Raw genomic sequence first — 57,671 nt, 5'->3', positions numbered from 1 at the left:
TATATGTGGGAGGTGATGAAAGCAGAAAACCAGCTATCAGAAAGCGTCGAGGAATTGATCGCGGAGATGAACTCACGCCGTGAGGCCATGATTGCTGCAGATGGTGTTCGACCAATTAAGGGAGTGCAACCCCTCATCAAAAAACTCCACAGCCGTGGTTTGCCACTGGCGGTGGCTTCTTCTTCACCCAAGCACGAAGTCGAGCGAAATCTTGATGAGCTGGAACTGGCAGCTTACTTTGATTTTCTAGTCAGTGGCGAGGAGGTTGAACACTCCAAGCCTGAGCCTGATGTTTTCTTGCGAGCAGCTGAGTTACTCCAAGTCAAGCCGCAGGATTGTCTGGTCTTTGAAGATACTAAAAACGGCAGTCTCGCCGCCAAAGCAGCTGGCATGACCTGCATCGGCTTTGCCAATCCTGACTATCCTGCTCAAGACTTGAGTGCCTGTGATGTTGTAGTCAGCGACTACAGAGAATTGGATGACTTTCTGGCTACACTCTGACTTTTTCCACACAACAGTTAAGCCCCTAGTTTTGCAACCAAGGGCTTTTTTGTTATCGTTTTTTATGGTCAATTCAATCAAGTATAGACAATTTTATTTTAACATAGTAGCTCAAGCAATACTTCACTTTTGAGAGCTATTATCTTGTACATTTTTATTTTGGCTTTATTCAAAAAAATGAAACTACTAATTCCATAGACTATCTATACCAACGTTTCTAAAAATCGGATGAGAACCTGAGCTGAGCGTTTCCCAGCTTCGATGATAAATTGATCAAAACTGACATTGGCATCATGGCTAGCCGTATCACTCATCGCGCGGATAACCAAGAAGGGCTTGCCAGCACTATGAGCTGCTTGAGCGATAGCTGCACCTTCCATCTCAACGGCTAAAATATCTGGAAAATGCGCTTTAATCTGGTCAATCTTGTCCTGCCCTGCGATAAAACAATCACCTGTCGCAATGAGACCAACGGCTGTATTAAGGCCAAAGGTGTTTAAAACTTTCTTGATTTCAGCAATGAAATAACTGCTGGATTCAAAGTAAAGAGGCTGGGCGGCCATTTGCCCGTAAGCGTAGCCAAAGGCTGTCAAGTCTACATCATGGTAAACCAATCGCTCCGCCACAACGACATCTCCGACCTGAAGCCCTTCTGCCACAGCTCCTGCAGATCCTGTATTGATGACAGCATCTACTTGATAATAGTCTGCTAAGATGGCCACACTCATGGCTGACATGACCTTGCCAATACCACTTTCGACCAAGACGACTTCATGACGACCGATATAGCCACTGTGGTAGGTCTTGCCCAAGTGCAACTGTTTTTGCCCGTCCTGTAAAACCTCCAGAAGAGCTTTTAACTCCTCAGGCATGGCTGCAATAATTCCAAATTTCATAACAACTCCTATAGATAAAAAATGGCAAACACCAAGGCCGTTCCTAGCAAGATTAGGACCAGTAAAATCAAGTTGAGTTTGCTTTGAAAAAGGCTGCGCTTCTCATTTTCAATGCGGCGTGATTTGATAACGCTTGGCTCAACGTGAATCGGCATGGTCTCATCCACATTTTGCTGCTCTTGGCGCAGGCGTTCTAGGTCTCTGCGGTCAAAATGAATTTCCTTAGTCTCTTGATCATCAGCAGACCAGTCAGCATAGTCTTCTCCACGACCAGCACGGCGAATGATGTCATCTGTCAACAACGGCTTACCCATAACTGCCTCCTAGCATCAGCTCCCAGTGCTGGATCGCCATGATGGTCTTAGCATCACAAATCTCACCACTAACGATCGCCTCCTTAGCTTCCGCCAAGGTCATCTCAAAAAGTTCGATGGTCTCATCGGCATCCTTTTCCCGTGGATTTTCAACCTTAGTTAACTCTTGAGCTAGATAAAGGCGGATACGTTCATTACAAAAACCAATCGCTGAGTAGAAATCATAAAGCTGCTCCATCTTACCTGCTGTATAGCCTGTTTCTTCCTCTAATTCACGTAGAGCCGCAGCTTTTTCATTACCAGCTTCACCGACTTCTAGCTTGCCTGCTGGGATTTCCAGACTGACCTGCTCGATAGCCTTGCGGTACTGCTTGACCAAAATAATCTTGTTCTCTGCTGTGATGGCTAAAGTCGCCACCGCACCATTGTGGAAGATTAATTCTCGCTTAGCTTGACCGAGACCATTTGGCAATTCGACTTCATCAACTGCAACAGTAAAGATATGCCCCTTGAAAATTTCTTGACGCGACAGCGTTTTTTCTTCAAAATCCATAATCTAACCTCTCTGTGTAGGATGGTGTGGTTTGGTCTTAGCATAGTCTTCTTTGTTGATTTGACGACCGCGCCCTAGGGCAATGGCATCATCTGGAACGTCTTCTGTGATGGTCGAACCTGCTGCTACCAGAGCATTTTTCCCGATTCGAACCGGGGCAACAATAGTCGCGTTAGAGCCGATAAAGGCATTGTCTTCAATGTCAGTGAGGTATTTATTTTGCCCATCATAGTTTACCGTAATCGTACCAGCTCCAAGGTTGACGTTGCTGCCGACTTGGGAATTACCGATATAGGTCAAATGACCAGCTTTCGTATTTTCCCCGATGGTTGATCCTTTGATTTCCACAAAATTGCCAATATGGGCATCGCGCTTAATTAGACTGTCTGGACGAATATGGGCATAAGGCCCCATGGTCACACCGTCTGCCACCTCTGCCTCTTCAATGACAGAAGCTGTAATGACCGTATTCTTGCCGACAATACCATCAACAATATACGTGTTATTCGTAAGAAGTGTTCCCGAACCAATCTTAGTCTGTCCTTTGAGGGTCACATTGGCCTCAATGGCCACGTCTGCTTCAATCTCGACATCAATGTCAATATAAGTTGCAGCAGGATCAATAAAGGTCACGCCATTGACCATATGCTGGGCATTGATACGTTGCCGCATGACTTTTTCTGCTGTGGCCAAGGCCAGACGGTCATTAACACCTAAACTTTCATTGAAATCGCGAAGCTTGTAAGCACCGACTTTCCCACCATCCTGACGAAAAATAGAAATAACATCTGTCAGGTAATACTCACCCTGAGCATTATCTGTGTTAATATTTTTCAGGGCAGTAAAAAGGGCTTGATTATCAAAGAGGTAGGTACCTGTGTTGATCTCCCTGATTTTTTGTTCGTATTCGTTGGCATCTTTTTGCTCAACAATTTTAACCACTTCTTCCTTATCATTACGAATAATACGACCGTAACCGAAAGGATTTTCCGCCTGAGCGGTCAAAATGGTCGCCACATTTTTATGGCTCACATGGTAATCGATCAGCTCCCTGAGACTTTCTCCTGTAATCAAAGGCGTATCGCCTGCAATCACTAATGTCTGTCCCTGAGCATTCAGCAATTCAGGCTCCGCCATCATAACCGCATGACCTGTCCCCAACTGCTCTGTCTGCTCTGCAAAGAGGGTTTTGCCCTCAAGCACCTGCTGAACCAATTCACCCTTATGACCAATGATGGTCACAATCTTTTCAGGCGAAATAGCCTGCACCGCACGGTAAACATGCTCCAACATAGAAATCCCAGCCACCTTGTGAAGAACCTTAGGAAGGTCTGATTTCATCCGTGTGCCTTTGCCAGCAGCTAGAATAATCGCGTAATTTGTCATAATAAATCCCTTTTTAAAGTTAGAATTGGTGGCTAAGCCACCGTCAGTCGTCCTCATTATACCATTTTAAAAAAGATTTGTCGTCTGATGAATAAACGAAAAGAAGTGAGACCCAAGCGTGATTTGAAGAAATCACTTGTCCTCACTTTCTTTATTTCTAAGTTCGAGCTAAAAGTCTGACCAAACACCAGAAAACAAACAGCGTTTGATTATCGCAAAGCACAAATCAAGCTTTTGTCCGTTTTTCCAAAAGACAGTTGGCTGCAAAGGTCGAAACCTTTAATTAACAAGGGTAGACCAGTCGGAATTCTTCCAAAACAACTTTGGAATCTTCTGTAAAAGTGATACCCGCTTCTGCCAGCCACTGGGTGAAAAGGTCTTCATGTACTTGGCGCCAATAAGCCAGACTGCGATCCCCTTCTCCCTCTTTGTAAGCGTGGTCGGCTGAAACTTGACTAAAGGGAACAACCGAAATTTTTGTCGTTTCAATAATGCAGACAGCCTGACCTTGACTGTCCAAGACAACGTCATAGCTACCAGCTTCTGGAATTGGCTCTTGTTCAATACTATATAAATCATAGGCTGACGCCGTTGCAGTCTTGGTCCCTTCTAAGACCAGCTGGGCTAGCTCATCTGGCAAAACACCAAAGGCCCAAGCGTCAAACTCATCACCGATTGTGGGATTAAGTTGTTTGTATTCATTCCATAGTTCGTGTGGCGTCATTTCATACCTCCGAGGTTATGCCAAATATAAATTTTAGTGCTCTGCGATCTTTCCGCTGTTTCTTAAAACCTTCCTTTGAATCAAAAATACAGACCCGGTGACCAAGCCAGACACGCAGATAAATTGACTTGGGACTGACCTTCCCAACAATGCCTTTGACTTCATACTCCATCCCATCGTCCTGTTCGAACTCAGTACGCAGCAACCAAGTATTACCAAAACCAAATTCGATGTACTTTTTCATTTCAAACTGCAACTTTCAATTTCTTTTTCCAGCAACTGACGATTTTAGAAAAGGTGTGATTTTTTCTGCGTATTCTTCTAAAAGGTCTGAATGGTAGATTTTTTCTCGTCTCGACTGTCGAACATGCTGCCACAAAATAGAGGCAACCTTTATAGGCGAATGATACTGTTTGCTCAAGGGATCTTGGTTAAACTCTTTCACAAATTGATTCCATTGATAGGTCTTTTCTTCCTTGTTAGCAATCGGAGATAGTTGAGGATTTTCCAAAATAGCCACCAAGTCAGCAACTGTCGCTGAGTGATCTTGACCTACCTCAACTTCTCTCAGTTTGATAGCCATTGCTTTCTTAAACGAAAATTTATCCAAACCAAGATAAGATTGGAAAAAGACTCGCGCTTCATTATTGAGTGAAAATCCTGAGTCTAACAATTTAGTATCCAAAGTGATTTCGTCTGCTGTCAAAGACTTTTTCAAACGATGATTTTTTCTGACAGGAACAATATCAGAAGCTGCTTTGCCAGATAAATAATCTAAAATATAGGCTGTCAATTCAGCTTTAGTGCCATAGGTTGGTAACTGCTGCTGACGACAGATAGCCTCTAAATCAGCCTTATACCAATACTGTTCTTTAAATTCAGCTGGTGTCATTTCTTTTGAAAATTCTACCATAAATCAGCCCCCTATTTCAAACTCCATCCGCCATCCATCTTGACAATTTCCCCCTGCATGGACTGGGCCTTGCCTGAAGCGAGAAATAAGGTCAACTCTGCGATTTCTTCAGGTTGAATCCAGCGATTGATCGGTGTTTCTGAAGCTACCCAGTCAGCCAATCCTCCTGGTTCAAAGTCCGCTTTGGTCATGCTCGTCTGGACCGCTCCTGGTGCGATGCCAAAGACTTGAATGCCAACTTTGGCATAGTCCAGTGCCAGCTGCTTGGTTAGACCTGCTAGGGCATGCTTGGAAGCTGTGTAGGCAGCTCCGCCACCGCCAGACAGAAATGACGCGATAGAGCACATATTGATGATAATACCAGCTTTTTTTGCCACCATTTTTGACAAATAATGACGGGTGATGCGGACAGTCGCTAGAAAGTTGGTCTCAAAAACTTGGTCAAAGATACGCTCTGAAACCTCCAAAAGCGGCTGGTAATCATCTAAAATACCTGCTGTATTGCAAAGGATATCCACATCTGGCAACCAGTCATAAAGCCGGCTTAACTCACCCGTCACATCCAGCTGGAGAAAGTGAAAATTTCCCATCAAATCGGGCTTTTCTGCCAGATCAATACCGTAGACTGCGCAGCCATTTTCCAAAAAAAGCCTCGCCTGAGCCAGACCGATGCCAGAGGAGACCCCAGTAATCAGAACTGTTTTAGTCATGGACTTCCACCCAGTCTTCGGCAAGGACATCGCAAGGGGTTGGACTCCACATGGAAAAGCCCTCGCCCTCACCTGTCACATTGATGAGGAAATAGGGTGTCGCTTCTAACTTTTGCCCGTCAACCTCAATCGTGTCAAAGAGTTGAACATAATTTTCTGCCCCACCCCAGCCTGTACGCACGTATTTTTTCTTGGCTTTAAGGCCCGGTAAAATCTCTTCAAATGTCATGGTGTGCTCCTTTTTCGTCTATAAACGTTGATGTAATAAACTTTTCAATCAACCGATGAGTTCTAGAATGTAAATTCGTTCACTTTTTTGTGGACTTACAAGCTGTTCATGTGAAATTCGATAAAATCTAATATCCAAAAAGCCGAACTATAAGGAATTTTAATAGCTAAAAAGTGATAGGGTTAAACTGGTAAAATCTTAGTAAGTGCAGATTTGAAGCTTTAAAATTGTTTCAGTCTATCTTGCTCATAATCCAGCGACTGTTTGAGTAGTTCAGCCAGTTCGTCTATATTTTGGTTGGCCAGCAATTCCATATACTTGGCTCGGTCGTCTTTGCTTATGATGACGGGTGCGTCTAAGTATCGCATAGCTAGGTACATCAGAACAAGACGTCCAGTGCGACCATTTCCGTCTGAAAATGGGTGAATGCGTTCGAGTTGGATATGAGTATCTGCTAGCACTTCGAGCAATTCCTGGGTAGTTCTGCCACGTTCTAATCGATAGCTGGTATTATCCGCCCACTGGCTCATCAGATAAGGTGTTTCTGAGGGTGTCGCTGTCTTGAACTCTGCTCCGATAATGGCATTCTGAGCTGTTTTAAAGCATCCTCGATCATGCTGCAATCTATCAGTCAAGAGAGCATGAAACTCTTGTACCAAGCCAATCGTAAGCGGTGGTTGGGTGTTCAACTGCTCCAAGAGAAAAGAGAAAGCTTGCTTATGATTTTCAATCTCGTAGAACTCTCTAATACTCTTGTGATTGCCCGGTAGGCTGTTTTCAATAATGATACTGACAGTCTCAGGAAGTGAGATAGTATTCCCCTCAATGCCACTGGAGTGATAGGCTATGCGGACGAGAATATCATCTAAGTAGTCTTGTTTGTATATCATGATTTTTTCTTTCTTCTTTGTGATAGGCCACGCGTCATACTGTGATCTGCTAACGTTTCGTGAGACATAGAAAACCTGTATTTCAAAAATGGTAAAATTTAGAAGCAGATGGCGCACAATATAACTATTCAGTTACACCAAGCATCTTTTTGAATCTCTTCATCATTTATTTTGTAATCGCTAATTCCCTCACCAAGCTTTCAATTCAACGATTTTTTAAATTGATATTCTTCTTTACTAACCTCTCCGTACTAATAACCACTCAGAATAATTAAAATTCCTCCTAGCAGTATATCTCTAAATCAAAATGACAGCTTAATGTTATCCATTAGGTGCCGATAAAATCTAAACACTTATCTCTACTTTTGAAGCTAAACAAATTTGATTCAATATTATGCAGCCTCTCTTTGTACTAGTATTGTTAACTATTTTTACTAAAGTCGCTGGAGTTCTTCAGTTTTTATGGACAAACAATGGCAGTTTTTCTTTTAATTGCAAGATATTTGCTAACTTATTCCTAATCATGCGTTAGCTCTTTGATTACATTTTACTATTATCTCTTAGAATGTACAACAAAAATTATTGTCAAAAAGAATACTTTCTGTTGATAGTATTGAGATTAGATCAGCAACTATCAAAAAAACTACTCAACTATAAAGCTCCAAAGATGTTTTTAGGGGATAGATAACTTTTAGGCTTGAGATTTGAGAAAAACGAGCAATTCCATAGTTGAAAGTGCTCGTTTTCGATTACTTTAATAATATTAGACTTGTTCGGAAACACCTAAAAAATTACTCCCCCTCACATAAATTATCATTCTAAGTTTTCAAATTGTCACTGCAATCAACTATTTTAAACTTAGTAGCTCAACTTCACTCGATATTTTCAATAAAATCTGGATGTTTTTCTCCCAATTTTATAGCAATCTGCTCTGCGATTTTCCAAGCTCCAATTGGTGAGAGGTGTGTGTCGTCTACTATGCCTTCTGGATAATTTTCATGTTGTTTTGGGAGAAGGTGCATAAAGAGAGTCTTACTCGTCTCTGGACCATAAGACTTTAAAAGTTTTTGACTCAAATCATAAACATCTATCAACTCAACTTGTTGATCTTCAGCTACTTCTCGCATAGCAGTAGGATAATCCCAAACAGTATCTGAAAGTAGTTGCCCATCTCTAAACAGACGTCTAGTAACTGGTGTTAGTAGTATTGGAACTGCACACTTTTGCCTTACTTCTCTAATATATGTCATCAAATTTTTTTGATAAGCTCCAAAAGCTGGCGCATAACGATGAGAGTCATCTTTTTTGCCATCGTTATGCCCAAATTGGATGAGAACAATGTCACCTTTTTTCAACTCTTTTAAAATAACATTCCAACGGCCTTCCTCTCGAAAACTTTTGGTACTTCTAGCATTAAAAGCATAATTACACAACTTTACATCCTTAGCTAGAAAGAATCGTAACGCTTCTCCCCAACCAGTTTCGGGGTAAAACTGTGACTCTTTTACCGAGGCCGTTGAATCCCCTGCAATAAAAAGATATTTCATTAATATTACCTCTTTCTTTAACGCGCTAGAGAGACTAGCGTTGACCTTCCTTCAGCCCTAACCTTTAACTGAACCTATCAAAATACCTTTTGTAAAATATTTTTGTAAGAAAGGATACACTAATAAAATCGGCACGGTTGCAATGACAATCACCACAAACTTAATCCCTTGTTCTGGAGCTACATACGTAGAATCCATTGTAGCCAAAGCGTTAGCGCCCGATGAAGACATCGTAATTTGTCTCAATAGAAGCTGGATTGGCCACTTGCTACTATCACTAATATAGAGGAGACTGCTCATGAAATCGTTCCAAATACCTACAGCATAAAACAATGTAAAGGTTGCAATAGTTGGTTTTGAAAGTGGCAACATAATCTTCCAAAAAATACCAATGTCCGAGCACCCATCCATACGAGCTGCTTCTTCTAGTTCACTTGGTAAACTTTGAAAATTATTTTTAATAATCATTAAGTTGAAAGGGCTAATAGCAATTGGTAAAATCAAAGCCCAATAGGAATTCAATAACCCTAAGGATTTGACAACCAAGAAAGTTGGTACCATTCCACCCGAAAACAGCATTGCAAATACTATCATGTTTAATACGATAGTACGTCCCGGAAGATATTTTCGTGATAGTGGATAGGCCATTGTAAAGGTAAAAGCCAGCTGAACAAATGTTCCTACAACCGTGATACCGATTGTTGTGAATAAAGATTTTAAAATGGTCTTCGTCTGTAACACATAGTTATACGAATCAAGGGTAAATTCTCGTGGCCATAAAAAGAATGAGCGTGTGGAAAGCTCCATCTCCGTTGCAAAGGAGCCTGCAATCACATATATGAAAGGCAAAAGCATCGCTAAAGCAATTATTCCCAAAATAATGATATTAAACACGTCAAAAACACGCCCGAGCGAGGTATTAAATCGTTGATTACTGTTCATGATTTCCTCCTAATACAAACCACTCTCACCAAGTTTTTTAGCAATTTTATTAGTAGCTGTAACAAGAATTATGCCAATTAGCGACTTGAAAAGTCCTACTGCTGTACTATAACTATAGGAACCTTGTGTAATCCCGACTGTATAAACATAGGTATCAAATACATCAGCAACTGTACGGTTCAAAGAGTTAGTCATCAAATAAATTTGATCAAACCCTGTCGTTAAAAAGCTACCTACACGTAAAATTAGCATCACTACAATTGTGCTGCGAATAGCAGGTAAGGTCACATGCCATAAGCGACTAAAGCGGCCTGCACCATCCATGATTGCAGCTTCATATTGATTCTGATCAACACCAGCCAAAGCAGCTAAATATATGACAGTTCCATAGCCAGATTCCTTCCAAATGCTTTGAAAAACAATTAACGGCCTAAAAGCTGGAACAGAGGTTAACAAATCAACTCTATTTCCGGTAACAGCTTCCATCATATCCGTAATAACACCTGAATCTACAGACAGTAAAATAAAAGTTAAACTAACAGTTACTGCCCATGAAATAAAGTGAGGAATATAGATAAAAGTCTGTACCAATTTTGAATAGATTTTCTGACGCAACTCATTGAGCATTAGAGCTAATATAATTGGAAACGGAAATCCAATTCCAATATTTAACAAGGCTAATACCAGTGTATTTTTAAACAGTCTAAAAAAGTCTGGATTTACAAAGAAATTTCTAAAATTAGTAAACCCTACCCAAGGACTACCATTAATTCCTAAATTAGGCACATAATTTTTAAAGGCAATAATAAGGCCGTACATTGGTGCATACCGAAATACTATAAAGTAAAGGACTCCTGGTAATAACAATAAATAAAGCCATTTATACTTGCTCATCGTTGATAATAGCGAGACTTTTTGGCCTCTTTCCTTAGTTTTTGAAGAGCTAGCTGTGTGTTTAACCATTTTCTTACCTCTCGTAGTAAAAGGGTACGCTATCGCTAACTATTAGCAATAGCGTCTCCTCACTTTTATTGTTGCGCCTTTTGGTATAGCTCATTCAGCTCATTCTGAACATTTTGACCACCAGATGTTTTCCACAATTCAACTGCGTCTTCCCAACCTTTATCATCAATTTGTCCTGCAATATACTGAATACGAGCATCCTGAATAATATTATCAAGCTGTGTCCCGTTTTGAGTATAGGTAGGTGAAATGAATGGAGACGCTGGATTAAACACCGCTTTCTCGGTGTCCTCTTTCATTGATTCTTGAGCTTTTTTATAATTTGCTAGTTCAATATCAGTTGCTGGCTTAGCAACATAATATTTGTTACCTGCAACATTAGTACCAACCTGAGCATACGATTTCACATCATTAACAATCGTTTTAGCTTCATTTGAATCTTGGTTAATTAGACTAGAAAAGCCATCACTGACTTCAAAGTTTACCCCCTCAATCCCATTATTCATTAGAACTTGCATTTCTTTGTCATTTAATTTATCCAAGAAAGTCAGAACCTGCTTGAGGTGTTCTTCCGTTTTAACACTTGCCTTTGGAATGACAAGCATGCCTGCGTAACCATCTGTTGGGAGGGCATAATCTCCGTTTGGCGATTCTAAACTACCAACAACGGTGATTTGTTTCCCAAAATTCTCCTGATCTGCGTCTTTCAAAGCCGTTTGAATGGTGTAAAAGCGTGAGTACGTATCAATGATAATGCCACCTTTACCGCTAATAAATTGATTGTTCCAGTCATCAGCCGACAAGGTTGCAAAATCTTGATTGATCAAGCCTTCATCATACATTTTCTTAATCCATTTTAATGCCTCCCTATACTCCTTGCTATCAAAACTTGGCTTCAAATTTCCTTTATCATCAGTAATCCAAGCATTTCCCGCTCCAAACCATGTTGCAATAGTATCAATTGGACTATTCGTATTAATTGTTGCTGGCCATTGTGGAATAATTAAACCAGTTGTATCATCTATACCATTGCCATTGGGATCTTTTTCTTTAAAAGCTTTCGCAATATTATATAGATCTTCAGTTGTCTTCGGCTCTTCTAAGCCTAGTTTATCCAGCCAATCTTTGCGAATCATGACAGCTGAACGCATGATATCACGCTTGCGATAGATCCCATATACTTTACCGTTTAAACTAGAATTATTTTTAATCTCTGCTATTTCTTGAGATAGGTTAGGATAGTCCTTCAAATAATCCGTCAAATCCCAAAATGCGTCTGATTCTGCAGAGGTTACAAAACTTCCTGTTTTTTGTGTTACAACCATAACTTCTGGCAAGTCCCCAGATGCTAAAACAATATTCATTCTATCCTGATAATTACTATTAGGCACCCATTCAAAGCTGATTTTCTCACCGGTATATTCTTCAATTTTTTTCTCAATTTGATTTCCCGCCTCTGGCGTAACCGCTTCCAGCGTTGGCGACATAATAGTAATTTCATCCAATTTAGCTGAACTTGTTCCCTCTTTACTTCCCTCACCACTACAAGCTGTTAATGCAAACGCAATGGTCGCAAGCATTGCTACGGCAGGTAGACGTTTAGCTAATGTTTTCTTGATCATTACAAAACTCCTTTAAAAATATTTTGAATAAATTTGATTACCATTTGTTTACCGAGACTATGGCAAGTCGTCTCCTATCAACTCTAGACAGATGATAATATTCAAACACCATTGTGAAACAACATTTGTAGTTACCCAAGGCATCTCTTCAAGATGTTCCAAAGTTGATACCGTTTGAAGCGTTTTTTTCGGGTCACTTGGAACTCCTGATAACTCTGGATCTAATAAATATTTCCAGGCAATTTGAGCTAACTGCCTATTTTGGTAATGACTAGCCGCATAAGCCATCATAGCTGTAGCAAACATTGGCCAAGCAAAATGCTCTTTATATAATTGGCCGTCCGTTTGCTGCCTCATTTCATCATCAGTTAAGGTATAAAACTTCCCATATTCTGCTAACATTTCTTTAAGTGGAAGATGATTTTCCGTTTCAGCAATTTCCATCAATAACTGAGGTGCTCCAAACGAAATCATCATATGATATCCCCCTACATTTCCTACGCCCATGTAACGCATATGAGCTGTTTTCCAATCAAAAAGCACTGTCGGTCCCGATAAGAATTTATACGGCATTTGATAGATATCCTCTAAACCTCGCTCAATTTTATCAAAAGTGGCTTTATTTCCAGTCCGTTCATACTGTGTATACCAATTAGAAGCTACGGCAGTCCAATCAGGACTAGAGCGGATTGGTATCCATTCTCCATCTCGTTTATAAAATTCTCGAAGGGGTTCTAGTCTCTCAAAGCTATCCTCATTACTTCTTACCTCTTCTAAAATATCTCCTATTCTCTCATCCCCTGTTAAATAATAATAATACCGATGCAACCACGCCATTGATATTCTGGTTTCTTTAGCTTGACACCCCCAATGTATGACATTATGTCTCGATCCTAAACCTGAGTACGGCCCCGAATGGTAAATATCAACCTCAGAGGTATGGCGAGTCATCGCCTCAGCCAATTCAAAAACATCTGAACGACCCGTACGTAAAAAATACAACCATAGCCATATCGTTGGTACTAATTCGTTATTTTGCCACGCATAGCCACCAAAATCATAAAGCCACATATGGCGATAAGGATCATATGAATGCATGAAATCACCGTAATTCCAATAGCCATACCACTCCCGTTGCTCTACTTCCTTTTGATAAAAATCGAATAAAAAACTTAACTTAGCTTCTATATCGCTAGCAAAGCCTGCTCGTGGTAAGCTATACGGTGCGAAAACCTTACAATGATGATAGGTTTCAGGAGAACATACAATACGAGACGGTTCCTGGTATTCCTCAGAAAAAGCCAAAATTTCTTCCGATGTCGCTCTCTCAGGATATAACTTTAGTACAAGCGTTGAACTGTTAGCGATCCCTACTGGTGTTGAACGAATTTCTTCCATTCCCTCATAAGCACTTAACATATGATCACGGTCATCATAATGTCTAAAATCAATTACTTCTGCTTCTGGTGACCAAAACCATAATCGTGTAATAGCTTCATCTCGACTTAAATCTGAAACGTGAATCGCAGATGGGTATTTTTGCCAAAACTTTGACAAATGTATTTGTACCCCACCAAACTCACTTCCCAAATAAAGCGATCCAGAATAGTGAGCCCCAGAAGAGACAGTTACCTTGGAAAGCTTAGCACGTGTTGTCTTTTTGATTTGATAGCTTCGAGAATGCAATTGTTCTACATAAAAACTATCCCAAATCGCATTTTCATTGGCATGACGTAATAAATCACTATCTTCATCTAGGTTAACCTTCTCACCACTTACTTGCCTTGCATAAGGCTCATTATGATATCGATATCGTCTTGAAAATAGCGATAGAACAGGCTCATAATAAACACCATCTGTTCCTACAAAACCAACACAACGGTTCCACAATTTACCTTCAAGAGGGGTTCGGTATTCTAAACCTATCGCTGCTAAATTTCTAGACTGTGTTACTTCAAATGTATGAGTTAATTCAATTTGCTGAAGATCTTTATAAAAAGTAAGATAAAGATTGAAACGATTAAACTCTTTTGATGGCGTTCTTTCATAATGCCCACTTACTTTCAAAACTGATTTCAGGCTACCATTTTCAAGCACCTCAACGATATCTACATAAGAGTAACACTTTTCTTCTTCAACCTGAGTTACTAGCCGTAGGTCTTTGATTAGACATTTATTGTCTACAAATATCGTGTCAAAGATTTTGCTATAGTCACTATTCTTTGAAATTTTAGCCGTTAATCGGCCTGTATCAACGTTGAAAGCATTAAACGTCTCTGTGACTAAGATTTTTTCTTCTCCTTTCTTAGGTAATATACAAAAATCTGATAAATCTTGAGGCGATGATTGGAATATTGCTGCATGCTTTGTCCACTTCACTGAGCCATCTGGCCAATATGCCATAATGCTCGTCTGTGTTGGATTATCAGCTACCCAAAATGTTGAAGCAGATACTTTTTGAGAGTCCAATTGCCCTCTCTCCCAAGGATGGCCCCAAGTAACCCCTTTTGAGATTCTAGGAGCTTTATGCAACCATTGATTCACTTTTTGTCCTCCTCCAGTTGCTTTTCATTAATTGCAAAAAAACTATAACATGTAAGTACATTAACTAAAATGGATAATCCGAACATAAAAAATGGTATTAATCCAGGTATTATAACTGCAAGATAAAATAAGGCAATATTTTCCAAAAATAATAACACTACTATTGGAAATTGGCATAAGCAAAATCGCATTGCTATTTTCAAAAGGGAACCTTGAAGCCTCTCATAATAGGAATTCATAGCAACCATTATCCAGATAAGAACAATTGTATAACCAATCAAGAATAAATAAACGAGTTCTAGCCAGCCATTCAATACCATCCTATAAATAACTAATAATACAAAAGCTACAGTTATTAGCGGTAAAATATGCTTATTGGCTTCCGTAAAATATTTCTTAGTATTAATTTTAAATCGACTAAAATTTAACTCTTCTTTTCTACTAAGACGGTACACTTCAACCCCTGCAGCGATCAAAGATGGGGCAATACCCAAGATAATACCACCGGATAAGATTCCATATATAGTATAGAAATTAAGTTTCGCACAATAATAAATATACGTTCCTATTTTGTTAAATACTCCCATCACCGCTCACTATCTAGGTCCCATATTTTTAAATGACTATACTGCGCCTTCATCGGTGCCATTTGTCGAAAACCAATATAACCATCCGTAAGAGCCGCTCCAAACTCTAATCCATCGTCATACCACTCCAGAATTTTTAAATCATCAATAAAAAATGAGATATTCTGCTCCATTTTTACAACCTTAAGATGGTAAACACCTCTTACATCTTCTATCGGTGGTAATGGATCAGCCCCTTGTGTGACAAAATGAAAACCATAGCTCTTTCTCAAATTACATGTCCTAAATCGACGTTCACTTTCATATTTATGACGAAAATAAGAAATATGATAGGCATCAATATCTCCAGAATGGTATTCAGGGTAATAACCACTTCTTTTAGCCAATTTGGAAGAAAATATACTTTCTCCATTGCGTCCTTTTGCAGCAAAGAAGACCATGCACAAGCCAGGTTCTCGTAACGGTTTGAAATCCCATTCGATTTGTACATTTTTTGGAAAAATATCTGGTATCCAAATTGTCCAATGTGCGTAATCACCCAGTTTTTCATCATCTAGATTAGATAAAATCACACCATCTGACGACTCTTCAATTGCAATATTCCCCTCTTTAATCCAATCTGATAGGACATCTAAACCACACAAAGAGTTCTCATAAATTAATTTCATCTTTACTTCTCCTTACACTCTTGCTCTTACTTTGGTACAAGTAACATTTTTGAAAGAATGAAGGCTACCTTAGTTCTTTTACTGACAAAGTTACTTACTCTGGTTGTTTTCCAATATAAGCGAGAATGCCTCCATCAACGTAAAGAACATGCCCATTCACGAAGTCAGATGCTGAGCTAGCCAAAAATACAGCTGGACCTTGCAAATCTTCAGCCTCTCCCCAACGTTCAGCTGGAGTTTTAGCGATGATGAATTGATCAAATGGATGACGGGAACCATCTTCTTGCAATTCCCTCAGTGGGGCTGTTTGTGGAGTTGCAATATAGCCTGGTCCAATACCGTTACACTGAATATTATATTGACCATATTCAGAAGCGATATTCTTCGTCAACATTTTCAATCCACCTTTGGCTGCCGCATAAGCTGAAACGGTTTCACGTCCCAATTCAGACATCATTGAACAGATATTAATGATTTTACCGCCTCCTTTTTTTATCATACTTGGAATAACAGCTTTTGCTACGATAAATGGAGCTACTAAGTCAATATCAATGACCTGACGAAAATCACTAGCAGGCATCTCAATCATTGGTGTACGCTTGATCACTCCTGCATTATTGACCAGGATATCAATGACGCCAACCTCCTCCTCAATTTGTTTGACCATGGCCTGAATGCCATCTTCATCTGCCACATTACAAACATAGCCATAAGCTTTGATACCTTTTTCCGCATAAGATGCCAATCCACGCTCAACTCCTTCTTGAGTCAAATCGTTGAAAACAATAGTTGCCCCTGCTTTTGCATAACTTTCTGCTATAGCAAAACCAATGCCGTAAACAGCCCCTGTTACCAAAGCAATTTTTCCTTCAAGTGAAAAACTTGTCATCTCAAATGTCATAAATTCTTCTCCTATTTTAAATCTTTCATATCAACCATATCCATGTCAGTATAAGTAATATTTTCACCACACATCGACCAGATAAATGAGTAATTACTTGTTCCAACACCTGAATGAATTGACCAACTTGGTGAAATAATGGCCTGCTCATTACCAAGTACCAAATGTTTAGTCTCATCAGGCTTACCCATCATATGAAAAATACGAGTATCTTCTGCCATATCAAAATAGACATAAGTCTCCATACGACGTTCATGAGTGTGACAAGGCATTGTATTCCAAGAGCTCCCTGGTTCAAGAATCGTGTATCCCATTTGGAGTTGACAACTCTCGCATACATTTGGATGAATATACTGATAAATTTTTCGCTCGTTAAGCGTCAGGGGGTCTCCCGTCTCCATTGGTTTTATCTGGTCTATAGAAATCTTAACATTTGGATATTTGTGATGAGCTGGAACAGAGCTAATATAGAATTTTGCTGGATTTTTTGGATTTTTTGAAGAAAAAACAACATGACGTGTCTCTTTTCCAATGTAATAACCATCTTGTTTTTTCATAGTATCTGCTTGACTATCAATTTCGATAATACCTTCACCGCCAATATTAATCACCCCCAGTTCACGACGTTCTAAAAAGTATTCAACGCCCAAAGCCTTATCAAAGACAATTTCTAGTGGCTCAGTTGTAGGTGTTACACCTCCAAAAATCATACGATCATTGTGCGTATAAGTCAGCTTAATCTCGCCCGATTTAAAAACTTCTTCTACTAAAAATTCCTTACGTAACTGCTCTGTTGAATAATGACGAATATCCTCTGGTGAATGCGTATAACGATTGTCAAATTTTGTTTGCATTTTTTAATACCTCCTAGTCTTATCTCTTAATCATTCCGCTACTTGATGTAGCAAAATCAATGACTTCTTGTTCTGTAAATTGATTATAATCTCCATAAATAGTATGCTTCAATGCAGAAGCAGCTGTAGCAAATTCTACTGTTTCCTGTGGCTCCCATTCGTTAAACAGTCCATGAAGAATTCCGCCTGCAAAGGCATCTCCACCACCAATACGATCTACAATCGGTTCAATGGTATGTTGAACTGATTTATAAATTTGGCCTTTGGTAAAAATATACCCTCTCAACCGATTCGAACTAGCTGATGTAACCGTTCGCTCTGTCGCATATAATACTTTTACATTCGGATAACGCTCCGCTATTTCTTGATAGTAGAAAACTAAGTCATCGGTAGTCTCCGTAGATTCTAGAGAAATATTTAAAAGATGGATGGCATCTAACTTTCCAGCCGATAGATAATCCACATAGGGTAAAATTTCTTTAAGAAAAACTCCGCATTCTACTTGAGACCATAGTTTTGTACGATAATTAACATCAAAACTGATACTGATCCCTTGATTCTTTGCTAAGAGAATCAATTTTTTAATATTTTCTTGCCAAGCATGTGTCAAGCCTGCTGTCACTCCTGAGATGTGAAGACAATCTATATCTTTGAAAAGTTGATTAACATCCCACTCAATGGTATCCATACTAGCAAAACTGGAAAAGGCACGGTCATAGATAACCATCGGCCCCCTCTCTCCAATTCCTGACTCAACATAGTAGCACCCTAGACGATCACCTCCTTTGAGGAGTAAATCTGTTTCTACTCCATTTAACCGTAACTGGTTCTCTACTCCTTGTCCCAAAAGAGAATTTGGAACCTTACTAGCCAAAGCTACACGATGACCATAATGAGCTAAAGAGATAGCCACATTGGCTTCCCCACCACCATAATGAACCTGAAAATGATTAGAATTTGAAAGACGCATTCCAGATGGTGTTGAAAGGCGCATCATCATTTCACCTAAAGCAACGATTCTTCCCATTGAATTTACCCTTTAATTGCAAGATACTTTTTCATATATTGTGTCGCTATTTCGGTCACTTTATCAAAGTTACCAATTTCAGCTGGAGCTAGAAGATTTCCACCCACACCAACTGTAACAGCACCTGCTGCAAACCAATCAACCATGTTCTCGAGACTAACTCCGCCTGTTGGCATAATATTAATATGCGGTAATGGAGCTTTAAAAGCCTTAATGATAGATGGGTCGTAAGCACTTCCTGGAAATAGCTTGATAATATCGACTCCATATCTCAACGCCTCTTTCATCTCTGTAGTGGTCATGCACCCAGGAATGTAGGGAATTTGGTAGAGATTGCAAAGCTTTGCCGTTTCCTTATCAAATGTTGGACTAACAATAAATTCTGCTCCTGCCATTATTGCTAAACGCGCTGTGACAGCGTCCAGCACAGTTCCTGCTCCAATCACAGTATTTGAATTTTCACAATGATTAGCAATTAAATCAGCAATGACTTGATCTGCTTGAGGAACTGTAAAAGTTAACTCAATTCCTTTTATTCCACCCTTCAAACAGGCTTCGCTCGCTTTAAAAGCCTCTTCCTTAGAAGAACCACGAACAACTGCTATAACACCTGCATCTTCAATTCGTTTTAAAATATCAACTTTCTTCATTATCTCTCCAATATCTATACCTATAACTCAAAAACTTGACGAAGATCTACACTAGTTGGTGAACTATCCGAATTGGTTTCCATTATTGACTCCATGTAACGCCACCATTTTTGATTTATTTCAGTTGATGAAATCTTCTCCCATAATTCCTCGCTTTCAATTTCAGCATAGGCAAATAAGTGACTTGTTTCTTTATCTAAGAAAATAAAATATTTTTTAACACCGTGATTTTTTAACATCTGACGTAATTCTGGCCACAACTCCTTGTGACGTTTCTCGTATTCTTTATGTTGTTCTGGATAAACAACCATCCGAAAAGCTTTAATAATCATAAGACTAGATACTCACTTTCATCTGTAATGTTTTGTTTCAAAATGTTCCAAATGAATTTTTTCATTATCCTGTAGTAAATTTAAAAATTCTTTCGGTGTCATCTTAAATTCTTTTTTAAATGCTTTTAAAAAGTGGGGATAAGAGATAAAACCGCAATCACTAAAGATTTGACTCGCATTTTTTCTTTCTCTCAACAGATATTTAGAATACAATAAACGTTTTTTCAAAACGAACTGATGAAATGTATAGCCGGTATGTTTTTTAAACTCACGGGTAATATAGTATTTGCTGACATAAAAATGACTTTCCATCTCTTCTAATGTCAAATCATCCCCAAGATGTTCTGATATATACTTAATCATTTCATCTATACGCTCATTTATCTCATTTGACTTTGGATGAAGCTCACTATTATTCGACAATACTAAACGATTCAAGAAAATAATGTATCTGACAAGTGCTTGTTCAAAAGTAACATCTACTCCAAATTCATCCTTAGCCGTATCAAATGTGATGAAATCAAGCTGCTGTCTCAGCTCGTCAGGATTTGATTTTAATATCTTTGCTTCACCTAATCCATAATTTCCAAAACAAGCTTCTAAATTAGTTTTTCTCGTTGAATAGCGTTTTAAAAACACTGGTGTCATAAAAATATAGACGCGCTCAAAATATTCCGAACTCTGTTTCATGATGCGATGCATTTTATTAGCAGGAATCAATAAGATAGTTCCCGCATTAATGTCAAACTGCTCACCATCTATATAAAAGACCGCTTCACCTTCCAAGGTTGCATGAATTTCATAGCAATCATGATAATGATATAAGGTTTGAGTTTGATTAACATCATCTTTAACATGATATATTTCATACTGATCTGAAATCATTGTATTAACACGCGAGGCTTGTATCTGCTTATCATCAATGGTCTCTTGACTTTGATTATTGAAAAAATTCTTCATCTGCTTTTCCTTATTTACTGTCTGTATTAGTTTCTCAACATTTTCAAAGCACTTCCAATGAAGTCGTCTTTTGTTTCCTCTAAAACAACATAAGAGTGTGGCTTGTATTTTTCAATAATATCCAAAATTTCCGAATAATGTATCATGCCCCTCCCCATATCAATAGGGACAATTTTTTGATTTTCAATCACAAAATCTTTCAAATGTATCGCTACTATCTTATCCCCAAAACGTTCAAAGGCTTCTTGAACCAATTCGACCTGTTTTTGATAAGTCTCAACTGTAATCAAGTTTGTCGGATCTAAGATAATGCCTAAGTAGTCTGAATCTACGCGTTCTAAAAGCTCCTCTACTCGTTCTAAAGAGTATAATGGATGGTTCAAACCCGGTTCAATTCCAATAATAACTCGATGTTTTTCTCCAGCTTTAACCAATCGTTCAATAACAGGAACTAACTTTTCAAATGTTTCATCTTTAAAATTGTCTTCCGTAAATATAATCTCCGGAAAAATATTTCCTGTTTCAGATGCCACCATCGTTGCTCCAAAGTAAGGAGCATGTTTAACATAACTCTCAAATTTTTGAAGTAACTTTTCTCGCAAATCTAAGTCAGGGTGAATCATATTGATATAGCAACTAAGTATAGCAACATCAATATTCTTCTGCGCTAAAGCTTTTGCTATCATTCGTCCCATACCAGGATTAAGATGAGACGCCTCAGAAGGCATATCTTTAAAAGACATGCCTAAGGCTAACTGTACGGATGAAATCCCTTGTTGAGAAATTTTTTCAGCTAAATCTACAACTGAAGTCACTTGTGACAAATCATGCCCTCTAACAGTATATTGCATCAAATCTCCCTTCTAATTGACCAAATTTGGTAACCACATCACTAAACTTGGGAAGTAAGTGATTAAGAGCAACACTACTAGAATAACTAAGTAAAATGGAGCTAATAGTTTCAAACATTTTTCTGCTTTAACACCACCAACGCTTGCTCCAACATATAAGCCTGTGCCAACCGGTGGTGTAATTGATCCCACACAAAGGTTCATAATGGCAAATAGACCAAAGTGTACCGGATCTACGCCAACACTTTTTACTACTGGTAAGAAAATTGGTGTAAAGATAAGAATAGCTGGTCCGACATCCATAAACATACCAACCACTAAGAGAACCAAATTCACTAAAAGTAAAATGATATACTTATTAGTAGTCAAACCAAGGATTGATGCGCTAATGGCTTGTGGGATACCAGTAAAAGCCATCGCAAATGACATCATTGACGAAGTTGCCAACAAAAAGGCTATTGTACCAGTTGTCAAAACGGCTTCTTTCAGCATGCTTGGGATTTCTTTTATTGTCACTGTCTTATAATAGAACATTGTAATCAGTAAAGAATACGCTACTGCTACAGCTGAAGCTTCAATAGCAGTAAAAATACCTGATAAAATGCCTCCGATGATAATCACAATCAAGAAGATGCTAGGAATAGCCTCTTTAATAATCGTTAACGCTTCCCCTTTATCTTGACTAGTGACAACTGGATATTTTTCCTTTTTAGCCCATAAGAAGGCCACTAGCATAATTCCTAAGCTCCAGAGAGCACCAACTAAATAACCGCCCATAAAAAGTTTTGAAATGGAAGCACCAGAAGCTACTAATGAGAACATGATAAAAGCTGTTGACGGTGGAATAACCATTCCTGTTGGAGCAGATGCAATATTGACTGCTGTTGCAAATTTCCGATCATAGCCTGCCCTTTCTTGCTGAGGAATGAGCACACCACCGATAGCTGTTGATGCAGCAATTGCAGATGAAGACATAGAGCCAAATAAGGCATTTCCAAGAACATTTGTATGAGCTAATCCACCAGGAATGCGACCTACAAAAAGCATTGCAAAATTAACTAGCTTCGTGGCTATCCCCCCGTTGTTCATAATTATTCCTGAGAGGACAAAGAAGGGAATTGCAACAAGTGAAAAACTATTCAAACTTGCCACCATCTTCTGAGCTGACGTAAACAACGAAATGTCAAATGGCACAACTAATAATAAAGTTGCAATAGAAGAGGCAGCAATACTAATGGCAATAGGTAAGCCTAAAACAAGTAAGATTGCAAAAATAATAAATAAAATAAGTCCTGCTTCAACTGCCATGGCTACCCCTCACTTTCATCTTGCGGTTTTCCTTGGATAAGGTTTAACAGACTGTAGACTAATATTAAAATACCAGAAACTGGAACCGCTAGATAAACCAATCCCATAGGTATCCCAAGAGATGGAGACAGTTGTCCCATAGTAACAGAAACTGCTTTAAATCCCCCAAAAATCATTACCACTGCTGCAAATAGAACAAATAAAATTTGAACAACGGTATCGAGTATTCTTTGCTTTTGTGGGTTCAAGTGATCTGATAATAGGGATACTGATAAATGAGACCTTTTTCCAACGACATAGGCTGAAGCAAGCAAAGACAACCAAACTAAATTTAACAAATTCTTCTGTAACAGTATTTGGATTTCCTAAGACCGTACGTACAAAAATTTGGTAAAGAACAACCAAAATCATCACAACAAATACTACTGAGCAGATAAATTCTAAACACTTATCTAAAAGTTTTCTAATTGCTATCATGTTTAACCTCCATCGCCAAATCACGAATAGATTGATAGATTGGACCATATGTTGGATTTGCCGCGTACTCATCTAACATCGGCTGAACGGCTTTACGGAATTCAGATGTATCAGCAATTGTATTAAATTTAACACCATATTCTTTAATAGCAATCTCTTTTTCAGCTTCTACTGCATCTTTGAAGACTGTTTTTTCAAATTCAGTAGATGCTTTGGCTGCTTCTAATACAGCCTGATATTGTTTTTCATTAAGACGTTCCTTAACAGAATTGCTCATAAGTACAATATCTGGAACACGAGTATGCTCATCATAAGAGTAATACTTGGCAACACCTCCGTGACCTGCTGTATAAAGAACAAATTCATTATTTTCAGCACCATTAATCAAATTTGATTGAAGCGAGGTATAAACCTCACTACTACTCATCGGTACTGCCGCACCTCCTAATAGACTTACCATACGAATAGCCGTTGCACTTTGCATCGTACGAATCTTTTTTCCTTTAAGGTCTGCGACCGATTCAATTGGGCCATCAACCATGTAAAAACTACGCTGTCCTGAATCATAATAAGTTAGACCAACAAATCCTAATTCTTTTGTTGATTGATAAATGGGATCCATGATCGCTTTGTTTTCCATTACTGTAAAGTAATGGTCTTCATTGTCAAATAAATACGGTAAGCCAAAAACTGAATAAGACTTTGAGAATCCTTCCAGCGCTGATGCGCTCACTTTGGTAAAGTCAATACCTCCAGTCTGTGTTAACTCAATCAATTCTGTTTCACCACCAAGTTGCCCATCTGGATAATATTCAACGACTACTTTGCCATCAGTTTTTTCATTAACCAACTCACCAAATTTTTTCATAGAATCAATGACTGGCTGACTATTACTAGCATAAGCAAATCGAAGGGTAATTGTCTCCTCACTAGAAGACTTTTGAGCACAGCCTGTCAAAAAAGTTAAAGCACTCGTTACCATTAACAAACCGAATAAAAGTTTTTTCTTCATTAGCTTGTCCTTTCATTATTAGCAAAATGACTTCAAAAGTTCTGTCAAGCATAGCATTGTCAAAGACTGACCATACGGCATCGCCGAGCGTTTGATCGATTTATAAAATTCAGGAGAGTCACCCATACCCGTTCCAATCGAAACATTTTGCACCTCTCCATTTTCATCAATCTGCTCAAGTAATCCTTGAATAGCTTTAAAAGCAATCTCACGATACTCAGCCGGTAGGTAACGTTCGTGTACAGCTTTTAACAACCCATATGCAAAACCTGCCGTTGCGGAAGATTCCACATAAGCACTCGGATCATCTATAATGGTGTGCCAAAGTCCAGAATCAGACTGATATTTTTTCAGCATTTTCGCCTGTTGTAATAGTACCTCCTCTAAAAATTCTCTTACGGTATCACCTTTTGGTAATTCTAAAATTTCAATGGCTAGCGGAATAGCCATTGTAATCCAGCAGTTCCCGCGTGCCCAAAATACTTCAGCATAATTATGACGTCCTTCAAAAGTCCAACCATGATACCAAAGTCCCGTTTTCTTATCCATCAAATATTTCACATGGATTAAAAATTGATACTTAGCCTCCTCTAAATATTCTGGACGGTCAAGAAGTTTTCCGATTTTCGCTAATGGTAAAACCGTCATCATCAAGGTATCATCCCAAAGCTGCTGCACATTTTCAGGACCATACGTAGTATGTTGAAGTCCTCTTTCGTCTGTGCGAATCATATCGTACATAACCCATTCAGCCCATCTATTGAGATAAGGCAAATAGCGGGAATCTCTTGTATCCTCATAAAGGTAAGCCATAGCCAGTAGCGGCGCCATCGTATTGACATTTTTAGGTGGAGCCCCTTCATCCATCCGATCGTCAAACCATTTTTTAACAATATTAAAGTACTTCTCATTTTTTGTTTGACGATAATTCAAGTAAACTCCCAAAAGAGCTACCCCTTGTGGCCAATTCCAAACAGTCCAACTCTTGTCATCAACTTTTAAGCCGTCAAAATCAAGTAACTCTGAACCTGTTTGATCCGCTAACCTTGTTAAGTTATCAATTAGAAGATCTATAGTTGACTCAACTGATTCCTTTTGAATAAAGATTTCTTCTTTGATAATCATTTATCATTCCCCTTTTTGTAATCGCTTTCTATATATTTATGATAACACTTACATTGATGTTTAAAAATAACTATTTTTGTCAAAAAAACTGCCAAAAATTGACTTCGTAAGTTTTACGCGATTTTGAGTTCATTTATTCATTCTCAAACTAAAGTTGAGATCTACTCATAATTTAGGATTGAATATCCCCTAGGAGATTAGTTATTAGAGTTCCTACGAAACTAAAATTCCAGTTCATGTAGGCTTTATCCTCAATGGTTAATGGGTTTATTACTTGATTTGCGGGGAGCGAGCTTGTAGATAAGTGTTCATTAGTCCTTGATAACCACTATCAGCTAGGATTTTCCCTACTACTTGGATTTCTACGCCTCATTTTCAGTAGTCTCATCTCATGATAACATCTTTCAGCAATTCCAAGCGTAGCATTCTTTCACCGCGTGCCACAATGGCCTGCGCCTTCATCGCATGGCACTTCTTTTTCCCAGAATAGTCCTTTGCTGTCTCTTAGGACAATTGATTTTACCTCTGTGGTATCGGGTATCAGTTAGGAGATCTTCCGTGATAAGTTTTACCGTTCTCACACTTTTAGCATGTTTAAAATGCTAAAGTGTTTCATCTTGTCTTCATTTGATTCAAGTGTCCCAATAGTTTTGAGACTAACCAGATGACAACGAAAATGACAACAATATAAAAAACGAACGATGGACAACCTTTGTACTTCAAAGAATTGCCTATCATTCGCTCTTTACTTATTAAATTTTGACGATTTCTACTTTTTCAATGGCTACGTACTATCTTAATTTTTTGAGTTTAGCTTGTTATTTCCAGAAGATGCTAATTGTCTGTCGAGCTCCTGCTTGATTTTAGCTTCTGGTGCAAAATCGCGTTCCCAGTTTTCTGGTTTTAAAATCTTTCCTGTTATTGAATCGTGATGGGCTTTGCCATCAGGCCAGACTTTGCCCATATTTGCTTCGTGAACCAAGTCAAAAATCGGTTCTGGATCAACTCCCATTAAAACAAAGCTACCGTAGGTGAAATAGAGTAAATCAATCAAAGCATCGACCTGCCCAACCAAAACGGATTCTCCTGATTTTCCCTTGGACTGCGTTTTTGCACAAGCTCGGTCAAGCGCTTGGTGAAGATGAGCCATGCTGTGCTCATACTCTCTATCCGAACCAGCTGTTGCATAAACCAATTCCACTATTTCCTCAATCTTGAAATCCGCACGATTAAGAACAAGCTCTAAATCAAAAGGGCTTGGTTTAGTGGGTACACTGCCATCCATAACACGATGAAATTCTTGAACACGTTGAAAATTCTTTTCTGATGTTGTCACTTCCTAACCTTCCTGCCTATCAATTAACTTAAAATGCTCCAAAGCAGCGGCGATGCCACCATCATTATTAGAAGCAGTCGTGTAGTTAGCAAACTGCTTGAGTTTTCGCTTACCATTTCCCATCGCAATCCCTAAGCCAACTCCTCGAACCATTTCGATGTCATTATCGGAATCACCAAATGCCATGACTTGGCTAAGATCAAAATTAAAGCGATTAGCAACAACAGCAATACCTTTGAGTTTGGACATGCCTTTGCTAATAATATCTGCCGCAAAAGGGCTACTGCGCGTAAATGTCAACTTCGGAAAAAGATAGCCAAGTTTATCCGTCTCTTTCTTACTGGCTAGCATCACAACTTGATAGATGGGTTGCTCTAATTTAGCCATCATGCTTTCGCGTGTTTTGGGCCAAATACGACGATAACCATGATTAAACCCCACCATAAGAAGATCTGCCATAAAATCAGGCAGACGTTTAGCCAGCCAGTAAGCCCACTTCCGCACACCGACATGAAGTAAGCGACTTCCTACCATATCTGTCGCTGTTCCAAAAGACAGGTCTCGTTGCTTCTTTTGAGCATAATTTACCAGAGACACTAAACTATCCTTGGGCAACTCCTGAGCTGAAATCACACCTTTTCGGTCAAAAATGTATTGACCATTGTAACAAATAGCTATGTCTAGATTTAAAGAAGCCATGTAGGGCAAGGAGAAATTTGGACCGCGGCCAGTTGCCAGCCCAACCAAATACCCACGATGTTTTAACTGATTGATCGCTTGGACGGTTGAGGCTAAAACCGTACGATTGTCTGTCAAAAGTGTCCCATCGATATCAAAAAACACTGCTTTTACCGTCAAAACATCCCCAACTTTCCCTTTTCTATGATAAAATAAATTATACCATATTGAAATAAAATTTGAAAGAATCTGAAAAATGACCAAGAAAATTTTAGCCCTTCATACTGGCGGCACCATTTCCATGTCAGAAAATGAGTACGGTCAAGTCGCTCCTGTTGCCACCAATCCGATGACCCAACTCGACATGACAACCGATCAAATTGCAGTTACTGCACTCGATTTTCTGAACCTGCCAAGCCCACATATCACACCTAAGCATATGCTGATGCTCTATCATGAGATTCGAAAGCAAGCACCGCATTTCGATGGGATTGTGATTACCCATGGGACCGATACTTTAGAAGAGACGGCCTATTTCTTAGATACCATGCAGTTGCCAATGATTCCTGTTATTATGACTGGTGCTATGCGTTCTTCAACTGAAATTGGAAGCGATGGTGTTTACAATTACTTGACAGCTCTGCGTGTGGCAGCAGAAACAAAGTCTAGAGATAAAGGTGTTTTGGTCGTTATGAATGATGAAATTCATGCTGCTAAGTACGTTACCAAGACCCACACCACCAACCTTTCAACTTTTCAAACACCGACGCATGGACCAATTGGTCTTGTCACTAAGAATGAGATTCTCTTTTTTAAACAAGCGGAGGATCGGGTTCGCTTTGATTTAAAGGAGGTTTCAGGTACCGTTCCCATCGTCCAAGCCTACACTGGAATGGGTGACACACTGCTTGCCCTGCTTCATTCTGAACAGATTTCTGGTTTGGTTATTGAAGCCATGGGCGCTGGCAATGTCCCTCCACAGGCAGCTGAAGAGATTCGCAAACTGATTCAAAAAGGGTTGCCAGTAGTGCTAGTTTCGCGCTGTTTTAATGGAATAGCAGAGCCAGTTTATGCCTATGAAGGTGGCGGCGTACAACTCAAGGAAATGGGAGTGATGTTTGTCAAAGAACTCAATGCCCCAAAAGCGCGTCTAAAACTACTCATTGCCTTAAACGCTGGACTAGAAGGGCAAGCCCTAAAAGATTATATTGAGGGATAAGCTATCTCCTTAAAAAAAGAGAAGGGGCTAACCATTAAATTTCACAGCCCCTCAACAAAGTTTAGCAGTAGCTGATAGGTACTAAAGTATTTCATCAGCTACACATAAGAAAAGCACCTTGTTAAAATTCGGATGTGATCTCGCATAAAGGTATGCTAATCCTGATTTATCAAGTCTAAAAGTCAAAACCACTCGTTTTCTAACGGGTGGTTTTGACACCAAGTGCTACACTGCAGTACATTTTTGCAAATATCGCTTCATAAATAATATCGAGAGTAGCAACAAACTCAGTCCATATATGAAGTACATTGAATAATAGGTCTGCCGACCTAATAACTGGATTATAAGCATTATGCCTACACTTAAAAGATTTATGATAATAGAATGGCTCAATACATATTTCTCATCATCAGAGCTTTGCAGTAACATTTTCGTACCTTCGTAAACAGGAGACATTCCCATCATAATCAGTGTAAATAATGTTATCGGCATTATATTTGTAACGATTTCGTCTGATAAAAAATGTGCTAGTGCATTTGAAGCAAAGACAACTATAACAGAAATGATAAGTGTAGCTATATACGAACTAGTGAAAATCAATTTTAAAAACTGTTTAACTTTCCCACCCTTCTCAGCTTCTGGTAAAAAAACCGAGATAGTCGTTGAATAGACAAAGGAAGGGATTCTTGCAATAGATAGTAATTGGCTAACGACAGAATAAATAGCTAGAATACTTACCCCTAATCTTGCTATAAGAGCATCAAATACCATAATAAACAAGACGCTCTCCAGCACCTCCTGCCCTGCCAATGGCAGCCCAAACGTTATCAGCTCTAGTTTAGTAGTTGATTTGACAGGCAAAGCGTTTAATATCACTGGATAAACAAGGATAAGATAGCTCAATGAGATAACACTTAACGAAATGATAGCAGACAATGCCGCTCCAGTAATACCCAGTTTAGGAACAAGAATAGAATTCAATAAAACATCTAGAAGTGAACTACCTAAACCAATCGCCATGATTGACTCTGTTTTCTTTTGAACTCTTAATAAATTTGTCAGTGAAAAATTTATAAGAGTCAACAATATGTAGGGAGACATGATCTTTAGGTAAATTGTCGATAGATTTAATAAAGCTCCTCTAAATCCATAAAATCCAGACAACACAACTCTCCCGAAGAATAGAATAAAAGTTGCAAATATAACCCCTATAATCAAATCAATCACAAGACTTGACTTTAGTAAATCATAAAATCGATCGAAACGGTTATTAGCATATTCCTTTGCTCCTTTTATGTTGAAAGAAAGGCTAAATGCGCCCAGCAAACCACCAAAAGCAAATAGTAAATTCTGTATAATCGAAATCCCAGATAGGGCTAGTGATGAATTATTAACAGCAAAGTGCAGTGCTAATTGACTAATAACGATTTGTCCAATATTTGTAAGAATAAGAGGCAAAGCAAATTTGTTGATTTCTCTGCTATCTAAACATTTTTCCAAAATTTTCATTTTCAATCTCCAATACGCATATATGGGAAATTTCTATACTTTTCTCCATGCAGTCGGTACACTTTTAATCAGTATATCATACCATTTCTACAAAAACTTTTGAAAGCGTATTGTCGCAAGCCGCTAGCAGAATATTTTGAATACTGTTTTAAAGTGCAGGAACCATACCTTACTCCAACCACACTACATAGCAGTGATAGCTGCAAAAAATAATTTTTCAGCACGATATCATGTGATGATGTAAAATGGTCTATAGTTCCCAAAGATAAACAGAAGCTATGACTTTTGGCTCCGTTCTTTCGTTGGGATATTAAAAAAGTGGCATAGCCACTTTTTTTGGCTCTATAATTTCTGTAGTGGGTAAAACCACCACGGAGATTATGGAGCCTTTTTGAGTATGAAAAAATCCCATATGATCTATAATGAAAAGCGCAAACAACTCATTAGAAAGAATCATATGGAACTCCTTAATAATACCACAGATCTCATCGGATTGAAAGACCCAAATATCAAAATCACTTTTGTCTTAAAGCACAACACACACATCGAGATTAAGGCTAAGCTGGACTACAAGCCTAGTTTGTGTCCGCGTTGTCAGGGACAGATGGCCAAGTATGACTTCCAAAAAGCCTCTAAAATTCCACTGTTGGATATCCAAGGTATGCCTACGCTACTCAGACTCAAGAAACGTCGCTTTCGCTGTAGAGACTGTAGGAAAATAACAGTAGCTGAAACACCACTCGTTGAGAAGAACTGTCAAATCTCTCTTCCTGTCAGACAAAAGATTGCCCAACGTCTCATTGAGAACACCGCCATGAAAGACATCGCAAGAGACCTTTCTGTCTCAACCTCAACCGTTATTCGAAAGCTCAAGGAATTCACTTTCAAGCCTGATTTTTCTTCCCTGCCTGAGGTACTATCTTGGGATGAATTTAGTTTTAAGAAGGGCAGAATGAGCTTCGTAGCTCAGGATTATCACACGAGACAGCTTATCGCTATTCTGGACGGTAGGACACAAGCAACCATCCGAAACTACTTCCTCCGATACCCTAGAAAGGTTCGGGCTAGCGTAAAATGGATTACTATGGACATGTTTGCGCCTTACTATGACCTAGCCAGAAAACTATTTCCTAATGCTCAGATCGTTCTGGACCGCTTCCACATCGTGCAGCACCTGAACCGTGCCATGAACAGAACCCGCATTCAAATCATGAATGAGATGGACCGTAAGCAGCTACCTTACAAGGCCATCAAGCGTTACTGGAAACTGATTCAACAGGATAGCCGTAAGCTCAACAACAAGCGGTTTTACAGACCAACCTTTCGTGATCACTTGACCAATCAGGAAATCATTGAGAAACTCCTGAGTTACTCCGATGAACTGAAGGAGTACTACAACCTTTACCAGCTCTTGCTTTTTCACTTCCAAGAAAAACGCTCTGACCTCTTCTTTGANCTNATTNANGANACCNTTGAGNCCGTCAATCCCATATTCCAGTCAGTTTTCAAGACATTTATAAAAGTGAAAACTAAGATAATCAATGCNTTTGAACANCCNTATTCCAACGCCAAACTNGAAGCCACCAACAATCTCATCAAGGTTATCAAGCGAAATGCCTTTGGTTTTAGGAACTTTGAGCACTTCAAAACACGCAGTTGTATCGCCCTGAACATCAAAATAGAGAGAACCAATCTGATTCTCTCTAGAAGCTAACTTTATAGCTGCTTTTCTTCAACCCACTACAGTTGACAATGAGCCCTTTTTTTATGCATTTGGATAAATGTAGTAGACAGTTCCACCGCCCCAAATGGAGTGCGTAGGATTGAACCAGCCACGATAGTTGGAAATAGATTGGTTTCCTGCATAGTTAGCTTCGGAAACTTGGATACGTGTTGATGATTCGACAGAAGTGACAACCGCAACGTGTCCATAACCGCCACCATCATTAGGCCATACAGCTACTGCACCAACCGCTGGGGTTGTCCCAACAGTGAAACCAGCAGCACGGGCAGAGTCAGCCCATTGACCCGCATTGCCCCAGTTATTTCCAGCCCAAGGAGCTAAGGTTTTAGCTCCCCATGTACATTGGCCAATTGGGTAAGTATTCGTTACAGAAGTATTTGACGTTAATGGAGTAACGACAGGACTTTCAACAGCAGGAGCCACTACAGCAGGTTTTGCTACCGTCTCAGTGATTACAGGCTCAGTTGGTGCTGGTGCAGGTGTAACGAGTGCTTCAGTAACGGCTGGCGCTGGTGTGGGTGCAACTGGTGTTTCAGTAGTAGCAGGAGTCGCTGATACTTCTGGAGTTGTTGTTGTGACTGGTGCCTCAGCAGGCGTTGTAGAGGATTCAGCTGGAGTCGCAGGAGCTATTGGTGTTTCAGCAACTGTTGGTGCAGGCTCAGCGGGCTTTTCTTCCACTGGTGCTGGTGATGTTGTCGCTACAGGAGCAACAGATGCCTCAGCTGCAGGCGCTGAACTCACATGATAAGCTGGTGAAGAAGCAGGAGACGCGACCAAAGTTGGATTAGATTCAACCGCTGGAACTGCATCGTTAGCCTTAGGAGCTTCTGGTAAGTCCACCTTAGCTTCTGGTACTTCAGGTGCCGCTTGACTAAAACCTGTCCGAAGTGCTTGGACATCTTCGTAGGCTACAGTAGCTACTTCTTGATCTGTCGGCACTTCTTTTTCAACAGACGTTTTTTGAGCTAATGAAACAACCGCTGGTTTAAAATCACCCTTGTCAGCTACTTTTTCTTCTTGAGCTTTCTCAATTTTTTCAGAACTAAGTACTGCTTTTGTCGTTTCAGTCGCTTGAAGTGTTGGTTTGCTGGTTACTGTAGTGGCATCTGTTATCTGATCAGCTTGTGTGCCTAAAGCAATAACGCCACCGAGTGTTGCTGTACTAAATAACAGGCTAGAAAAAGCTCTCTTCATTTCTCACAATTCTCCTATTTTTATAGATTCATCAGTACTACTATTTTAACAGAAAAGATGCCTTTTTGATATTACACTTCTTTGACAGATAGCTAGTCTATTATTACATCTAAATGACAAAAAAGGAAATAGACAAACGCATAAAAAAGGGTCTCTTAGCCCAGCAACTAAAAGACACTTTTAAGATCATTCATTTACCAAACCTGTTCAAAGAGAGTTGATGGTGTCAGCAATGAAAACTTCAATTGGCAATTTACAAAAGAAATGGGGTATCAGCTTCCGAACAAATCTGCTAAAACTTTTTGAAAAGTTAAAGAAAAACATGGTTGAAAGTTAGTAAACCGCTTTATAGACAGCGCTGTTCTCGGTTTTTAATCAAAAGAGTCCGTTTTTTCAAGTCTGTCAGCAACGATTTTCCATTCTGGATTTTTAGTCCAGTCTGTTTCTTGCACAATCTGACTAGCCACCCGTCTAGCTTCTTCTAAAATCGGGTAATCCTCAACCAGATCAGCGACTTGAAATTCGGGAATTCCTGACTGACGGGTTCCAAAAATCTCTCCTGAGCCCCGCATTTTGAGATCTTCCTCAGCAAGGACAAAACCATCTGTCGTCTCGGTCATAATGGTCATGCGTTGTTTACCAGAATCAGTCTTGGGATTGGCTACTAAAATGGCATAAGACTGCTTGTCCCCACGACCAACCCTTCCTCGGAGCTGGTGGAGCTGGCTCAACCCGAAACGATCGGCATCCATTATAAGCATAATAGTCGCATTGGGAATATTGACTCCGACCTCAATGACTGTAGTTGACACCAGAATATCCGTTTCTTTGTCCTTGAAAGCCTGCATGATAGCTTCCTTTTCATCGGACTTCATCTTGCCATGTAAGAGGTCCACCTTGGCAACCTCTGCAAAATAGTCTTGAAACTCTTCTGCAAGTGCGATCGCATTTTTCAAATCCAGAGCTTCTGAAGCTTCAATCAAGGGGGAAATCACATAAACTTGAGCCCCTTTCTGGACTTCTGACTTGATCCAAGACAAAACCTGATCAAACTGCTCATGCCTCACCCAACGAGTGATAATCGGTTTGCGCCCAGCGGGCAGCTGATCAATGAGCGAGACATCCATTTCTCCGTAAGTCGTGATAGCTAAGGTTCGTGGAATCGGTGTCGCCGTCATCATCAAGACATCTGGTTGTTGGCCTTTTTCCCGAAACTGTCGCCTCTGGTTAACGCCAAAACGATGTTGCTCATCAGTAATCACTAGGCCTAAGCGATGGTAAATCACTCCTTCCTGAATCAAGGCATGAGTTCCGACAATCATATCAACCTGACCACTTGAAATCGCAGTTAAGGCCGTCCGTTTCTCAGCTGCTTTCATACTTCCCGTTAAAAGAGCGATAGACTGGTCTGGAAACAGGCTAACCAAATTCTCATAGTGCTGTTCAGCAAGGATTTCTGTCGGCACCATGATCGCAGCCTGAAATTGGGCTGTCACAGCAGCGTACATAGCTAAAGCTGCCACAACTGTCTTACCAGATCCCACATCCCCCTGCAAAAGACGATTCATGTGGTTTGGACTGCGCATGTCTTCTAGAATTTCATTCAGGCTTCGTCTCTGAGCATCTGTCAAAGCAAACGGTAATGTTCCAATACATTCTTCAATCAAGTCCTTTTGATAATCAATCACCAGACCAAAATCAGCTGATTTGGTCTCCTTGCGCATGACCTGCAAACGCATCTGGTAATAAAAAAGCTCTTCAAATTTGACACGGCGCAAGGCCTGCTTGTACTGGGCAAGATCTGTCGGAAAATGCATGGCCTGAACAGATGATTGGCGGTCTAAAAGCCGGTATTTGTCAATAAGAACCTGTGGTAGATTCTCCTCTAAAAGTTGATGATAGCCAGCCTGAAAGGCTGCCATCACCAATTTTACCAAATTAGCCTGAGTAACTCCCTGAACCACATGATAAATGGGCTGCATATCATCCTGAGCCTGTGCTAAAACTTTCATACCAGTTAAAGCCGCTTTTTTCTGATCCCATTTGCCCCAAATAGCGACTTGCTCTCCGAGAACAATCTTATCTGCCAGATAAGGTTGATTAAAAAAACTAACACTAACGACAACTTCACCTTGCTTGATTTTAAAGGTCAAACGATTTCGTTTGTAACCATAATACTGGACATTGGCAGGGGTAACAACTTGGCCAACCACCACTGCTTTTTCTCCATCTAAAAGCTCTAAGACCTCGCGTGACTTGAAGTCTTCATAGCGAAATGGATAGTAAACCAACAAATCACCAACAGTAGCCAAGTCTAGTTTCAAAAATTTCTCAGCCGATTTGGGACCAACCCCAGGTAAAGCTGTCAAACTATCAGTCAGTCGCATTTACTCTCCTTCTCATAAAAGTACAATGGCGTGCAAGCACAACAAGAAACACGAGAACAACCGACAGGACGTGTCCGCGAAACTCCTGTCTTTTTGCAACATTTGCAACCCGTACGCATTTCCCATTTCTTTCTATTCTGCATCTCAATCTTTGTAACGGCGAGCGATCCGATCACTCAAAAGACAAGTCACCTCATAGTTAATGGTTCCACGATAATCCGCCCAATCTTGCACTGAAATCTGACGGTCGCCCTCACTACCAAGCAAGGTCACTCTTGTTCCTAGTGGATAGTATTTTGGCAGGCGAACTGTGGTTTGGTCCATCGATACCCGACCAACAATCTCACAAAATTGTCCATCAACTAAAACTCTAAATCCTTGCATGTCCCGTGTCAGTCCATCCGCATAGCCAATTGGAAGCGTCCCGATCCACTCTTGAGCTGACGTTTGATAAGTTGCACCGTAGCCAACTGTGGCTCCTATAGGAACTTTTTTGACATGAATCAACTCTGATGTCAAACCTAGAGCTGGTTTCAGCTCAAAAGGCAGCTCCAAAGTCGTTCCACTGGGATTCAAGCCATAAAGGATATCTCCCAAACGCACCGCATCAAACACAGTATCTTCATGCCAAATGGCTGTTGCCGAATTGCTAGCATGAACGATAGTCGGTTGCTGCGGGAGCTTGGCGACAATCTCTTCAAAAAGATGAAGCTGTTTCTGGAACTGATGATTATCTTTCTCATCAGCTGTCGCAAAATGAGTAAAGATACCTGAGAAAACCATTCCTGCTTCTAATAAATTCTCTACTGCAAGAGTAATCTCCCGACTATCCCGAAAACCAATCCGCCCCATACCAGTATCCACTTTGAGGTGAACTTTTAGACCAGCAAAACGACTATCACTAGCAAGTAGCTTATCCAACCACTCTTGAGAGGCAACAGTCACAGCAATATTGTATTCTAGAGCAAGTAAGACAGACTCCGTTGGCATAACGCCCAGAACAAGAAGGGGGCTTGTGATACCAGCCTCGCGCAACTCTATGGCCTCGTCTATATTAGAAAGGCAAAATCCTGCTACGTCATCTTGTAAAGCACGCGCCACTTCCACAGCTCCATGACCATAGGCATTAGCCTTGACGACTGCCCAAGCCTGTGTTTTCTCCGGCAAGCGATTCATAACCTGCCGAAGATTATACTTTATATTTTCAAGCGTAATCACAGCCACCGTTGGCCGATGCCAAGCACTATTCATCACAAGCCTCCTCATCAGTATTTTCAATAGTCTCTAAAATCACACTAGCCTGAACAAAATCACCTGAGTGGCTGATGGATACCCAAACCTTACCTGAAAAAGGGTGATTGGTAAAAATCGGCGCTCCCGAGTCATCAGGCAAAATTTCTAAATCCTGAAAGCTAATCTGGCCAATACCAGTTCCCCAAGCTTTGGCAAAGGCTTCCTTAGCTGACCAACGTCCCGCTAAAAAGGTCATTTTCCGCTGACCTTTAAGGGACTCAAAAAAAGTCAACTCTGGTGCAGTCAATACTTTTTTGGCAAAACGAGCATTTTTTTCATAGGCCTTCGCCACTTGGCTGATCGCTTGAAGATCAATACCGTGTCCAACAATCATCAATTTGAACCTTTCTTGAAAGGAAAGAGCCAGCAGGACATAGCCCAGCTGACTCGCCGATACATTTTTAATCTTTTATAAGTTCGTTAGCTCGCCTTGCTGTGCTACTGAAAAGATACCTGTCTCGCGTTAGCTATCGATAAAACAAGTCGATGCACTCATCAAAGGAATCCAGATTAGAAAACTATCACTTGCCTTGCAGCAGTTCTTCATAAGAATCGTGCTTAGTCGTTGCATAAATTTCACGAATCAAGCTTTCTGTTTTTTCCCAGCCGAGACAAGGATCTGTAATAGACTTGCCGTATACTGTTGGAGCATCCTGGCGGCCATCTTCTAAATAAGACTCAATCATAAACCCGCGAACATATTGGTTGATCTTTTCATTCCAATCACGGTTAATGAGGGTCTGGCGAACAATTCGGATTTGTTCAAAATGGTTTTTTCCTGAATTATCATGATTGGTATCAATAATGATAAAAGGATTAGCAAGTCCCATTTTTTCGTACTGAGCAATAGCTTTCAGCAAGATATCATAGTAATAATTAGGCTCATTATCACCGTGTTCATTGGTCGCGCCACGTAAAATCGCATGCGCTAGAGGATTACCGTCAGTATCCACTTCTGATCCATTAAAGAAGAAATTTTGAGCATTTTGCGCCGCGAAAATCCCGTTAAACATAATATTAAGATTACCGGATGTAGGATTTTTCAGACCAGTCGGCGCATCAATTCCTGAGGCAACAAAACGGTGTTCCTGATCCTCAACAGATCGTGCTCCAACCGCATGATAGCTCACCAAGTCATCCACTAAGACCAAATTGCTAGGATAAAGCATTTCGTCTGCCGTTGTTAAGCCTGTTTCTGTAATGACACGATAGTGCATATTGCGCACCGCTTGCAGACCATTGATAAGATCAGGCAATTTAGAGGTGTCCGGTTGGTGAACCAACCCTTTATAGCCCGAACCATTGGTTCTAGGTTTTGCAGTATAGACCCTCATGACCATGAAAATCTTGTCTTTCACCTCTTCTTGAAGTTTAGCTAGACGGTGCGCATAGTCCAAGACTGCTTCTTCATTATCTGACGAACACGGGCCGATAACCAAAAGCAGGCGATCGTCCTCGCCTGTAATAATGTTTTTCAGTTCCTGATCACGAAACTCTTTATTGGCCAAAGCCTGACCAGTCAACTGGGTAGGTGCCTTAACCTTAGCAATATCAATCAAATCGCCCTTACGATGAATTCCCATACTATTCTCCCAAAGTCCTGTATATTTCCTGAATCAACTCTTTCGTTTTATCCCAGCCCAAGCAAGGATCTGTAATAGACTGCCCAAAAACGTTTGGCTCATCCTGACGACCATCTTCTAGATAAGACTCAATCATAAACCCACGTACCACTTGGTTAATCTTTGGATTCCAAGCACGGTTAATGAGGGTTTGACGAATGATTCTGATCTGCTCTAAGTAATTCTTACCGGAATTGTCATGATTCGTATCAACAATGATAAAGGGATTGGTTAGCCCCATTTTTTCATATTGAGCAATGGTTTCCAGCAGATTATCATAGTAGTAATTCGGCTGGATTTTTCCAAATTCATTAATAGCTCCACGCAAAATAACATGAGCTAGCGGATTTCCCTCAGTCTCGACCTCTTGACCATTAAAAAGAAAGGACTGCTTATGCTGAGCTGCATAAACGCCATTAAACATCACATTGAGGTTCCCAGATGTGGGATTTTTCAAACCTGTCGGCACATCTATCCCTGAGGCTACAAATCGGTGCTGCTGATTTTCAACTGAACGAGCACCAATGGCCACATAAGACACCAAATCTTCAACCAAAGATAAATTTTCAGGGTAAAGCATCTCATCGGCCGTTGTCAATCCAGTCTCAGTAATCACGCGATAGTGAAGATTACGAACCGCACGAATCCCATTGATAAGGCTGGGCGCTGCATCTGCCTTAGGTTGATGCATCATGCCCTTGTAGCCATCACCATTGGTACGAGGCTTGGCGGTATAGACCCGCATTACCATAAAAATACGATCTTTAACCTGTTCTTGGAGCTGAGCCAAACGATTGGCATATTCCAAAACCGCTGCTTCATTATCAGAAGAACAAGGGCCAATTACAAGGAGAAGACGGTCATCTTCCCCTTGAATAATAGCTTCCAACTCACGGTCGCGCGCTTTCTTTTTCTCTAGGCATTCCCCTGTCAATTTTGAAATAGCACGCACTTTATCAATATCAATTCTTTGACTGATTGCTTTAAACGTCACTGTCTTTCCCCCTAAGTCAGCCTTTTTACTTGTTTTGAATGTTTCCTCTAGATGCGTCCATGACAGTTTTTAAATTTCTTGCCTGATTGGCAGGGACAAGGATCGTTACGATTAATCTTTGAAAAATCCAGACCCTCTGGTAAATTGGCTTGCTGAGCTGAGATATTTCGAGTCGCTGTTGTTTGAACTTGCTGTACTGTACGCTCACGTTCAATATTGTCATGAATTTGCGCCTTCATCATCAGACGTGTCACATCAAACTCAATAGCTCCGATCATATCGTTAAACATCTTGAAAGCTTCAGACTGATATTCAACAACTGGGTTATTTTGCGCATAACCGCGCAATCCGACAGCGCTACGGAGTTGATCTAAGGCATCAATATGGTCGGTCCACTTGTTGTCCACAACACGCAAGATAAGCACTTTTTGGAATTCTTTCACAGCGTCTTCATCGCGCAATTTCTCAACTTGACGGGCGTAAATGGCTTGCGCTTTTTCAAGCAAGAAGTCCTTGATTTCTTGGTCAGATTTTCCAGCCAAGTCCTCAAAACTGAGCTCGTCTTCGGATACCAAAGCCATGTGGGCAAAATTTAAAATCGAGGTCCATGCTTCATCACGATCTTTAAGATGGGCGTGTGCATCCACCTGACGCTCAATCGTACGACGAATCATTGCCTGAATTTCTGGCTCTAAATCGCGGTCTGAAGTAATCACGTCGTAACGTTCGCGGTAGATAATTTCACGCTGCTCGCGCATCACATCATCGTATTGAAGGACTTGTTTACGAGAGTCATAGTTGTTCCCCTCAACACGCTTTTGAGCTCCTTCAACCTGACGAGTTAGCATGCCTGACTTGATGACTGACTCTTCTTCTGTCAAATTCATCCGCTCCATGACAGCTTTGATCCGTTCCGATCCGAAACGACGCATGAGCTCGTCCTCAAGAGAGAGATAAAACTGCGACTCTCCCGGATCCCCTTGACGGCCAGAACGTCCTCGAAGCTGGTTATCGATACGGCGACTTTCGTGGCGCTCTGTTCCGATAACAGCAAGGCCACCCAGTTCACGCACGCCTTCACCAAGTTTAATATCCGTACCGCGACCAGCCATGTTGGTTGCGATAGTGACTGCCCCGCGCTGACCAGCGTTCATGATGATTTGCGCTTCTTTCGCATGGTTTTTGGCATTCAGCACTTCATGCGGAATACCTTCTGCCACTAATTTTTGGGAAATCAGTTCAGATGTCTCAACAGCAACCGTACCAAGAAGGACTGGTTGACCTTTCTCGTAACGCGCTTTAACATCTTGCACCACAGCCTTGTACTTAGATTCTAAGCTTGGGTAAAGTAAGTCTTCATGGTCTAAACGTGCAATTGGCCTATTGGTCGGAATAGGAATAATCCGCATATTGTAAATCTCACGAAATTCCTCTTCCTCAGTCTTACCAGTTCCTGACATACCGGCCAATTTTTTGTACATACGGAACATATTTTGATAGGTAATGCTGGCTGATGTTTTAGATTCATCTTGAATCGGCACACCTTCTTTAGCCTCAATAGCTTGGTGTAAACCATCTGAGTAACGGCGCCCTTCCATGGTACGACCTGTAAACTGGTCAACGATGAGGATTTCCTGATTTTCAGACACCACATAATCCACATCAAGCGCCATGATATAGTTAGCCCGAAGGGCATTATCAATAAAGTGAGTCAGAGTAACATTTTCAATATCGTAAAGGTTGCTGAGATTAAAGAACTCTTCAGCCTTATCAATCCCTGAATCTGAAAGACCGATGGTCTTAGAAGGAATGTCGATGATGTAGTCATCCTTGGTTAGCGTTTTAACATAGCGGTCTGCACGGTTGTAAAGCTGACCAGCCTCACCTGTCTTAGCCCCTGATACAATCAAAGGAGTACGAGCCTCGTCAATCAAGACCGAGTCCACCTCATCGACAACGGCATAATTCAATGGACGCTGAACCATATCCTCAGCACGGACAACCATGTTATCACGCAGATAGTCAAAACCAATCTCAGAGTTGGTTGAGTAAGTGATGTCACAAAGATAAGCCTCACGCTTCTCCATTGGAGACTTGGCTGCCAGATTAATCCCTACAGAAAGTCCAAGCCATGAGTAGAGTTCCCCCATCTCTGTCGCATCACGCGTGGATAGGTATTCATTGACAGTGACAACGTGCACCCCTTCACCGCTGAGTGCATTAAGGTATACGGGCATAGTCGCAGTTAAGGTCTTCCCTTCACCCGTACGCATCTCTGGCACATCACCTTGATGGAGGACAATCCCTCCCATGATTTGCACATGGTAAGGGTACAGCCCTAGGACACGTTTAGCAGCTTCACGGACAACCGCAAATGCTTCATACAAAAGGTCATCAAGGCTCTCACCGTTTTGGTAACGTTGCTTGAATTCTGGTGTTTTACTTTGTAACTCTTCGTCGCTCAAAGCAGCCATCGCATCTGCATAGCTTTCTACTTTTTGAGCCATTTTATCTAGTTTTTTCAGCTCTCCCTTATCATTTTCAATGAGAGAGCGGAGTATATTATTTCCCATCATTTTTCCTTTCGAAGGTAATCACCCTATCATACCACAATAGCAGGTAACTTTCAAGAATTTTTCCATTTCCGTTGCGCGTCCTCGCACAAAAAAACGCGAAAAACCGCGTTTTGAATTTTGATAGCTGTAATCACATCGTTCGAAGCTATTCCCGTTACTCAACGGTCGTTATTTCAAACTATAGTCTTTCAGCTTGATTTTACAAACTACAGATATGACCGAGAGTAAACAAGATGAATTGACAACGCTATACAGATCAACTGACTGACGACACACCTCCTGAACCCAAATATCTTGCTTGTAAATACGAGTTCGTACTTTCTAAGCAGAGACTAAGGTCTTGGCTAAGGCAAAATTACCATAGGTTGCTGAGCCATTTTCAGCGATAACTGGTGTCACGATGTAGTCTACCAAATCTGGCACTGGAACGTAGTTATTCATGAGTTTGGCAAAGGCCTCACGAACGCGATTAAGCATATGTTCCTGCGCCATAACACCGCCGCCAAAGACAATGACTTCTGGACGAAAATTAAGTGTCGCTGCCACAGCAGCTTGAGCAATATAGTAGGCTTGAATATCCCAGACAGGACTATCCAGCTCGATGTCTTCTCCACGGATACCCGTCCGTGCCTCAAGACTAGGTCCAGCCGCCATTCCTTCTAAGCAGGCTCCATGAAACGGACAAACGCCGTCAAAATCCGCATCACTCTCATGCTTGGCAACATAAACATGACCAGCTTCGGCATGGCTAATCCCTCCGATGAATTGGCCATTTTGAATCGCACCTGCACCGATACCCGTACCGATAGTATAATAAACCAAACTCTTCACCCCTTGACGCGCAAGGACTTCACCATAAGCAGAGGAATTAACATCCGTCGTGAAGTAGATGGGAATATTTAGAGCCTCTTTAATAGGACCTACCAAATCTGTATCAGACCAATGAGGTTTGGGAGTGCTTGTGATATAGCCATAAGTTTCTGAGTCAGGGTCAATATCAGCTGGACCAAAGGTCCCAATAGCTAGCGCAGCCAAATTATCAAATTGTTTAAAGAAAGCAATCGTCTGAGCAATGGCCTCTGTTGGTGTGGCTGTCGGAAATTGTACTTTTTCTACAATTTCAAAATCCTCATTACCAACAGCACAGATAAACTTTGTGCCACCAGCTTCTAAACTGCCGTATAATTTTGTCATGCGTTTCCTCTTTCAGAGCAGGTTCTTATTAATTAACCTACAAACTTTTTCTAACAACTATTATAGCATGCTAGCGCTAGATTTTCAGCAAAAAAGAGGCAGGAGAAATACAGGATTTCGTTTTAAAAAAACGAGACTGAGACAATCATCTCAACCTCGTTCTCTAAATTTTTCGCCTTAAGCATACCAAGATATTCTAAAAACTAATCCCTAAAGGACTGGATTATTTTACCAAGTTCAAGAAAGCATCGCCTTTGGCAACTGTTCCTGAAGCAAGAGCGTTCACTGAAGCATAGTCTGCAGTATTGGTAATAATCACCATAGTGGTCGTATCAAGGCCAGCTTCTGTAATGACTGCTGGATCAAAATAGCCAAGTACATCCCCTGCTTTAACCGTATCGCCAGCTGACACTTTCATGTCAAAGCCTTGACCGTTAAGAGATACTGTGTCAATACCCACATGGATAAGGATTTCTGCACCACTAGCCGTTTTCAAACCATAAGCATGACCCGTTTCAAAGGCGATAGTCACCTCGGCATCGGCTGGTGCGTAGACCACACCTTCAGACGGTTTAACGGCTAAGCCTTTCCCCATAGCTCCAGATGAGAAGACCGGATCAGAAACATTTTCAAGAGCGACAACTTCACCAGCGACTGGTGATACAACTGTTTCACCAGCTGCTTCTGCAGCTACTGCTGATGCTGGAACTGCAGAAACACGTGGTTGCGTTTTAAGTGGTTGTTCTGCAGCTGGAGCAGCAACCTTTTCTTCATCCTCAAAACCGAACATATAAGTCAAGGCGAAACCTGCTGCAAATGATACTGCAACCATGAGAAGATATTGAAGAAGTTGACCATCAACATAAAGGAGAGTACCTGGAATAATCGTGATACCAAAACCATTACCCGCAAGACCAAGCAAGGAGGCAACCGCACCACCGATTGCACCAGCAATCAATGAAAGGAAAAATGGTTTACGGTAACGCAAGTTAACGCCGAAGATAGCTGGCTCTGTAATACCGAGAAAGGCAGAAAGAGCTGCTGGGAAAGCCAGAGCTTTCAATTTAGGATTTTTGGTTTTCACACCCACGGCAACAGTAGCCGCACCTTGCGCTGTCATTGCTGCAGTAATGATCGCGTTGAATGGGTTAGCACCAGTATTGGCAACCAATTGTGACTCAAGTAAGTTGAAGATATGGTGAACACCTGAAACCACGATGATTTGGTGAACCCCACCTATCAAAAGTCCTCCAAGACCAAATGGCAATGCTAGGAGCGCCTGTGTGCCAGCCAAGATGTAATTTTCAACTACGTGGAAGACTGGTCCGATGACAAAGAGACCAAGGATTGACATGACTAAAAGGGTAATAAATGGAGTTACCAAGAGATCAAGTACGTCTGGAACAACTTTGCGAACAAGTTTTTCAAATTTTGCACCTATGATACCGATGATAAAGGCTGGTAACACAGAACCTTGTAAACCAACAACTGGAATGAATCCAAAGAAAATCTGTGGTGTCACATCCCCACCCGAAGCAACTGCCCAAGCATTTGGAAGCGACCCTGAGATGAGCATCATGCCAAGAACTAGACCAATCGTTTGGTTACCACCAAATACGCGGAAGGTAGACCATACCACTAGAGCCGGAAGGATGATAAAAGCTGTGTCTGTTAAAATTTGAGTGTAAGTAATGAAATCGGAATTCCATTCTGTCACACCTAAAGCGGACATAACGGCTTCTTGAGTCAAAAGACCACGAAGACCCATGAAAAGACCTGTCGCAACAATAGCAGGAATAATTGGGACAAAGACGTCACCGAACGTACGAATCGCACGCTGGAAAGCGTTACCTTGCTTAGCTGCTTCTGCCTTTTGCTCACCCGTTGATGCTGTCGGTAAACCAAGCGCTACAACTTCGTCATAAATCTTATTAACCGTACCCGTACCGAAGATCATCTGGTATTGACCTGAGTTGAAGAAAGCCCCCTGAACTTTCTCAATGTTTTCAGCACGGTCTTTGTCAATCTTACTTTCGTCAACAACCATGACACGCAAACGCGTCGCACAGTGGGCTACGCTACGAACGTTCTCACGGCCACCGAGTGCCTCGATGACTTCTTTTGCAATTTGTGTGTTATCCATTTGCAAAATATCTCCTTAAAAATAAAATAGAATGTGAAAGCGGTTTACACTTTCTTTCGTTATCTATTTTACCATCTTTTTTGAATATGTCAACCGTTTAGCATAAATTTTATTTTTAAAGCAGTTAAAAGTTGATTTTTAGGCAGAAAACGGTTACTATTATAATGATTAGAAAACGACAGGAGTACTACTATGGCCTTTGATAGCAACTTGCGCTACCGCCCCTACGCAGACTGGTCTGCTAAAGAAATTGAACAAATTGAAGAAAATGTGGCCAAATCCCCTTGGCATTCAACCTTTCACATCGAGCCAAAACGCGGCCTTTTAAACGATCCAAACGGTTTTTCTTATTTTAACGGCCAGTGGCACCTCTTTTATCAATGGTTTCCATTTGGTGCAGCTCATGGCTTAAAATCTTGGGTTCATACCGTTTCAGATGATTTAGTCCATTTTGAGGCGACAGGTACTGTTCTAGAGCCAGATCACCCCTTGGATTCCCATGGCATGTACTCAGGCTCTGCTATGCAGATGGATGATCAGCTCTTTCTATTTTACACAGGAAACGTTCGTGACAGCGACTGGATTCGCCACCCTTACCAAAATGGTGCCCTCATGGACAAGGATGGCAACCTGATCAAATTTGATCAACCGCTGATTACACAACCAGCAGACACGACAGACCACTTTCGTGATCCTCAGATTTTTCTCTATAACGGACAATACTATGCCATCATCGGCGGGCAAGATTTGGAGAAAAAAGGTATCATCAAGCTCTACAAAGCTGTGGACAATGATTACACAAACTGGCAAGAAATTGGAAACCTTGACTTTGCCAATGACCGCACTGCCTACATGATGGAATGCCCAAATCTAGTTTTCGTTGACAACAAACCAATCCTTCTCTACTGCCCGCAGGGGCTGGATAAATCCGTCCTTGACTACGACAATATCTATCCTAACACGTACAAGATCGGCAAAGGCTTTGATCCTGAAGCCCCTGCTATTATTGAACCATCTGCCCTGCAAAACTTGGATTACGGTTTTGAATGCTACGCAACTCAAGGCTTCAATGCTCCAGATGGTCGTGCCTTCACTGTCAGCTGGCTTGGACTTCCAGATATTGCTTACCCAACAGACGATTTTGATTACCAAGGTGCCTTGTCGCTGGTTAAAGAGCTCATTCTCAAAGACGGAAAACTCTATCAGTATCCAGTTGATGCCGTCAAAACGCTCCGTCAAGAAGCTCTGCCATTTTCCGAAAAAATGGAAACCGACAATGTCTATGAACTAGAGCTAACAATCTCCGCCAATAGCCAGATGGAAATCATCCTCTGTGCTGATAAGGAGGGCAACGGCTTAAAACTCAATATCAATCTCCAAGATGGGCTTTTAACCCTAGACCGCAGTCAAGCAGGCACTCCGTACGCCACAGACTTTGGTCAAACGCGTACTTGCCCGATGAACAACCAAGATACAACACTAACTATTTTCATGGATAAATCTATCTTTGAAATCTTTATCAATAAAGGAGAAAAAGTCCTCTCAGGACGCGTCTTTCCGAATGCTGACCAAACTGGCATTCGTTTGACACAAGGTCAGCCTGAGGGAACTTTCTACACACTCAATTATGGTCGCTAAACTCACCGATGTCGCTGAACTCGCAGGAGTCAGCCCGACAACTGTTTCCCGTGTTATCAATAAAAAAGGCTATCTTTCTGAAAAAACGATTCAAAAAGTTCAGGAGGCTATGCGAGAACTTTCCTACAAACCCAATAATTTGGCTAGAAGCTTGCAAGGCAAATCTGCCAAATTGGTTGGCTTGATTTTTCCTAAAATTTCCAATGTCTTTTACGCTGAACTCATCGAACATTTGGAATTAGAGCTCTTTGAACGCGGCTACAAGACCATCATCTGTAACAGCCAGAATGAGCCTGAAAAAGAGCGAGAATATCTGGAAATGTTAGAAGCCAATCAGGTCGATGGGATCATCTCTTCCAGTCATAATCTGGGAATCTCAGACTACGACCGTGTGTCGGCTCCTATCATCGCCTTTGACCGCAACCTCTCGCCCCGCATTCCTGTTGTCTCCTCTGACAATTTCGCAGGAGGAAAATTAGCTGCTGAGCAACTGACCAAAGCTGGTTGCCAGACCCCCTTGATGATCACGGGAAATGATGACTCGAATTCACCGACAGGGCTACGTAAGGCTGGCTTTTCAGAAATATTCCCGCAAGCCCCTGTGATCCATGTCTCATCGAACTTTTCGCCACTTCGTAAAGAGATGGAAATTAAGTCCATCTTACGGAACTATCAGCCCGATGGGATTTTTACTTCCGATGATTTGACTGCTATTCTGGTCAAAAAAATTGCTGAAGAAAACTTTACTGGCTCAAAAGATGTGAAAGTCATCGGCTATGATGGGACTTATTTCATCGAGACCTACTATCCCCAGTTGACCACCATCAAACAACCGCTCAGCGAAATCGCCCATCTCCTCGTGGACCTCTTAATACAGCGGATCGAAGACGGTGCAAAATTGGAAAAAAGCTATGTCCTGCCCGTCACTCTACTGGCTGGAAAAACAGTGTAGATACACTATAACAATGCAAAAAACGAGCATTTCCTTATATGGGTTGCTCGTTTTTTGATATTGAACAGGTAGCAACTAGAGACTCTCGGAGCTACAATTGAGCATAGGATAAGTCATACTCGTTTATAACGTGAACCTTTTGAGATTAACTAGCACCATACTTCAACGAGTATTTTTCCTGCATCTGTCGTGATTTTTTATCCTATTTAGTTGAAAATTTTTAGAATTTTATGTAAAATTGAAAGCTAAGTAGTCTTTTTCTATAGGGAAATATTGTGATGTCAGAGTCAACACTTCTGAAAGAGCATTTTCCTAAGAGGTATTCAAAAGGGGGGAGCTTTTATGAAAAAAGTCTTAATGACACTGCTTGTCTTTCTGGCAAGTGTCTTCAGCTTTGGGCAAATTGTCCAAGCTGACGATCATTATCTACGAGTCGGGATGGAGGCTGCCTACGCGCCTTTTAATTGGACTCAGGACGATAAGTCTAACGGTGCCGTTCCTATTGAAGGCACTACCCAGTACGCCAATGGTTACGATGTTCAAATCGCTAAGAAAATTGCTGATGATATGGGCAAGGAGCTGCTAGTCGTTAAGACCTCTTGGACAGGCCTTATCCCTGCCTTGACTTCTGGCAAGATTGACATGATTATCGCTGGCATGAGTCCGACAGAGGAGCGCAAGCTCGAGATTGCTTTCTCAGAAAGCTACTACACTAGCGAGCCTGTGGTTGTTGTATCAGCTGATGGAAAGTATGCTAATGCGACTTCTATCGCAGACTTTGCAGGCGCCAAGGTGACCGCCCAGCAAGGGGTGTGGCATGTCAATCTCCTGACTCAATTGTTAGAAGCCAATATACAAACACCGATGGGAGATTTCTCCCAAATGCGTCAAGCCCTACTTTCTGGGGTTATCGACGCTTATATTTCCGAGCGCCCTGAAGCCATGACCGCTGAAACTGCCAATAGCACCTTCAAAATGCTGACCCTTGATCCTGGCTTTGAAGTAGCTGAGTCTGATGCCGCTATCGCTGTTGGACTGCGCAAAGATGACGCCCGCATCGTCCAAGTCAATGACACCATCAGTAAGATGACCCATGATGAGCAAGTCGCTCTCATGGACGATATGATTAGCAAACAGCCCATGGAAAAAAACAATAGCGGCGAAGAACCTTCTTTTTTCTCCCAAGTTTTGAACATTTTTACGAAAAACTGGAAACAATTTCTGCGCGGAACGGGCATGACTTTGCTCATTTCGATCGTCGGAACTGTTGTCGGTACCCTGATCGGTCTTTTAATCGGTGTCTTTCGTACTGCACCTAAAGCAGCCAATAAGGCGCTGGCCCTTGCCCAAAAATGTCTGGGATGGTTTCTCAATGTTTATATTGAAATCTTCCGTGGCACTCCAATGATTGTACAATCCATGGTTATCTACTACGGTACAGCCCAAGCTTTTGGCATCAATATCGATCGGACATTAGCTGCGATCTTTATCGTGTCCATCAATACTGGCGCTTACATGAGTGAGATTGTTCGTGGTGGAATTTTCGCTGTAGATAAAGGACAGTTTGAAGCCGCCACAGCTCTAGGTTTTACCCATGGTCAAACCATGCGCAAGATTGTCCTACCACAAGTCATCCGCAATATCCTGCCAGCTACGGGGAACGAATTTGTCATCAATATCAAAGATACTTCAGTCTTGAATGTGATCTCAGTTGTCGAGCTCTACTTTTCAGGAAATACCGTCGCAACGCAAACCTATCAATACTTCCAGACCTTCACCGTCATTGCTATCATCTACTTCATCCTGACCTTTACCGTGACACGTATCCTGCGTGCCATCGAAAAACGAATGGATGTTGATACTTACACGACTGGTGCTAACCAAATGCAAATCGAGGAGGTTCCTCATGTCTAATCCCATCTTAGAAATCAAACACCTCAAAAAATCCTTTGGGCAAAACGAAGTCCTAAAAGACATCTCCATGACTATTCACCAAGGTGAAGTCATCTCCATCATCGGCTCTTCTGGTTCGGGCAAGTCCACTTTCTTGCGCTCGATCAATCTTTTAGAAGAGCCAACAGCGGGAGAAATCCTCTTTCACGGGGAAAATGTCTTGGAAAAAGGTTACGACCTGACTGCCTATCGCGAAAAATTAGGTATGGTATTCCAGTCTTTTAACCTCTTCAATAATCTCAATGTATTAGAAAATGCTGTCGTAGCGCAAACTACCGTTCTCAAACGCGAACGTGCTGAAGCTGAAACAATCGCCAAGGAAAACTTAGAAAAGGTCGGCCTTGGAAAGCAATACTGGGCAGCGAAGCCTAGTCAGCTCTCTGGCGGTCAAAAACAGCGTGTGGCCATCGCCCGCGCCCTCTCTGTCAACCCTGAAGCCCTGCTCTTTGACGAGCCAACATCAGCCCTCGATCCCGAAATGGTCGGCGAAGTTCTCAAAACCATGCAAGAACTAGCTCACTCTGGTCTGACCATGATCATCGTGACCCACGAGATGGAGTTTGCCCGCGATGTCTCTGACCGTGTCATCTTCATGGACAAAGGCGTCATTGCAGAAGAAGGCACCCCAGAGCAAATCTTTGAAACCCCAACTCAAGAGCGGACGAAAGAGTTCCTGAAACGTTTTTTGGGATAAGTCAAAAAGGAATCTGACATCAATCAGGTTCCTTTTGTGTTAGTTATTTTCCGCTTCTTCACTCACAAACTGGGTTAAGACACCATTTATGAAGCGTGCTGCTTGTGGATCAGAGAAAGTCTTAGCAAGTTCAACTGCTTCGTTGACTGCAACTTTTGCAGGTGTTTCTTCGAAATAAGAAATTTCAAAAAGTCCCAAACGCAAAATAGTTTTGTCCACCATGGTCAAACGTTCTAAGGTCCAACCTGCTTTGAGCTTATCCGCTAACTGTTCATCGAGCTCAGATTTATGACTGGTAACACCTTGAACAAGGTTGAGCAAGAAGACTGGCAAGTCTAAATGTTCTCCTTGTGCATCCAACTCTTCATCATCATGAACATGGGCAAAGCGAGCCGCCTGCAATAATTCTGTACCAAATTCCATGGACAAGAGGGCCTGAAAGGCCTGCTCCCGCAATTGGCGACGAGACAAGGTTTTAGTCATCAAGGAAATCCTCGTTAAACAAATCTTTCAAGTCAGTCTTAGGCGTTTTATCAGCCGCAATGCCGATTACGTGAATATTAATTTCGGCGATCTCCACATCTGCGTAGTTAGAAACAGCTGTCTTGACAGCTTTTTGAATCTCCATAGCAACGGCTGGAACGTTCACACCGTACTGCACGTAAACATAGATATCAGCTGTAATCACACCTTCATCATCTGTGTGGAGGTAGACTCCACGTCCTTTGCTGGTCTTGACAAGGCCATCTGAAACAGCTTTATTGCGAAGGGCATAAACACCATCAACTTTCGCAGCAGCGATACCAGTGATGACTTCCAGCACGCGCGGTGCAATGACGATTTCGCCAAGGTTTTCTGTTGTCATAGCATTTCCTTTCTGGTAATAGGTCTAGTTGAACATAAGAGCAACTATTTACAATCTTTGTATCTTTGAACTGAATTCGGCCTAAAAAGCTAAATTTTGTCGTGTCTGATTTGGGCCGTAGACGTCTGGATTTTCATCAATTTCATCTGCGAAAATCCTAGTCGTCATGGCCGGGGTGCGTCAACGAGGCTGGGCAAAAAGTCCAATCACACCTCTCATAGTTTGCGTCAACATCTCAGCGCAGTGGTTGATTGGCGGATTTGTTCGTGTTTTACACTCCAAATCCGACCTAATCAACTGTGCGGGGGTGGGAAAACGAACTCTTTTTTTGATTGCTGAGTTCTTTCCCACTCCCTGACTTACCGCCATTTTTCTACGCTTTTCTTAACGGCCTTATATCTTAAACAACTGAATTCGGCCTAGAATCCTCGATAAAATTCAAAAGCTTCCTCAAGTCCTGAGACTTATCGTCTGCTTTCTCATTTTTCATCGAATTTTTTAATGGCCTTATATCTTATATTAAGCTCTTGATACGTATGTTCCTTCGGCGGTATTAACGATCAGCTTTTGCCCGATTTCGATGAAGTCTGGAACGTTGACCACCAGACCTGTCTCAAGCGTAGCGGGCTTACCAGAACCTGTTACAGTCGCACCTTTGATCGATGGTTGCGTATCAACAACAGTTAATTCAACAGTTGTTGGAACGGTAACACCGATTACTTCTGTTCCGTAGAATTGAATCTTAACTTCAGCGTTTTCTAGGATGTATTTCAATTCTGCTTCAACGTTCACCACTGGAATTTCATACTGTTCGTATGATTCTGTGTCCATGAAGAAAGCTGTCTCGTCCATTTGGTAAAGATAAGTGGCTGGACGTGTTTCAATGATAGCTTGGTCAAATTTCTCATCAGGACGGTAAGTGGTATCAAAAGTTGAACCAGTACGGACATCACGCAATTTCATGCGCATGATGGTGTTGCCTTTACCTGGTTTGTGATGGCTAGCTTCCAAAACACGCAAAAGGCGGCCTTCGGCAGTTGTGAATGTCATACCTGCTCTTAATTTACTTGCATCTACCATTGTAGTATTACCTCTTAAAAAATTATTATTCGGTCTATTTTACCATAAAACCCTAGATTTCTCAAATGCTTCCTACGATATGATTATCGTAGGGGTAAACGACTTGACTGCTCGAACTATATTCTGCTAAATGCTTGATTTTTTTGCCTTGGAACTCTGCAATTGTCACGCCTTCAAACTGATCTGCAAGACCGTCATAACAATAGCAAAAGTGCCACTCAACGACTACTATATCCCCGCTGACTATCATCCGTTTGATATCCCACGACTGAACCGTTCCTTTGCTATTCCAATCCTTAAACCATTGCAGGATTTGCTCTATTCCATGATATTCAGGGCCATAGCACTCTCGGTAGACAACATCAATTGTAAAAAAATCTTCCAGACAGCTACTGTCTTTTTGGCACCATGCTTGGAAATACGCTCGTAAAATAGTTTCTTTTTCTGTTTCCACAATATCTTCCTTATAAAACAATCAACTCTTTCGGCGCATGGGTCAGAACTTCACAGCCTGTCTCAGTGATTAGAAGGTCATCTTCGATGCGCAAGCCATATTTTCCGTCTAGGTAAATACCCGGCTCATCTGTGACCACCATACCCGCTTTGAGGCTCTCGTCCGATTGGCCAAAATACGGAAACTCGTGAATATCCAGTCCCATCCCGTGGCCGATGCCATGACTAAACTGAGGTCCGTATCCCGCATCTGTAATGATTTTCCGAGGAATCCCATCATAGTCACGGTAAGAAAGTCCTGCCTTGGCCTTTTCAATCAAGGCTTGATTAGCCCGCAAGATAATATCATAAATTTCCCGCTCCTCATCGCTCACATGCCCCACATGAACAGTTCTGGTCATGTCGCTGACATAGTGATTGTAATAACAACCAAAATCCATGGTCAATGATTCACCAGCTAGAATGACCTTTTCACTGGCACGTCCATGCGGCATGGCAGAGCGGTAACCAGAAGCTACGATGGTATCAAAAGAAATACCAGAAGCCCCGTATTCTCTCATACGAAAATCCAGAAAATTGGCCACATCTAACTCTGTCGTCTGACCTGGTTTAATAAAATCCAAAACATCCAAAAAAGCTTTATCAGAAATGGAGCAAGCCTTGCGAATGGTAGCAATCTCAGATTCGTCCTTGACCATGCGGATGTTTTCAATAAAATTCTCCAGAGGTTGGAGCTCATAGCTTTCAAAGACCACTTGCAACTGCTGATAGAAGCCAAAAGTTACCTGACTATCAAAACCGATAGCGGATATCCCATCTTCTGCGATGATCTTAGCGATCTCACCCAAAGCATCTCGACTTTCGACCAAGTCAAAGTTCTTGACCACATCTTTAGCAATCAAAGTGTAACGGGCATCCGTCACAAAAATCCGACGTTTCTTACTGATAAAGAGGGTTGCATTGGTTCCCTGAAAGCCTGTCAAGTAATAAATATTAGTCAGGTTAGTCACCAAAATACCATCCACTGCTGTCTCAGATAGAGCTGCTTCAAAGTTTTCCAAGCGTTGTTCAAAGTAATCCGTCATATGATCCTCCAACTAAATGAATTATTAACCATATTGTAACATGAAAAGGGACAGAGTTAAAGCAAATCTCATGCGCTATCACGCTCTACGCAGGAAAAAATGCCCTTTAGCAAAACCAAAAGGCATTTTTGTGATATAGACATTTAGTGAAAACAGCGCACAATTGACCATCTTATATCTAGATGTTATAGCATATACGGTCATCCTCGTTTCATAAAGTGTCATTCTAAGTTTTCAAATTGTTGTTATATTCATCTCTCTGAGACACTGAAGAAACCTGACTTTTGAAACATTTTCGGTTTCCGAACACTTCTGATGAAGAGACTATTTATAAGTTAAAACACAATAGTTCCCAGTTCTTTTAGCGTTATTTCATCTATTTACCAAATTGTGACAACTTTTCGTCCAGCTACTTAAGGAGAACTGAAGCACGTTTACAAAATATTCCTGCATTAACCCTGCCACAGAAGATAGTTCGAGCTCAAGCTAACGTATTAGGGAGATACCTTCTCAACCTTGTCACGCTTGATTTCTCCCCACCTCATTTTCTTATGTTTGTACCCGATAAAGCTTGTCACCTGCATAAAACTGATAATCCAGTGAAGAACCATATAACGGAAAAAGGCGGTATAGATAGCCTTTAACACATCATTCCCCCGAATGAAGAGACGCTGTGCATAAACCCTCTGCAAGAAGGATGCCATAGTCAGTAGACTACAATAGACAATATACAAGACGAATAGGGACAGCAAAAATGACCAATTAGACTGATGAAAATAAAAAGAGAGGAGAATTAAGGAAATTCCAAATACTTCCAGAAATGGACACAGGAATTCAAATAAAAAATAATAAGGAAAGGTCAGGAATCCTAAGGCTCCAAAACGAGGATTCAAAAACATGCGATGGTATTTTTTCAAGCACTGGTACAGCCCAAAGAACCAACGTCTTCTCTGCTGACATAAATCACCTAAATGGCTAGGTGCTTGGCTCCAACAAACGGCGTCTGTTTCATAACAAATTTGATAGGGGATTTTGTTATTTCGACAGAAATAGTGTAACTTCATCACTAGCTCCATATCCTCTCCCAAAGTCCCACAGTCGTATCCACCCACTGCTTGGACCATTTCCTTGTGAAAGAGACCAAAAGCTCCGGAAATAATGGCGTTTGCCTTAAAGTAATCCAGCAGAATCCTGCTCCCTAAAAATGAACAATCGTATTCAATGGCTTGTGCACAGCAGAGAGGTTGCCAAGGCAGCTTATAATCCTTGACACTTCCCTTACTAAGTCTTACTCCCTGAGATACCTGAACCAGTCCGCCTACTGCAATAGTTGTAGCATCTTGTCGGACCGGTTTGGTTATCTGCTTAAGGGAGTCCGCCTGTAGCATAGAATCGGCATCGATACACAAAAAATAGTCGTGAATAGCCGCATTAACCCCTAAATTAAGGGCATCCCCTTTACCACCATTCTCCTTTTCAATCAAGGTTAGCGTGACATGGCCAAACTGTCGTTTAGAAATACGATGGTATGGGTGACAAGGGATAAAAAGGTTGATGGTTACGTCCTCTTCCTCCAATTCAAAGTTCTCCCTTACAAGACGAGCTGTCGCATCCTCTGAACCATCGTCTACAACAATGATTTCGTAAGACTGGTAATCAAGGTTTAGGAGTGATGTCACCGCATCTACGATGGTCACTTCCTCGTTATAGGCAGGGATAATAATCGAAACACCTACTTCACCCGCATTTTCTGATGATGACTGCTGACGGCGACGCTCACTTTTCTCGTGGAGATAAACACCTGCAATGACCAGCGATAATAATAAAAAACTTGCATAACCTAGTAAATAAACTAAAAAGATATTTTGTGATATTTTTAGAAACTCTAACATCAATCCCATATCTAAAACTTCCTCCCCTTCATTGCTTGATAGGAATGGGACAAACAGCCATGATGGCTTTGCCCATCCGCAAAAGCATGTAACCGTTGAAGATTACGTATAAAAAATTGTGATTTCCCCAAATTGATTTTGTGGTCCTAACCTAAAGGGCTATCAAAACTTGTAAAAAATTGATTTATCACTGATTTTACAAGTCCGACAACTACTGCGTCAAACTGTTCAGACTAGAAATTGCTACTTTTGTTCCAGCTTCATTGACAGTTGTTTTTTCTTCCAGTAACGCTTCAAGGCGTACCCTAAATTAAAAATAAGGATGGACAAGCAAGCTATACAATAAGTCATCAATACTATATAAACCATATTAATCTCCTTCTTTAGTCCATAATTCTTTAACCATAGCATAAGACTCTTTCAAGACTGGGACAACCTGTGGTCGCTGCCATTGCTTCAAAGTGTAGGGTTTCATTTTGACTGTTCCCTGTTGTAGTGATCGTCCCAAACCAACATAGAGTTTATCAATCTTCTTATCTTCAACCCCATAATGTCGGTAATAATCATCGTGAATAAAGCCCTCGGCTGGATTGGAAAAATTAAGCATTTGCCACGGAATCCTTGCCTCAATCGTTGTTCCCTTAACATAATAGTCAGCTCTAGAATCAAAGGAGGCACTGCCACGCTTACCGTAGCCTTGCTTCAGCTGTCCTGTGTCATAAGCTGGGAGCCACTTCTCCTCTCGCGGAGTCTTTTCCAAATCCTCAAAGATTCGGTCATTTCTCAACACCATTCGAATCGGGACAAAGTGTGACGAATCTTTACGCGGAGGCTCAATGTGGGGGTCAGCACCTTCTAGTTGCATCATGTAATGACTCCGAACACTGTCATAGCGTTCTTGGACATAGAGATGGCCTTCTCCATCTCGAAAAGAAAGGATAAAATTAGCTAATCTGTCTAAGACAGGAGAATTCTTTTCCCAAGTTCGACTACCTATCTCTGGATGGGTATCAATCGGAATAAAGTAATCTCCATTTGATGCTTCTTTTGTTTGTATCGCAATGTAAAGATACCTTGAATCCGAATCCAACCAAAGATTTCCGTCTTTGGTCTTCATATTAGGTTTATTTGACCACTCATCTAAGTTTCCATCAATGGTATGAGGTCGCTTCCCTTCATCAAAGGTAAGTAGACCAAAGCCTTGGTTTCGAACTTGCACATCGCCCCACTGATAACTCGCATGGCGGTTAGTTGCGTAAGAAACATTCCAACTTCTAGCATTCCAATCATCCTGCCAAGCATGAATCGTCGCACCAGCTAGTCCAGCCTCTTTAAACATGATAAAATCTCTAACCAAGGCCTCGCCCTGTTCTCTCTCGTTCATTGTCAACGGCTGGTTGGCATCGCGATGCAAATCTGTTCCACGAGCTGTCGAATGTCCATAACCAGTAATCAAGACTGGTAACTGATGAAAGCCAGCCAGTAATTTGACATATGCTTCCATAAAAGGTAGTCCGTCAATACTTCGTTTCAAATCCTCAGAAATACTAGATTGACCACTGTCAAGATATTGAGAAAATTCTGGATGGCAGTCCAAAAGACTGTAGGCCGCAAATACACCTGATTTCAAGGCAGATGTAGCTTTAATGTTTTCAACATTTAGGCGAGCAAACTTAGGGGCTTG

51 protein-coding genes and 3 pseudogenes (2 of these 54 cut by a window edge) are annotated in these 57,671 nt (G+C 41.1%); 7 read left to right on the top strand and 47 right to left on the bottom strand.

Features of this window, described 5'->3' with window-relative positions; genetic code table 11:
- Positions 1–501 carry the 3' portion of an HAD family hydrolase gene (locus tag A3I5_RS0103200; protein ID WP_018373186.1) on the top strand. It extends 147 nt beyond the left edge of the window, so the window shows 501 of its 648 coding nt (coding positions 148–648); its start codon lies off the left edge, out of view; the stop codon is at positions 499–501.
- 203 nt (positions 502–704) lie between these two features.
- On the opposite strand, the gene A3I5_RS0103195 is transcribed toward A3I5_RS0103200, so the two are convergent.
- The 30 genes and pseudogenes from A3I5_RS0103195 to A3I5_RS12785 all read right to left on the bottom strand — a co-directional run bounded on the left by A3I5_RS0103195 (position 705) and on the right by A3I5_RS12785 (position 27,680).
- Positions 705–1,397, bottom strand: a complete 693-nt coding sequence (locus A3I5_RS0103195; protein ID WP_018373185.1) for a 5'-methylthioadenosine/adenosylhomocysteine nucleosidase — start codon at positions 1,395–1,397, stop codon at positions 705–707.
- Between the two features lie 8 nt (positions 1,398–1,405).
- The gene (macP, locus tag A3I5_RS0103190) at positions 1,406–1,711 is read right to left on the bottom strand and encodes a cell wall synthase accessory phosphoprotein MacP (protein WP_018373184.1); all 306 of its coding nucleotides are present in this window, start codon (positions 1,709–1,711) and stop codon (positions 1,406–1,408) included.
- On the bottom strand, positions 1,704–2,264 hold the full coding sequence (locus A3I5_RS0103185) for an NUDIX hydrolase (RefSeq protein WP_018373183.1): 561 nt from the start codon (positions 2,262–2,264) through the stop codon (positions 1,704–1,706). Before A3I5_RS0103185 ends, macP begins: the two co-directional genes overlap by 8 nt.
- 3 nt (positions 2,265–2,267) lie before the next feature.
- On the bottom strand, positions 2,268–3,650 hold the full coding sequence (gene glmU / locus A3I5_RS0103180) for a bifunctional UDP-N-acetylglucosamine diphosphorylase/glucosamine-1-phosphate N-acetyltransferase GlmU (protein WP_018373182.1): 1,383 nt from the start codon (positions 3,648–3,650) through the stop codon (positions 2,268–2,270).
- Positions 3,651–3,933: 283 nt separating this feature from the next.
- Positions 3,934–4,374 carry an ASCH domain-containing protein gene (locus tag A3I5_RS0103175; protein WP_018373181.1) on the bottom strand — a complete coding sequence of 147 codons (441 nt, stop codon included), beginning with the start codon at positions 4,372–4,374 and terminating at the stop codon, positions 3,934–3,936.
- Between the two features lies 1 nt (position 4,375).
- Entirely contained in the window at positions 4,376–4,618 is a 243-nt protein-coding gene (locus A3I5_RS0103170; protein ID WP_026216900.1) for a DUF3977 family protein, read from the bottom strand.
- Positions 4,619–4,633: 15 nt separating this feature from the next.
- A complete protein-coding gene (locus tag A3I5_RS0103165; protein WP_018373179.1) occupies positions 4,634–5,287 on the bottom strand; it encodes an SAP domain-containing protein in 654 nt (217 codons plus the stop codon).
- Positions 5,288–5,298: 11 nt separating this feature from the next.
- Positions 5,299–5,997, bottom strand: a complete 699-nt coding sequence (locus A3I5_RS0103160) for a 3-oxoacyl-ACP reductase (protein WP_018373178.1) — start codon at positions 5,995–5,997, stop codon at positions 5,299–5,301.
- Positions 5,990–6,226, bottom strand: coding sequence for a DUF2829 domain-containing protein (locus tag A3I5_RS0103155; RefSeq protein ID WP_018373177.1), 237 nt, complete (start codon positions 6,224–6,226; stop codon positions 5,990–5,992). The genes A3I5_RS0103160 and A3I5_RS0103155 overlap by 8 nt, the downstream gene beginning before the upstream one ends.
- A 221-nt stretch (positions 6,227–6,447) precedes the next feature.
- Positions 6,448–7,116, bottom strand: a complete 669-nt coding sequence (locus A3I5_RS0103150) for a Fic family protein (protein WP_018373176.1) — start codon at positions 7,114–7,116, stop codon at positions 6,448–6,450.
- 872 nt (positions 7,117–7,988) lie between these two features.
- A complete protein-coding gene (locus A3I5_RS11540; protein WP_018373175.1) occupies positions 7,989–8,663 on the bottom strand; it encodes a rhamnogalacturonan acetylesterase in 675 nt (224 codons plus the stop codon).
- A 57-nt stretch (positions 8,664–8,720) separates the two neighbouring features.
- On the bottom strand, positions 8,721–9,605 hold the full coding sequence (locus A3I5_RS0103140) for a carbohydrate ABC transporter permease (RefSeq protein WP_018373174.1): 885 nt from the start codon (positions 9,603–9,605) through the stop codon (positions 8,721–8,723).
- Positions 9,606–9,614: 9 nt separating this feature from the next.
- Positions 9,615–10,568, bottom strand: coding sequence for an ABC transporter permease (locus tag A3I5_RS0103135; protein ID WP_026216899.1), 954 nt, complete (start codon positions 10,566–10,568; stop codon positions 9,615–9,617).
- Between the two features lie 65 nt (positions 10,569–10,633).
- Positions 10,634–12,190, bottom strand: coding sequence for an extracellular solute-binding protein (locus tag A3I5_RS0103130; protein WP_018373172.1), 1,557 nt, complete (start codon positions 12,188–12,190; stop codon positions 10,634–10,636).
- Positions 12,191–12,247: 57 nt separating this feature from the next.
- Positions 12,248–14,734: an exo-rhamnogalacturonan lyase family protein gene (locus A3I5_RS0103125; RefSeq protein WP_018373171.1), complete on the bottom strand. Its 2,487-nt coding sequence runs from the start codon at positions 14,732–14,734 to the stop codon at positions 12,248–12,250.
- On the bottom strand, positions 14,731–15,321 hold the full coding sequence (locus tag A3I5_RS0103120; RefSeq protein ID WP_018373170.1) for a DUF624 domain-containing protein: 591 nt from the start codon (positions 15,319–15,321) through the stop codon (positions 14,731–14,733). The genes A3I5_RS0103125 and A3I5_RS0103120 overlap by 4 nt, the downstream gene beginning before the upstream one ends.
- On the bottom strand, positions 15,321–15,989 hold the full coding sequence (locus A3I5_RS0103115; protein WP_018373169.1) for a DUF1961 family protein: 669 nt from the start codon (positions 15,987–15,989) through the stop codon (positions 15,321–15,323). Before A3I5_RS0103115 ends, A3I5_RS0103120 begins: the two co-directional genes overlap by 1 nt.
- 94 nt (positions 15,990–16,083) lie before the next feature.
- The gene (locus A3I5_RS0103110) at positions 16,084–16,890 is read right to left on the bottom strand and encodes a gluconate 5-dehydrogenase (protein WP_018373168.1); all 807 of its coding nucleotides are present in this window, start codon (positions 16,888–16,890) and stop codon (positions 16,084–16,086) included.
- Between the two features lie 11 nt (positions 16,891–16,901).
- Positions 16,902–17,744, bottom strand: a complete 843-nt coding sequence (gene kduI / locus A3I5_RS0103105) for a 5-dehydro-4-deoxy-D-glucuronate isomerase (RefSeq protein ID WP_018373167.1) — start codon at positions 17,742–17,744, stop codon at positions 16,902–16,904.
- 19 nt (positions 17,745–17,763) lie between these two features.
- Positions 17,764–18,771 (bottom strand): sugar kinase, encoded by a 1,008-nt coding sequence (locus A3I5_RS0103100; protein WP_018373166.1) that lies wholly within the window; start codon positions 18,769–18,771, stop codon positions 17,764–17,766.
- A gap of 5 nt (positions 18,772–18,776) precedes the next feature.
- The gene (locus tag A3I5_RS0103095) at positions 18,777–19,421 is read right to left on the bottom strand and encodes a bifunctional 4-hydroxy-2-oxoglutarate aldolase/2-dehydro-3-deoxy-phosphogluconate aldolase (RefSeq protein WP_018373165.1); all 645 of its coding nucleotides are present in this window, start codon (positions 19,419–19,421) and stop codon (positions 18,777–18,779) included.
- A gap of 20 nt (positions 19,422–19,441) precedes the next feature.
- Positions 19,442–19,753 (bottom strand): L-rhamnose mutarotase, encoded by a 312-nt coding sequence (gene rhaM / locus A3I5_RS0103090; RefSeq protein ID WP_018373164.1) that lies wholly within the window; start codon positions 19,751–19,753, stop codon positions 19,442–19,444.
- A gap of 18 nt (positions 19,754–19,771) precedes the next feature.
- Positions 19,772–20,638: an AraC family transcriptional regulator gene (locus A3I5_RS0103085; RefSeq protein ID WP_051071083.1), complete on the bottom strand. Its 867-nt coding sequence runs from the start codon at positions 20,636–20,638 to the stop codon at positions 19,772–19,774.
- 101 nt (positions 20,639–20,739) lie between these two features.
- The gene (locus A3I5_RS0103080; RefSeq protein ID WP_026216897.1) at positions 20,740–21,567 is read right to left on the bottom strand and encodes a sugar phosphate isomerase/epimerase family protein; all 828 of its coding nucleotides are present in this window, start codon (positions 21,565–21,567) and stop codon (positions 20,740–20,742) included.
- Between the two features lie 9 nt (positions 21,568–21,576).
- Positions 21,577–22,872, bottom strand: a complete 1,296-nt coding sequence (locus A3I5_RS0103075) for a TRAP transporter large permease (protein WP_018373161.1) — start codon at positions 22,870–22,872, stop codon at positions 21,577–21,579.
- 2 nt (positions 22,873–22,874) lie between these two features.
- Positions 22,875–23,349, bottom strand: a pseudogene (locus tag A3I5_RS11535) (TRAP transporter small permease).
- Positions 23,336–24,361 (bottom strand): TRAP transporter substrate-binding protein, encoded by a 1,026-nt coding sequence (locus A3I5_RS0103065; RefSeq protein WP_018373160.1) that lies wholly within the window; start codon positions 24,359–24,361, stop codon positions 23,336–23,338. The pseudogene A3I5_RS11535 and the gene A3I5_RS0103065 overlap by 14 nt, the downstream one beginning before the upstream one ends.
- 18 nt (positions 24,362–24,379) lie before the next feature.
- Positions 24,380–25,486, bottom strand: a complete 1,107-nt coding sequence (gene bglB, locus A3I5_RS0103060; RefSeq protein WP_018373159.1) for a beta-galactosidase BglB — start codon at positions 25,484–25,486, stop codon at positions 24,380–24,382.
- A 241-nt stretch (positions 25,487–25,727) separates the two neighbouring features.
- Positions 25,728–26,007, bottom strand: a pseudogene (locus tag A3I5_RS13040) (IS5/IS1182 family transposase); the annotation flags it as partial.
- Between the two features lie 275 nt (positions 26,008–26,282).
- Positions 26,283–27,680: pseudogene (locus A3I5_RS12785) on the bottom strand (Cof-type HAD-IIB family hydrolase).
- 76 nt (positions 27,681–27,756) lie between these two features.
- Between A3I5_RS12785 and A3I5_RS0103045 the strand changes: the two are divergent.
- Positions 27,757–28,719, top strand: coding sequence for an asparaginase (locus tag A3I5_RS0103045; protein WP_018373156.1), 963 nt, complete (start codon positions 27,757–27,759; stop codon positions 28,717–28,719).
- A gap of 225 nt (positions 28,720–28,944) precedes the next feature.
- Here A3I5_RS0103045 and A3I5_RS0103040 read toward each other — a convergent pair whose 3' ends face one another.
- Positions 28,945–30,228, bottom strand: a complete 1,284-nt coding sequence (locus A3I5_RS0103040; RefSeq protein WP_018373155.1) for an MATE family efflux transporter — start codon at positions 30,226–30,228, stop codon at positions 28,945–28,947.
- A gap of 457 nt (positions 30,229–30,685) precedes the next feature.
- Between A3I5_RS0103040 and A3I5_RS0103030 the strand changes: the two genes are divergently transcribed.
- Positions 30,686–31,942 carry an ISL3 family transposase gene (locus A3I5_RS0103030; RefSeq protein WP_018373153.1) on the top strand — a complete coding sequence of 419 codons (1,257 nt, stop codon included), beginning with the start codon at positions 30,686–30,688 and terminating at the stop codon, positions 31,940–31,942.
- A gap of 51 nt (positions 31,943–31,993) precedes the next feature.
- Here the strand turns inward: A3I5_RS0103030 and A3I5_RS12965 are convergent, their stop codons facing one another.
- The 9 genes from A3I5_RS12965 to A3I5_RS0102980 form a co-directional block, all read right to left on the bottom strand.
- Positions 31,994–33,166, bottom strand: coding sequence for a CHAP domain-containing protein (locus A3I5_RS12965; RefSeq protein ID WP_018373152.1), 1,173 nt, complete (start codon positions 33,164–33,166; stop codon positions 31,994–31,996).
- Between the two features lie 371 nt (positions 33,167–33,537).
- Entirely contained in the window at positions 33,538–35,553 is a 2,016-nt protein-coding gene (gene recG, locus A3I5_RS0103015; RefSeq protein ID WP_018373150.1) for an ATP-dependent DNA helicase RecG, read from the bottom strand.
- A 144-nt stretch (positions 35,554–35,697) separates the two neighbouring features.
- Positions 35,698–36,804, bottom strand: a complete 1,107-nt coding sequence (gene alr / locus A3I5_RS0103010) for an alanine racemase (RefSeq protein ID WP_018373149.1) — start codon at positions 36,802–36,804, stop codon at positions 35,698–35,700.
- Positions 36,797–37,180 (bottom strand): holo-ACP synthase, encoded by a 384-nt coding sequence (gene acpS, locus A3I5_RS0103005; protein ID WP_018373148.1) that lies wholly within the window; start codon positions 37,178–37,180, stop codon positions 36,797–36,799. Before acpS ends, alr begins: the two co-directional genes overlap by 8 nt.
- Positions 37,181–37,367: 187 nt before the next feature.
- Positions 37,368–38,429 (bottom strand): 3-deoxy-7-phosphoheptulonate synthase, encoded by a 1,062-nt coding sequence (locus tag A3I5_RS0103000; RefSeq protein WP_018373147.1) that lies wholly within the window; start codon positions 38,427–38,429, stop codon positions 37,368–37,370.
- Position 38,430: 1 nt separating this feature from the next.
- Positions 38,431–39,462: a 3-deoxy-7-phosphoheptulonate synthase gene (locus tag A3I5_RS0102995; protein WP_018373146.1), complete on the bottom strand. Its 1,032-nt coding sequence runs from the start codon at positions 39,460–39,462 to the stop codon at positions 38,431–38,433.
- 47 nt (positions 39,463–39,509) lie between these two features.
- Positions 39,510–42,035, bottom strand: coding sequence for a preprotein translocase subunit SecA (secA, locus tag A3I5_RS0102990; protein ID WP_018373145.1), 2,526 nt, complete (start codon positions 42,033–42,035; stop codon positions 39,510–39,512).
- A 324-nt stretch (positions 42,036–42,359) separates the two neighbouring features.
- Positions 42,360–43,232: a fructokinase ScrK gene (gene scrK, locus A3I5_RS0102985; protein WP_018373144.1), complete on the bottom strand. Its 873-nt coding sequence runs from the start codon at positions 43,230–43,232 to the stop codon at positions 42,360–42,362.
- A gap of 223 nt (positions 43,233–43,455) precedes the next feature.
- Complete coding sequence (locus A3I5_RS0102980) at positions 43,456–45,375, bottom strand: sucrose-specific PTS transporter subunit IIBC (protein ID WP_018373143.1); 1,920 nt, start codon at positions 45,373–45,375, stop codon at positions 43,456–43,458.
- Positions 45,376–45,567: 192 nt separating this feature from the next.
- Between A3I5_RS0102980 and A3I5_RS0102975 the strand changes: the two genes are divergently transcribed.
- From A3I5_RS0102975 to A3I5_RS0102960, 4 genes are all read left to right on the top strand, one after another.
- Positions 45,568–47,013 carry a sucrose-6-phosphate hydrolase gene (locus A3I5_RS0102975; RefSeq protein ID WP_018373142.1) on the top strand — a complete coding sequence of 482 codons (1,446 nt, stop codon included), beginning with the start codon at positions 45,568–45,570 and terminating at the stop codon, positions 47,011–47,013.
- Positions 47,003–47,965 (top strand): LacI family DNA-binding transcriptional regulator, encoded by a 963-nt coding sequence (locus A3I5_RS0102970; RefSeq protein ID WP_018373141.1) that lies wholly within the window; start codon positions 47,003–47,005, stop codon positions 47,963–47,965. Before A3I5_RS0102975 ends, A3I5_RS0102970 begins: the two co-directional genes overlap by 11 nt.
- Before the next feature lie 342 nt (positions 47,966–48,307).
- Positions 48,308–49,879, top strand: a complete 1,572-nt coding sequence (locus tag A3I5_RS0102965) for an ABC transporter substrate-binding protein/permease (protein ID WP_018373140.1) — start codon at positions 48,308–48,310, stop codon at positions 49,877–49,879.
- On the top strand, positions 49,872–50,612 hold the full coding sequence (locus A3I5_RS0102960) for an amino acid ABC transporter ATP-binding protein (protein ID WP_018373139.1): 741 nt from the start codon (positions 49,872–49,874) through the stop codon (positions 50,610–50,612). Before A3I5_RS0102965 ends, A3I5_RS0102960 begins: the two co-directional genes overlap by 8 nt.
- Before the next feature lie 39 nt (positions 50,613–50,651).
- On the opposite strand, the gene nusB is transcribed toward A3I5_RS0102960, so the two are convergent.
- The 7 genes from nusB to A3I5_RS0102920 all read right to left on the bottom strand — a co-directional run.
- The gene (gene nusB / locus A3I5_RS0102955; protein ID WP_018373138.1) at positions 50,652–51,095 is read right to left on the bottom strand and encodes a transcription antitermination factor NusB; all 444 of its coding nucleotides are present in this window, start codon (positions 51,093–51,095) and stop codon (positions 50,652–50,654) included.
- On the bottom strand, positions 51,088–51,477 hold the full coding sequence (locus tag A3I5_RS0102950) for an Asp23/Gls24 family envelope stress response protein (protein ID WP_018373137.1): 390 nt from the start codon (positions 51,475–51,477) through the stop codon (positions 51,088–51,090). Before A3I5_RS0102950 ends, nusB begins: the two co-directional genes overlap by 8 nt.
- A gap of 519 nt (positions 51,478–51,996) precedes the next feature.
- On the bottom strand, positions 51,997–52,557 hold the full coding sequence (gene efp / locus A3I5_RS0102945) for an elongation factor P (protein WP_018373136.1): 561 nt from the start codon (positions 52,555–52,557) through the stop codon (positions 51,997–51,999).
- 61 nt (positions 52,558–52,618) lie between these two features.
- The gene (locus A3I5_RS0102940; RefSeq protein ID WP_040834495.1) at positions 52,619–53,011 is read right to left on the bottom strand and encodes a nuclear transport factor 2 family protein; all 393 of its coding nucleotides are present in this window, start codon (positions 53,009–53,011) and stop codon (positions 52,619–52,621) included.
- Positions 53,012–53,021: 10 nt separating this feature from the next.
- Positions 53,022–54,095, bottom strand: coding sequence for a M24 family metallopeptidase (locus tag A3I5_RS0102935; protein ID WP_018373134.1), 1,074 nt, complete (start codon positions 54,093–54,095; stop codon positions 53,022–53,024).
- Between the two features lie 494 nt (positions 54,096–54,589).
- Positions 54,590–55,996 (bottom strand): glycosyltransferase family 2 protein, encoded by a 1,407-nt coding sequence (locus A3I5_RS0102930; protein WP_018373133.1) that lies wholly within the window; start codon positions 55,994–55,996, stop codon positions 54,590–54,592.
- 361 nt (positions 55,997–56,357) lie between these two features.
- On the bottom strand, positions 56,358–57,671 hold the 3' portion of the coding sequence (locus A3I5_RS0102920; RefSeq protein WP_026216895.1) for a hypothetical protein. 825 nt of this gene lie beyond the right edge of the window; the window shows 1,314 of its 2,139 coding nt (coding positions 826–2,139); its start codon lies off the right edge, out of view — the gene reads right to left on this strand; its stop codon occupies positions 56,358–56,360.

The sequence above is a fragment of the Streptococcus merionis DSM 19192 genome (assembly GCF_000380085.1).
GTDB lineage: Bacteria > Bacillota > Bacilli > Lactobacillales > Streptococcaceae > Streptococcus > Streptococcus merionis.
The sequence above is the reverse complement of the archived record's forward strand: the minus strand, read 5'-3'. Positions and strand labels throughout refer to the sequence as shown.

Bases quoted from the DNA above. Each gene is read 5' to 3' on its own strand.
- A3I5_RS0103195 (WP_018373185.1), bottom strand. From the start codon at position 1,397: ATGAAATTTGGAATTATTGCAGCCATGCCTGAGGAGTTAAAAGCTCTT.
- macP (WP_018373184.1), bottom strand. From the start codon at position 1,711: ATGGGTAAGCCGTTGTTGACAGATGACATCATTCGCCGTGCTGGTCGT.
- A3I5_RS0103185 (WP_018373183.1), bottom strand. From the start codon at position 2,264: ATGGATTTTGAAGAAAAAACGCTGTCGCGTCAAGAAATTTTCAAGGGG.
- glmU (WP_018373182.1), bottom strand. From the start codon at position 3,650: ATGACAAATTACGCGATTATTCTAGCTGCTGGCAAAGGCACACGGATG.
- A3I5_RS0103175 (WP_018373181.1), bottom strand. From the start codon at position 4,374: ATGACGCCACACGAACTATGGAATGAATACAAACAACTTAATCCCACA.
- A3I5_RS0103170 (WP_026216900.1), bottom strand. From the start codon at position 4,618: ATGAAAAAGTACATCGAATTTGGTTTTGGTAATACTTGGTTGCTGCGT.
- A3I5_RS0103165 (WP_018373179.1), bottom strand. From the start codon at position 5,287: ATGGTAGAATTTTCAAAAGAAATGACACCAGCTGAATTTAAAGAACAG.
- A3I5_RS0103160 (WP_018373178.1), bottom strand. From the start codon at position 5,997: ATGACTAAAACAGTTCTGATTACTGGGGTCTCCTCTGGCATCGGTCTG.
- A3I5_RS0103155 (WP_018373177.1), bottom strand. From the start codon at position 6,226: ATGACATTTGAAGAGATTTTACCGGGCCTTAAAGCCAAGAAAAAATAC.
- A3I5_RS0103150 (WP_018373176.1), bottom strand. From the start codon at position 7,116: ATGATATACAAACAAGACTACTTAGATGATATTCTCGTCCGCATAGCC.
- A3I5_RS11540 (WP_018373175.1), bottom strand. From the start codon at position 8,663: ATGAAATATCTTTTTATTGCAGGGGATTCAACGGCCTCGGTAAAAGAG.
- A3I5_RS0103140 (WP_018373174.1), bottom strand. From the start codon at position 9,605: ATGAACAGTAATCAACGATTTAATACCTCGCTCGGGCGTGTTTTTGAC.
- A3I5_RS0103135 (WP_026216899.1), bottom strand. From the start codon at position 10,568: ATGGTTAAACACACAGCTAGCTCTTCAAAAACTAAGGAAAGAGGCCAA.
- A3I5_RS0103130 (WP_018373172.1), bottom strand. From the start codon at position 12,190: ATGATCAAGAAAACATTAGCTAAACGTCTACCTGCCGTAGCAATGCTT.
- A3I5_RS0103120 (WP_018373170.1), bottom strand. From the start codon at position 15,321: ATGGGAGTATTTAACAAAATAGGAACGTATATTTATTATTGTGCGAAA.
- A3I5_RS0103115 (WP_018373169.1), bottom strand. From the start codon at position 15,989: ATGAAATTAATTTATGAGAACTCTTTGTGTGGTTTAGATGTCCTATCA.
- A3I5_RS0103110 (WP_018373168.1), bottom strand. From the start codon at position 16,890: ATGACATTTGAGATGACAAGTTTTTCACTTGAAGGAAAAATTGCTTTG.
- kduI (WP_018373167.1), bottom strand. From the start codon at position 17,744: ATGCAAACAAAATTTGACAATCGTTATACGCATTCACCAGAGGATATT.
- A3I5_RS0103100 (WP_018373166.1), bottom strand. From the start codon at position 18,771: ATGGGAAGAATCGTTGCTTTAGGTGAAATGATGATGCGCCTTTCAACA.
- A3I5_RS0103095 (WP_018373165.1), bottom strand. From the start codon at position 19,421: ATGAAGAAAGTTGATATTTTAAAACGAATTGAAGATGCAGGTGTTATA.
- rhaM (WP_018373164.1), bottom strand. From the start codon at position 19,753: ATGATTATTAAAGCTTTTCGGATGGTTGTTTATCCAGAACAACATAAA.
- A3I5_RS0103085 (WP_051071083.1), bottom strand. From the start codon at position 20,638: ATGATTTCAGATCAGTATGAAATATATCATGTTAAAGATGATGTTAAT.
- A3I5_RS0103075 (WP_018373161.1), bottom strand. From the start codon at position 22,872: ATGGCAGTTGAAGCAGGACTTATTTTATTTATTATTTTTGCAATCTTA.
- A3I5_RS0103065 (WP_018373160.1), bottom strand. From the start codon at position 24,361: ATGAAGAAAAAACTTTTATTCGGTTTGTTAATGGTAACGAGTGCTTTA.
- bglB (WP_018373159.1), bottom strand. From the start codon at position 25,486: ATGATTATCAAAGAAGAAATCTTTATTCAAAAGGAATCAGTTGAGTCA.
- A3I5_RS0103045 (WP_018373156.1), top strand. From the start codon at position 27,757: ATGACCAAGAAAATTTTAGCCCTTCATACTGGCGGCACCATTTCCATG.
- A3I5_RS0103040 (WP_018373155.1), bottom strand. From the start codon at position 30,228: ATGAAAATTTTGGAAAAATGTTTAGATAGCAGAGAAATCAACAAATTT.
- A3I5_RS12965 (WP_018373152.1), bottom strand. From the start codon at position 33,166: ATGAAGAGAGCTTTTTCTAGCCTGTTATTTAGTACAGCAACACTCGGT.
- recG (WP_018373150.1), bottom strand. From the start codon at position 35,553: ATGCGACTGACTGATAGTTTGACAGCTTTACCTGGGGTTGGTCCCAAA.
- alr (WP_018373149.1), bottom strand. From the start codon at position 36,804: ATGAATAGTGCTTGGCATCGGCCAACGGTGGCTGTGATTACGCTTGAA.
- acpS (WP_018373148.1), bottom strand. From the start codon at position 37,180: ATGATTGTTGGACACGGTATTGATCTTCAAGCGATCAGCCAAGTGGCG.
- A3I5_RS0103000 (WP_018373147.1), bottom strand. From the start codon at position 38,429: ATGGGAATTCATCGTAAGGGCGATTTGATTGATATTGCTAAGGTTAAG.
- secA (WP_018373145.1), bottom strand. From the start codon at position 42,035: ATGGGAAATAATATACTCCGCTCTCTCATTGAAAATGATAAGGGAGAG.
- scrK (WP_018373144.1), bottom strand. From the start codon at position 43,232: ATGACAAAATTATACGGCAGTTTAGAAGCTGGTGGCACAAAGTTTATC.
- A3I5_RS0102980 (WP_018373143.1), bottom strand. From the start codon at position 45,375: ATGGATAACACACAAATTGCAAAAGAAGTCATCGAGGCACTCGGTGGC.
- A3I5_RS0102975 (WP_018373142.1), top strand. From the start codon at position 45,568: ATGGCCTTTGATAGCAACTTGCGCTACCGCCCCTACGCAGACTGGTCT.
- A3I5_RS0102970 (WP_018373141.1), top strand. From the start codon at position 47,003: ATGGTCGCTAAACTCACCGATGTCGCTGAACTCGCAGGAGTCAGCCCG.
- A3I5_RS0102965 (WP_018373140.1), top strand. From the start codon at position 48,308: ATGAAAAAAGTCTTAATGACACTGCTTGTCTTTCTGGCAAGTGTCTTC.
- A3I5_RS0102960 (WP_018373139.1), top strand. From the start codon at position 49,872: ATGTCTAATCCCATCTTAGAAATCAAACACCTCAAAAAATCCTTTGGG.
- nusB (WP_018373138.1), bottom strand. From the start codon at position 51,095: ATGACTAAAACCTTGTCTCGTCGCCAATTGCGGGAGCAGGCCTTTCAG.
- A3I5_RS0102950 (WP_018373137.1), bottom strand. From the start codon at position 51,477: ATGACAACAGAAAACCTTGGCGAAATCGTCATTGCACCGCGCGTGCTG.
- efp (WP_018373136.1), bottom strand. From the start codon at position 52,557: ATGGTAGATGCAAGTAAATTAAGAGCAGGTATGACATTCACAACTGCC.
- A3I5_RS0102935 (WP_018373134.1), bottom strand. From the start codon at position 54,095: ATGACGGATTACTTTGAACAACGCTTGGAAAACTTTGAAGCAGCTCTA.
- A3I5_RS0102930 (WP_018373133.1), bottom strand. From the start codon at position 55,996: ATGGGATTGATGTTAGAGTTTCTAAAAATATCACAAAATATCTTTTTA.